59 protein-coding genes, 4 tRNA genes and 2 pseudogenes (2 of these 65 only partly in view) are annotated in these 52,436 nt (G+C 69.1%); 37 read left to right on the top strand and 28 right to left on the bottom strand.

From position 1 onward, the window contains the following. The 21 genes and pseudogenes from D9C15_RS20840 to D9C15_RS34595 form a co-directional block, all read left to right on the top strand. A protein-coding gene (locus tag D9C15_RS20840) for a hypothetical protein (RefSeq protein ID WP_128000373.1) crosses the window boundary here: on the top strand, positions 1–924 show its 3' portion. 192 nt of this gene lie to the left of the window's left edge; only the last 924 of its 1,116 coding nucleotides appear in the window; the start codon falls outside the window, past its left edge; it ends in the stop codon at positions 922–924. Between the two features lie 3 nt (positions 925–927). Continuing rightward, positions 928–1,137, top strand: coding sequence for a hypothetical protein (locus D9C15_RS20835; protein ID WP_128000372.1), 210 nt, complete (start codon positions 928–930; stop codon positions 1,135–1,137). Continuing rightward, positions 1,134–1,370: a hypothetical protein gene (locus D9C15_RS20830; protein ID WP_128000371.1), complete on the top strand. Its 237-nt coding sequence runs from the start codon at positions 1,134–1,136 to the stop codon at positions 1,368–1,370. The genes D9C15_RS20835 and D9C15_RS20830 overlap by 4 nt, the downstream gene beginning before the upstream one ends. A 2-nt stretch (positions 1,371–1,372) precedes the next feature. Then, positions 1,373–1,810 carry a hypothetical protein gene (locus tag D9C15_RS20825; RefSeq protein WP_128000370.1) on the top strand — a complete coding sequence of 146 codons (438 nt, stop codon included), beginning with the start codon at positions 1,373–1,375 and terminating at the stop codon, positions 1,808–1,810. A 21-nt stretch (positions 1,811–1,831) separates the two neighbouring features. Continuing rightward, the gene (locus D9C15_RS33755; RefSeq protein ID WP_205854860.1) at positions 1,832–2,221 is read left to right on the top strand and encodes an Acb2/Tad1 domain-containing protein; all 390 of its coding nucleotides are present in this window, start codon (positions 1,832–1,834) and stop codon (positions 2,219–2,221) included. 26 nt (positions 2,222–2,247) lie between these two features. Beyond that, the gene (locus tag D9C15_RS20815; RefSeq protein WP_128000369.1) at positions 2,248–3,120 is read left to right on the top strand and encodes a hypothetical protein; all 873 of its coding nucleotides are present in this window, start codon (positions 2,248–2,250) and stop codon (positions 3,118–3,120) included. Positions 3,121–3,187: 67 nt separating this feature from the next. Next, positions 3,188–3,493: a hypothetical protein gene (locus D9C15_RS20810; protein ID WP_128000368.1), complete on the top strand. Its 306-nt coding sequence runs from the start codon at positions 3,188–3,190 to the stop codon at positions 3,491–3,493. Then, complete coding sequence (locus D9C15_RS20805) at positions 3,493–3,912, top strand: DUF4406 domain-containing protein (protein ID WP_164886794.1); 420 nt, start codon at positions 3,493–3,495, stop codon at positions 3,910–3,912. The genes D9C15_RS20810 and D9C15_RS20805 overlap by 1 nt, the downstream gene beginning before the upstream one ends. Continuing rightward, positions 3,909–4,130: a hypothetical protein gene (locus tag D9C15_RS20800; RefSeq protein WP_128000367.1), complete on the top strand. Its 222-nt coding sequence runs from the start codon at positions 3,909–3,911 to the stop codon at positions 4,128–4,130. Before D9C15_RS20805 ends, D9C15_RS20800 begins: the two co-directional genes overlap by 4 nt. Beyond that, the gene (locus tag D9C15_RS20795) at positions 4,127–5,986 is read left to right on the top strand and encodes a DNA cytosine methyltransferase (RefSeq protein ID WP_128000366.1); all 1,860 of its coding nucleotides are present in this window, start codon (positions 4,127–4,129) and stop codon (positions 5,984–5,986) included. The genes D9C15_RS20800 and D9C15_RS20795 overlap by 4 nt, the downstream gene beginning before the upstream one ends. After that, positions 5,983–6,570 carry a J domain-containing protein gene (locus D9C15_RS20790; RefSeq protein ID WP_128000365.1) on the top strand — a complete coding sequence of 196 codons (588 nt, stop codon included), beginning with the start codon at positions 5,983–5,985 and terminating at the stop codon, positions 6,568–6,570. The genes D9C15_RS20795 and D9C15_RS20790 overlap by 4 nt, the downstream gene beginning before the upstream one ends. After that, complete coding sequence (locus D9C15_RS20785; protein ID WP_128000364.1) at positions 6,567–6,821, top strand: hypothetical protein; 255 nt, start codon at positions 6,567–6,569, stop codon at positions 6,819–6,821. Before D9C15_RS20790 ends, D9C15_RS20785 begins: the two co-directional genes overlap by 4 nt. Continuing rightward, a complete protein-coding gene (locus D9C15_RS20780; protein WP_128000363.1) occupies positions 6,818–7,207 on the top strand; it encodes a hypothetical protein in 390 nt (129 codons plus the stop codon). Before D9C15_RS20785 ends, D9C15_RS20780 begins: the two co-directional genes overlap by 4 nt. Next, on the top strand, positions 7,197–7,469 hold the full coding sequence (locus D9C15_RS20775) for a hypothetical protein (protein ID WP_128000362.1): 273 nt from the start codon (positions 7,197–7,199) through the stop codon (positions 7,467–7,469). The genes D9C15_RS20780 and D9C15_RS20775 overlap by 11 nt, the downstream gene beginning before the upstream one ends. 2 nt (positions 7,470–7,471) lie before the next feature. After that, positions 7,472–8,014, top strand: coding sequence for a hypothetical protein (locus D9C15_RS20770; protein ID WP_128000361.1), 543 nt, complete (start codon positions 7,472–7,474; stop codon positions 8,012–8,014). Next, a complete protein-coding gene (locus D9C15_RS20765) occupies positions 8,011–8,445 on the top strand; it encodes an ASCH domain-containing protein (protein WP_205854859.1) in 435 nt (144 codons plus the stop codon). Before D9C15_RS20770 ends, D9C15_RS20765 begins: the two co-directional genes overlap by 4 nt. Continuing rightward, positions 8,438–9,271 carry a DUF5131 family protein gene (locus tag D9C15_RS20760; RefSeq protein ID WP_128000360.1) on the top strand — a complete coding sequence of 278 codons (834 nt, stop codon included), beginning with the start codon at positions 8,438–8,440 and terminating at the stop codon, positions 9,269–9,271. Before D9C15_RS20765 ends, D9C15_RS20760 begins: the two co-directional genes overlap by 8 nt. Beyond that, positions 9,255–9,773, top strand: a complete 519-nt coding sequence (locus tag D9C15_RS20755) for a hypothetical protein (protein ID WP_128000359.1) — start codon at positions 9,255–9,257, stop codon at positions 9,771–9,773. Before D9C15_RS20760 ends, D9C15_RS20755 begins: the two co-directional genes overlap by 17 nt. Further along, on the top strand, positions 9,770–10,012 hold the full coding sequence (locus tag D9C15_RS20750; RefSeq protein ID WP_128000358.1) for a hypothetical protein: 243 nt from the start codon (positions 9,770–9,772) through the stop codon (positions 10,010–10,012). Before D9C15_RS20755 ends, D9C15_RS20750 begins: the two co-directional genes overlap by 4 nt. An 8-nt stretch (positions 10,013–10,020) precedes the next feature. Further along, positions 10,021–10,224 carry a hypothetical protein gene (locus D9C15_RS20745; RefSeq protein WP_128000357.1) on the top strand — a complete coding sequence of 68 codons (204 nt, stop codon included), beginning with the start codon at positions 10,021–10,023 and terminating at the stop codon, positions 10,222–10,224. After that, positions 10,224–10,316 (top strand): annotated as a pseudogene (locus tag D9C15_RS34595) (helix-turn-helix domain-containing protein); the annotation flags it as partial. The gene D9C15_RS20745 and the pseudogene D9C15_RS34595, both read left to right, overlap by 1 nt. 44 nt (positions 10,317–10,360) lie before the next feature. Here D9C15_RS34595 and D9C15_RS34130 read toward each other — a convergent pair. After that, positions 10,361–10,924, bottom strand: a complete 564-nt coding sequence (locus D9C15_RS34130; RefSeq protein WP_240668489.1) for a hypothetical protein — start codon at positions 10,922–10,924, stop codon at positions 10,361–10,363. Between D9C15_RS34130 and D9C15_RS34125 the strand changes: the two are divergent. After that, positions 10,847–11,248: pseudogene (locus D9C15_RS34125) on the top strand (site-specific integrase); the annotation flags it as partial. The gene D9C15_RS34130 and the pseudogene D9C15_RS34125 sit on opposite strands and share 78 nt — an antisense overlap. A 163-nt stretch (positions 11,249–11,411) precedes the next feature. Here D9C15_RS34125 and D9C15_RS20730 read toward each other — a convergent pair. From D9C15_RS20730 to D9C15_RS20690, 9 genes are all read right to left on the bottom strand, one after another. Next, positions 11,412–11,485, bottom strand: a tRNA-Cys gene (locus D9C15_RS20730). 52 nt (positions 11,486–11,537) lie between these two features. Next, a tRNA-Gly gene (locus D9C15_RS20725) sits at positions 11,538–11,613 on the bottom strand. A gap of 75 nt (positions 11,614–11,688) precedes the next feature. Then, the gene (lon, locus tag D9C15_RS20720) at positions 11,689–14,112 is read right to left on the bottom strand and encodes an endopeptidase La (protein ID WP_128000355.1); all 2,424 of its coding nucleotides are present in this window, start codon (positions 14,110–14,112) and stop codon (positions 11,689–11,691) included. Positions 14,113–14,199: 87 nt separating this feature from the next. Next, positions 14,200–15,468, bottom strand: a complete 1,269-nt coding sequence (gene clpX, locus D9C15_RS20715) for an ATP-dependent Clp protease ATP-binding subunit ClpX (protein ID WP_112189852.1) — start codon at positions 15,466–15,468, stop codon at positions 14,200–14,202. A 91-nt stretch (positions 15,469–15,559) separates the two neighbouring features. Beyond that, a complete protein-coding gene (gene clpP / locus D9C15_RS20710; protein WP_112189851.1) occupies positions 15,560–16,168 on the bottom strand; it encodes an ATP-dependent Clp endopeptidase proteolytic subunit ClpP in 609 nt (202 codons plus the stop codon). A gap of 43 nt (positions 16,169–16,211) precedes the next feature. After that, positions 16,212–17,519: a trigger factor gene (tig, locus tag D9C15_RS20705; protein WP_128000354.1), complete on the bottom strand. Its 1,308-nt coding sequence runs from the start codon at positions 17,517–17,519 to the stop codon at positions 16,212–16,214. Between the two features lie 26 nt (positions 17,520–17,545). After that, positions 17,546–17,632 (bottom strand) — tRNA-Leu (locus D9C15_RS20700). A gap of 42 nt (positions 17,633–17,674) precedes the next feature. Further along, a complete protein-coding gene (locus tag D9C15_RS20695) occupies positions 17,675–20,815 on the bottom strand; it encodes an efflux RND transporter permease subunit (RefSeq protein ID WP_128000353.1) in 3,141 nt (1,046 codons plus the stop codon). Beyond that, positions 20,812–21,963, bottom strand: coding sequence for an efflux RND transporter periplasmic adaptor subunit (locus tag D9C15_RS20690; RefSeq protein WP_128000352.1), 1,152 nt, complete (start codon positions 21,961–21,963; stop codon positions 20,812–20,814). Before D9C15_RS20690 ends, D9C15_RS20695 begins: the two co-directional genes overlap by 4 nt. A gap of 151 nt (positions 21,964–22,114) precedes the next feature. Between D9C15_RS20690 and hpnC the strand changes: the two genes are divergently transcribed. From hpnC to D9C15_RS20670, 4 genes are all read left to right on the top strand, one after another. Beyond that, positions 22,115–22,969, top strand: coding sequence for a squalene synthase HpnC (gene hpnC / locus D9C15_RS20685; protein WP_128000351.1), 855 nt, complete (start codon positions 22,115–22,117; stop codon positions 22,967–22,969). Next, positions 22,966–23,802 carry a presqualene diphosphate synthase HpnD gene (gene hpnD, locus D9C15_RS20680; RefSeq protein WP_128000350.1) on the top strand — a complete coding sequence of 279 codons (837 nt, stop codon included), beginning with the start codon at positions 22,966–22,968 and terminating at the stop codon, positions 23,800–23,802. The genes hpnC and hpnD overlap by 4 nt, the downstream gene beginning before the upstream one ends. Next, the gene (gene hpnE / locus D9C15_RS20675) at positions 23,802–25,079 is read left to right on the top strand and encodes a hydroxysqualene dehydroxylase HpnE (RefSeq protein WP_128000349.1); all 1,278 of its coding nucleotides are present in this window, start codon (positions 23,802–23,804) and stop codon (positions 25,077–25,079) included. The genes hpnD and hpnE overlap by 1 nt, the downstream gene beginning before the upstream one ends. Before the next feature lie 69 nt (positions 25,080–25,148). Next, on the top strand, positions 25,149–25,919 hold the full coding sequence (locus D9C15_RS20670; protein ID WP_128000348.1) for an IclR family transcriptional regulator: 771 nt from the start codon (positions 25,149–25,151) through the stop codon (positions 25,917–25,919). Positions 25,920–25,938: 19 nt separating this feature from the next. Here the strand turns inward: D9C15_RS20670 and pbpG are convergent, their stop codons facing one another. From pbpG to D9C15_RS20635, 7 genes are all read right to left on the bottom strand, one after another. Beyond that, positions 25,939–27,009, bottom strand: a complete 1,071-nt coding sequence (pbpG, locus tag D9C15_RS20665; protein WP_128000347.1) for a D-alanyl-D-alanine endopeptidase — start codon at positions 27,007–27,009, stop codon at positions 25,939–25,941. A 109-nt stretch (positions 27,010–27,118) separates the two neighbouring features. Then, a complete protein-coding gene (locus D9C15_RS20660) occupies positions 27,119–28,660 on the bottom strand; it encodes a 2-isopropylmalate synthase (protein WP_128000346.1) in 1,542 nt (513 codons plus the stop codon). Between the two features lie 27 nt (positions 28,661–28,687). Then, positions 28,688–30,373: a 2-isopropylmalate synthase gene (gene leuA / locus D9C15_RS20655; protein ID WP_128000345.1), complete on the bottom strand. Its 1,686-nt coding sequence runs from the start codon at positions 30,371–30,373 to the stop codon at positions 28,688–28,690. A 200-nt stretch (positions 30,374–30,573) separates the two neighbouring features. Then, positions 30,574–31,398 carry a CDP-diacylglycerol--serine O-phosphatidyltransferase gene (gene pssA, locus D9C15_RS20650; RefSeq protein WP_128000344.1) on the bottom strand — a complete coding sequence of 275 codons (825 nt, stop codon included), beginning with the start codon at positions 31,396–31,398 and terminating at the stop codon, positions 30,574–30,576. Between the two features lie 18 nt (positions 31,399–31,416). Further along, the gene (gene ilvC / locus D9C15_RS20645; protein ID WP_128000343.1) at positions 31,417–32,433 is read right to left on the bottom strand and encodes a ketol-acid reductoisomerase; all 1,017 of its coding nucleotides are present in this window, start codon (positions 32,431–32,433) and stop codon (positions 31,417–31,419) included. A gap of 32 nt (positions 32,434–32,465) precedes the next feature. Further along, entirely contained in the window at positions 32,466–32,957 is a 492-nt protein-coding gene (gene ilvN / locus D9C15_RS20640) for an acetolactate synthase small subunit (RefSeq protein WP_128000342.1), read from the bottom strand. A 160-nt stretch (positions 32,958–33,117) separates the two neighbouring features. After that, positions 33,118–34,896 (bottom strand): acetolactate synthase 3 catalytic subunit, encoded by a 1,779-nt coding sequence (locus D9C15_RS20635; RefSeq protein ID WP_128000341.1) that lies wholly within the window; start codon positions 34,894–34,896, stop codon positions 33,118–33,120. Positions 34,897–35,149: 253 nt separating this feature from the next. Here D9C15_RS20635 and D9C15_RS20630 point away from each other — a divergent pair, with 253 nt between their 5' ends. The 6 genes from D9C15_RS20630 to D9C15_RS20605 are packed head-to-tail and all read left to right on the top strand — an operon-like array spanning position 35,150 to position 38,401. Continuing rightward, positions 35,150–35,716 carry an RNA polymerase sigma factor gene (locus D9C15_RS20630; protein WP_112189837.1) on the top strand — a complete coding sequence of 189 codons (567 nt, stop codon included), beginning with the start codon at positions 35,150–35,152 and terminating at the stop codon, positions 35,714–35,716. Then, positions 35,713–36,153, top strand: coding sequence for a DUF3619 family protein (locus D9C15_RS20625; RefSeq protein WP_240668488.1), 441 nt, complete (start codon positions 35,713–35,715; stop codon positions 36,151–36,153). The genes D9C15_RS20630 and D9C15_RS20625 overlap by 4 nt, the downstream gene beginning before the upstream one ends. Positions 36,154–36,163: 10 nt before the next feature. Further along, a complete protein-coding gene (locus tag D9C15_RS20620) occupies positions 36,164–36,868 on the top strand; it encodes a DUF3106 domain-containing protein (RefSeq protein WP_128000340.1) in 705 nt (234 codons plus the stop codon). Further along, positions 36,865–37,410, top strand: coding sequence for an RDD family protein (locus tag D9C15_RS20615; RefSeq protein ID WP_128000339.1), 546 nt, complete (start codon positions 36,865–36,867; stop codon positions 37,408–37,410). The genes D9C15_RS20620 and D9C15_RS20615 overlap by 4 nt, the downstream gene beginning before the upstream one ends. Positions 37,411–37,433: 23 nt before the next feature. After that, positions 37,434–37,817, top strand: a complete 384-nt coding sequence (locus D9C15_RS20610; RefSeq protein ID WP_128000338.1) for a diacylglycerol kinase — start codon at positions 37,434–37,436, stop codon at positions 37,815–37,817. Continuing rightward, entirely contained in the window at positions 37,814–38,401 is a 588-nt protein-coding gene (locus tag D9C15_RS20605) for an LOG family protein (protein WP_128000337.1), read from the top strand. Before D9C15_RS20610 ends, D9C15_RS20605 begins: the two co-directional genes overlap by 4 nt. A gap of 19 nt (positions 38,402–38,420) precedes the next feature. Here the strand turns inward: D9C15_RS20605 and D9C15_RS20600 are convergent, their stop codons facing one another. Further along, positions 38,421–38,759 (bottom strand): P-II family nitrogen regulator, encoded by a 339-nt coding sequence (locus tag D9C15_RS20600; RefSeq protein WP_112189833.1) that lies wholly within the window; start codon positions 38,757–38,759, stop codon positions 38,421–38,423. A 67-nt stretch (positions 38,760–38,826) separates the two neighbouring features. On the opposite strand from D9C15_RS20600, the gene D9C15_RS20595 reads away from it, so the two are divergent. Beyond that, positions 38,827–39,981: a GNAT family N-acetyltransferase gene (locus tag D9C15_RS20595; RefSeq protein ID WP_128000336.1), complete on the top strand. Its 1,155-nt coding sequence runs from the start codon at positions 38,827–38,829 to the stop codon at positions 39,979–39,981. A 12-nt stretch (positions 39,982–39,993) separates the two neighbouring features. Here D9C15_RS20595 and ppa read toward each other — a convergent pair whose 3' ends face one another. Further along, positions 39,994–40,533 (bottom strand): inorganic diphosphatase, encoded by a 540-nt coding sequence (gene ppa, locus D9C15_RS20590; RefSeq protein ID WP_128000335.1) that lies wholly within the window; start codon positions 40,531–40,533, stop codon positions 39,994–39,996. A 231-nt stretch (positions 40,534–40,764) separates the two neighbouring features. Between ppa and D9C15_RS20585 the strand changes: the two genes are divergently transcribed. Then, complete coding sequence (locus tag D9C15_RS20585; protein WP_128000334.1) at positions 40,765–42,927, top strand: sodium-translocating pyrophosphatase; 2,163 nt, start codon at positions 40,765–40,767, stop codon at positions 42,925–42,927. Positions 42,928–42,976: 49 nt separating this feature from the next. Here D9C15_RS20585 and D9C15_RS20580 read toward each other — a convergent pair whose 3' ends face one another. Then, on the bottom strand, positions 42,977–43,582 hold the full coding sequence (locus tag D9C15_RS20580) for an HAD family hydrolase (RefSeq protein WP_128000333.1): 606 nt from the start codon (positions 43,580–43,582) through the stop codon (positions 42,977–42,979). A 189-nt stretch (positions 43,583–43,771) separates the two neighbouring features. On the opposite strand from D9C15_RS20580, the gene D9C15_RS20575 reads away from it, so the two are divergent. Then, positions 43,772–44,002: a hypothetical protein gene (locus D9C15_RS20575; RefSeq protein WP_128000332.1), complete on the top strand. Its 231-nt coding sequence runs from the start codon at positions 43,772–43,774 to the stop codon at positions 44,000–44,002. A gap of 18 nt (positions 44,003–44,020) precedes the next feature. Here the strand turns inward: D9C15_RS20575 and D9C15_RS20570 are convergent, their stop codons facing one another. Together D9C15_RS20570 and D9C15_RS20565 are read right to left on the bottom strand one after the other, a co-directional pair. After that, positions 44,021–44,242: a (2Fe-2S)-binding protein gene (locus tag D9C15_RS20570; RefSeq protein ID WP_128000331.1), complete on the bottom strand. Its 222-nt coding sequence runs from the start codon at positions 44,240–44,242 to the stop codon at positions 44,021–44,023. 77 nt (positions 44,243–44,319) lie between these two features. Next, positions 44,320–45,216 (bottom strand): LysR family transcriptional regulator, encoded by an 897-nt coding sequence (locus tag D9C15_RS20565; protein ID WP_128000330.1) that lies wholly within the window; start codon positions 45,214–45,216, stop codon positions 44,320–44,322. A gap of 111 nt (positions 45,217–45,327) precedes the next feature. Between D9C15_RS20565 and D9C15_RS20560 the strand changes: the two genes are divergently transcribed. Together D9C15_RS20560 and D9C15_RS20555 are read left to right on the top strand one after the other, a co-directional pair. Continuing rightward, positions 45,328–46,515 (top strand): acyl-CoA dehydrogenase, encoded by a 1,188-nt coding sequence (locus D9C15_RS20560; protein WP_128000329.1) that lies wholly within the window; start codon positions 45,328–45,330, stop codon positions 46,513–46,515. Positions 46,516–46,517: 2 nt separating this feature from the next. Then, positions 46,518–47,759 (top strand): CaiB/BaiF CoA transferase family protein, encoded by a 1,242-nt coding sequence (locus D9C15_RS20555; RefSeq protein WP_205854858.1) that lies wholly within the window; start codon positions 46,518–46,520, stop codon positions 47,757–47,759. A 93-nt stretch (positions 47,760–47,852) separates the two neighbouring features. Here D9C15_RS20555 and D9C15_RS20550 read toward each other — a convergent pair. The 6 genes from D9C15_RS20550 to rplT all read right to left on the bottom strand — a co-directional run. Beyond that, positions 47,853–47,929 (bottom strand) — tRNA-Pro (locus tag D9C15_RS20550). Positions 47,930–47,973: 44 nt separating this feature from the next. After that, positions 47,974–48,411, bottom strand: a complete 438-nt coding sequence (locus D9C15_RS20545) for a MerR family transcriptional regulator (RefSeq protein WP_128000328.1) — start codon at positions 48,409–48,411, stop codon at positions 47,974–47,976. 34 nt (positions 48,412–48,445) lie between these two features. Further along, positions 48,446–48,808 carry an integration host factor subunit alpha gene (locus tag D9C15_RS20540; RefSeq protein ID WP_112189440.1) on the bottom strand — a complete coding sequence of 121 codons (363 nt, stop codon included), beginning with the start codon at positions 48,806–48,808 and terminating at the stop codon, positions 48,446–48,448. A 14-nt stretch (positions 48,809–48,822) separates the two neighbouring features. Beyond that, on the bottom strand, positions 48,823–51,237 hold the full coding sequence (gene pheT, locus D9C15_RS20535) for a phenylalanine--tRNA ligase subunit beta (RefSeq protein ID WP_128000327.1): 2,415 nt from the start codon (positions 51,235–51,237) through the stop codon (positions 48,823–48,825). 13 nt (positions 51,238–51,250) lie between these two features. Beyond that, positions 51,251–52,303, bottom strand: a complete 1,053-nt coding sequence (gene pheS, locus D9C15_RS20530; protein WP_128000326.1) for a phenylalanine--tRNA ligase subunit alpha — start codon at positions 52,301–52,303, stop codon at positions 51,251–51,253. Between the two features lie 85 nt (positions 52,304–52,388). Next, positions 52,389–52,436 carry the 3' end of a 50S ribosomal protein L20 gene (rplT, locus tag D9C15_RS20525; protein ID WP_112189437.1) on the bottom strand. Its footprint extends 309 nt past the window's final position, so 48 of the gene's 357 nt are visible here — the last part of the coding sequence; its start codon lies beyond the right edge, outside the window — the gene reads right to left on this strand; it ends in the stop codon at positions 52,389–52,391.

Below are 52,436 nucleotides of genomic sequence, written 5' to 3'. Positions count from 1 at the left end.
TTCACCATCTCCGGCAACCGAGTCACCGGCGTGTCCGTGGTCGGTGCCCGTCAGCTGGCCAGCGAGTACGGGGGCATCAAGTCCAAGATCGTCGCGACGGTGGAGAAGCGCGGTGCGCTGTTCATCTTCCGCAGCTTCGAGCCGCTGTCCATTCACACGGCCGTGCTGCCCGAGCTCGAGGCCGACACCGACTTCTACGAGTGCGTGATGCAGGTCGACGACATCAAGACCGGCAACTCCACCCAGGTGCGCAAGAAGGAAACCAAGATCGAGAAGAAGCGCGACGGCGGCCTGTTCGAGCGCCCGCACTTCGACGTGATCGCCGAGAGCAAGGCGCGCCGCAACGGCATCCTGGACGTGCTGCCGCAGAAGGTGATCGAGGACTTCAAGAAGAAGCACCTCGCCGCAGGCAACGCTTCGCAGGAGAAGACCATCGACCAGCTGCGCTCCGGTGCGCAGCAGTTCGCAGCGAAGCATGGCATCGGCCTGGACCGGCGCGTGCTGGACAGCCTGTCCTATGCCGAGCTGATGGGCCTCGGCGGTGCCGCGGCCGGAGGCGTCGACCAGTTCCGCGCCAGCGCCGAGTCGCTCAAGCTGGTGGCCAGCGCCACCGGTGAGGTGCCTCCTCCCGCCCCGCCGGCAGGCGGCAAGGCTGCTGCCCGGCGTGCTGCCACGAAGGAGGCGCCGGAGCCTGCCGCAGCTGCCCAGGCCGCGGCGGCACCGCGATCGGCTCCTGGCGGGCCGAATTCGGCCGCTGCTGCGCCGACGAGCGCCCCGAGCTACGCCGCCGTCGCCGAGGCCATCTCGCGAGCGGGCAACCGCGACGACGCGCTGGCCGAACTGGATGCCGCCCGCGACCTACCGGCCGATCAGCAGCGCGACCTGAAGGCGCACCTCGAGCGCACCTACCCGGCGGAGGGCTGACCCATGGCCACGAAGCGGATCTACACCATCGAGCAAGGCGACGCGGTGCGCCTGGTGCGAGCGTCGCACCCGAACGCCGCGCTCATGCACGTCGCGCGCGGCACCTACGTCACGCGCGTCGCCACGCAGACCGACCTCGAGCGCGCCTTCAAGGCTGGCGTCCAGGTCGAAGAGCCGGACCAGAAGGCCGTCGGAGAAGGGAGCCCGTCATGAGCGCCAGCCTCCAGGAACAGGTGCGCATCGCGCGCGTGAACCGGATGAAGCGCCGCGTGGCCTCGTGGTGGCACCAATCGCACTGCTACGAATGCCAGGCCCGCGGCGCATCTGCAGGCGCTCTGCTGCAGCTCTTCCAGCAAGTTGGCGTCCCGAGTGTTTCGGTGGAGGTTGTCGGCGACGACGACACCCTCCCCGGCACCCACGTGCCGCCCAGCGACAAGGCGCACTGACCATGAGCGATCAGCAAGCCAACACCCAGCCGCCCGCGATGTGGGCCGTGGTCGAACTCCTGGGCCACAACCGCATCGCCGGCCGCGTCAGCGAGCAGGTGTTCGCCGGTGCCGCGTTCATCCGCGTCGACGTGCCCGAGATCGTCGTCTCGGAAGTCGACTACGACGAATCGCCGCCGGTGCGCCGGCAGCGGCTGATCCAGGCCCACACGCGCAGCTTCGGCGCCGGCGCCATCTACGCCGTGAACTGGTGCGACGAAGACGTGGCGCGCGAAGCCGCGCGCGGCATCAAGCACGAGCCGCTGAAGCCCTACCAGTCGAAGGAAGCCGTCGCCGCGCTGGTCGACGACGCGCGACAGCTGCGCCTGCCCGGCGGAGTCGTGCCCAGCGACCCCGACGACGACCCGGAAGACCTCGACGGCCACGGCCGCTCCTACTGACCACACCCCCAGGAAATCCACATGCGCACGATCCACGACCACAAGGTGAACCCTGCCAACGATCTGCTGACCATCACCGTGGTGGACAAGCCCGGCGCCGGCGGCGCCAGCCACCTGTACACCATCGGCGGCTTCAACAGCTCGACGAACGAGAGCAACAGCGGGCCGGCCTATCAGATGGCCGACATCCTGTTCCAGAACGGGCCGATCCCGGAGAAGGGCGTCAACGGCATCACCCACGAAGCGCTCATCGCCATCGTGATCGACCGCCTCCGTTCCTTCCAGGCCGGCCCCTACGCGTGCCGCGAGAACGCCATCGCGCTAACGAAGCTCGAGGAAGCCCAGCACTGGCTGCACAGCCGCACGCTGGCCCGCATGCGCCGCGGTGTCGAAGGCACCCACACCGTCTGACCTGCAACCACCAGGAGCTACGAGCCATGTTCGCACTGTCGAATGCCACCGACGTGAAGGTGAAGAACGTCATTACCCTCAGCCAGAAGAACCGCAAGCCCGACGAGAAGCCGGGCGTGAAGCTGAAGCTCGAGATGCAGCTGCCGCCCGACACGCTGGAGCACTTCGGCGCGCACCTCACCGAGTTCGTCTACGAGCCGCCGACCGAGACGCGCGGCGCGCAGAGCGAGATCGAAGTGGTGGAGCCGAAGAAGTCGGTCCGCCTGACGCAGCTCGGCGCCAAGATCGCCAAGCTGCCGCTGACTTTCGAGATGACCGGCTACACGACGGAGATCGTGATCGGCACCGGCCGCAAGGAATCGAACCTGCTGATCAAGGACTGCATCCTGAGCGACTGGGTGCTGCAGTTCAAGGAAGGCGGCACCGTGGTGGCCGGCTGCTCGCTCGAGTCGCCCGACGTGTCGAAGGTGATGCTCGGCGAGCTGGGCTCGCTGAAGAGCAAGACCATGCCCATGCGCATGACGCCGCCCGAGGTGCACCAGCGCGACCTCGCGGACGAGGCCGGCACCGGCGACACCGATCCGGACACGCCGCCGCCTGCCGCGCCGCGCAAGCCGGGTGCTGCCGAGCGCGCCGCGGTCACGCGCGTGAAGGGCGAGGCCGGCCCGAAGGTGCCGCACAAGGGCGAGGAACGCCCGGCGCGCACGGAGCGCGGCAAGGCCGCCACGAAGGCCGCGCTGGCCGCCGGCAGCTCGACCGCCGAGATGACGAAGGCGAGCGACGCCGCGCAGGAGCACATCAAGAAGGTCGCCGCGGACCTCGAGAAGAAGGACGCCGCCAAGGCCGACGCCGCGACGGCCGCCTTCGCCGGCTCCGGCGCCAGCACCACCACGCACTGAGGTGGCCGAGCCCTGCTCATGTCCACCCGGGCAGTGCCTCGGGTGCGACACGAGCGCCGAGCACTGCATGTGGGCCGCGATGGCCCGCCAACGGGGGACGAACTTGAAGACGGAACCGATCAGCCACTGCACGCCCGAGCGCGTCGCCGCTCTGGATGCAGCCCTGGCACAGGTACGCGCGGAGGTACTTCGCGCCATCGAGCGCTATCCGGCGTTCAACAGCTCGCACGAGGGCTACGCGGTGATCGCCGAGGAACTCGACGAGCTGTGGGACGACGTCAAGCGCAACTTCCCGCAGGGCGCTCGCGAAGAGGCGATCCAGGTCGCAGCGATGGGCGTGCGCTTCATCATGGACGTGAAGGTGCCCGCCTGATGCGCCGCGTCTACATCAGCGGGCCGATGAGCGGCATGCCGGAGCACAACTTCCCGGCGTTCAACGCCGAGGCGGCGCGTCTGCGCCAGCTTGGCTACGACGTGGTGAACCCGGTCGACGTGAACCCCGACCCGGGCACGCCGTGGAAGATGTGCCTGCGGGCCGATCTGCGGGAGATGCTCACCTGCGACACCGTCGCGCTGCTGCCGGGCTGGCAGATCAGCGACGGCGCGCACCTCGAGCTGCACGTGGCGCACCGCGTCGGCATCGCCATCGTCGACGCCAGCAGCATCACGGAGCGCGCGGTGTTGCCGCCCGTCTGCTGGAACTGCGACACGCCTGTGCCGCCTGGATGCAGCGGCACCTTCGCGGACGACGGTCAGGGCTGCATGCTGAACCGATTGAAGGCCGCAGCATGACCACGGAGACCATCACTTGGCATCCGGTCGATGCCAATGCCCTGCCCACAGGAGGGAACAACATCCTGCTGTTCGTGCCCGGCGAGACCGGCGCGTTCGAAGGCTTCCTCGACGGCCGGGACGAAGCCGGCGAGCCGATCTGGCGCGACGTGACCGCGTGGCGCATCCGCGGCGTGACGCACTACGCCCCGATGGTGAAGGGCCCGGTGTCGCTATGACGAACGTCGAGATCCGCCACTTCCATCTCTTCGCTGGCCTCGGTGGCGGCGCCAAGGGCTTCAACCGCGCCCAGCCTCGCGTGGGCAACCTGCAGGCGCTCTTCCGCTGCCTCGGCGGCATCGACATCGACGCAGCCGCGATGCGCGACTTCGAGCGCCTGGCCGGCGTGCGCGGCACGGTGCTCGACCTGTTCGACCGCGACCAGTACCGCGCCTTCCACGGCCGCGAGCCGGGCACCGACTGGCGCGAGGCCACGCCGGCCGACATCCAGCGCGCCGCCGGGAACGAGCGGCCGCACATCGTCTTCCTGTCGGCGCCGTGCAAGGGGTTCTCCGGGCTGCTCAGCGAGAGCCGCAGTCGCACTGACCGGTACCAGGCCTTGAACCGCCTGACGCTGCGCGGCGTGTGGCTGATGCTCGAGGCCTGGAAGGACGACCTGCCCGAGCTGATCGTCTTCGAGAACGTGCCTCGCATCGCCACGCGCGGCCGGCACCTGCTGGACCAGATCGTCGACCTGCTGCGGGCCTACGGCTACGCGGTGGCCGAGACGACGCACGACTGCGGCGAACTCGGCAGCCTCGCGCAGAGCCGCAAGCGCTTCCTGCTGGTGGCCCGGCAGGTCGAGAAGGTCGCGCCCTTCCTGTACGAGCCCGAGACGCGGCCGCTGCGCGCCGTCGGCACCGTGCTGGGCCGCATGGCGCTGCCGGGCGATCCGGCCGCCGGCCCGATGCACCGCGTGCCGGCGCTGCAGTGGAAGACCTGGGTTCGTCTCGCCTTCGTCGAAGCCGGCAGCGACTGGCGCAGCCTCAACCGCCTCGCGATCGAGGATGGCCAGCTGCGCGACTACCTGATCGTGCCGGCGATGCACCGCGGCGGCTACGGCGTGCGCGCCTGGAACGAGCCGACCGGCGTGGTGGCCAGCGAGAGCCGGCCGAGCAACGGCGCCTTCAGCGTGGCCGATCCGCGCTTCGCCGAATCGGCGGCATGGAACGATGGGCACGCGTACGGGGTAACCCACTGGGGCGAGAGCAGCAGCACCGTCACCAGCAAGCTGGCCCCCGGCAGTGGGTACGGCTCCGTGGCGGATCCGCGCCACGCCGGCGCACCGAAGCACTCGAACGAGTTCCGCGTGGTGCGCTGGGACCGTGAGGCCTGCGCCGTCACCAGCGCGCACGGCAGCGGCCAGTGCGTCGCCGACCCGCGCCGGCAGGGCGAGGCCTTCGGGAAGTACGCGGTGACCGGCTGGGAAGGCCCGGCCGGCACGGTGATCAGTGGCAGCACCACCGGTCAGGGGGCCTACGCCGTGGCCGACCCCCGTGGAGGGATGGACCCCCAGCGGGGGGCCTACCTGACGGGCGGCCACTACGGGGTCATCCCGTGGGGTGCACCCTCCGGGGCGGTGAGCTCGGCCGCCACGCACGACAACGGCCGGTGGTCGGTGGCCGATCCGCGAACTTGCGAAATTGCGCAAGTCGGGCCCTCGTGCACTTCCGGTTTTCCGACCTCGGATGAGGCGCCGAAAGTGGACATGCCGGCGGCCGACGAGAAGCTCGTGGCCGTGATCCGCGCCGAGGACGGCACCTGGCACCGGCCGTTCACCACGCTCGAGCTGGCGGCCCTGCAGTCGCTGGTCGACCCCGAGGATCAGCTCGAACTCGACGGCCTCAGCGACAGCGCCTGGCGCGAGCGCATCGGCAACGCCGTGCCGCCCGCGGCTGCCGAGGCCATCGCACACGTGATGGGCACGACGCTGCTGCTGGCCTGGAGCGGAGAGACGTTCATCCTCAGCGCGCAGCCGATCTGGGTGCGGCCGATCGCGCTGGGGGTCAGCCTTCCCAACGGAGCACCGCAGTGAGCGCCTCGGCCTTTCCTCTCTGCTGGCCGGCGCACTTCCCGCGCGCAAAGTACCGCGAGCACGGCAAGTTCAAGACCGCGCTGCCGGCCGCGATCAAGAACGTCCAGAGCAGCCTGAAGCTCTTCGCGGCCGACTCGGGGAAGAAGCTCGAGCAGCTGGTGATCAGCAGCAACGTCACGCTGGGTGTCGACGCGCCGGCTGACCCAGGCGTGGCCGTCTACTTCGTGTGGGACGGCCTGCAGGTATGCATCCCGGTCGACCGCTATCACAGCGTCGCATCGAACCTGCAGGCGATTCACCACATCCTCGAGGCCCGCCGCGTGGAGCTGCGGCACGGCACGCTGGCGCTGGTGCGCGCGACCTTCCAGGGCTTCCTGGCGCTGCCGGCGCCTGGCGCGGCGGTGGGCCGCGACTGGTGGCGGGTGCTCGACGTCGACCGCCTCGCCGTCACGCGCGAGGGCGTCAAGGACGCGTACCGCCGGCTGGCCAGCCGGTACCACCCCGACAAGCCCGGCGGCTCGCACCAGGCGATGGCCGAGCTCAACGCGGCGCAGGAGAAGGCGCTGCAGGAGATCTACCGATGAGCCATCAGACCTGCAGCTGCTTCCCCGGCACGTGCCGCGGCGGCGATGTCGTGGAGGGCCGGCTGCCGAACGGCCTCGCCTGCAAGAAGCATCCGCCGGCGCTGGTGCAGTTCATCGACGGCCTGCTGGCCAGTCTCGGCCGCGAGCCGACAGAGCCCGAGCTGCGCGCCGCGGCGCATGCGCTGACGGTGCGTGCGGATCGGATCGCGTGCGCTGCTTCGAACGCTCGTCAAGAAGGCGGCGAGCCGTGACGCAGAAGAACACCACCAACACCGAAGCGCCCTCGGCTTCCGCCCGCGAGGAGCGTCGCTGCTCGCACTGTGGGTTCCCGATCAGGCAAGGCGATACCGGCCTGAGGCACTACGGGCTGCACACGGCGCACAGCGAGCTCGAGTGCCTGCGCCTGCTGCATGCCGAGATTGATCGCCTCTTGCGATCCTCGATCAGTTGGTCGCTGTACGCGAGGTTTGCCGAGAGCCAGTGGACATGGTTCCAGACGGCCTTCCGCGAGTTGCTGGCGGACCTCGACCACAACCACCAGCACCCGGCCGGCCCCAAGAGACAGATCGACCTTGACGCAGCGCGCGAGAAGCTGCTCGGACCCAAGCCCAACGTGGAGAAAGCCAATGCCTTCTGACACTGATCCGGCCTCCTCTGGCTTCCCCTACTCGGTAGCGAAGCGCCTCCGCGACCTCGCTGCGTTCGAGGAAGCCGGCATTCGTCTCGAGTCCAGACCGTCCAACCTGCACGACAAGGTGGACGAGGTGCTCGCCGAGGTGCGGGCGCTCAAGCTGGAGTTGCATCTGCTGCGCGAAGCCATCCAGCCCACCGAGTCGCCGCTGATCACCGGCCGTGACGCCATGCGCGAGTACCGCGCTCTGACCACCCCGAGGACCTGACCATGCACCAGGATCGATGCGTCCAGATCGCCCGTGAAGCCGCCGTCGCATGCGGCGAGCGGCACAGCTACATGCCGGCCACCGACCTGCTGGCAGAAACTTGGCAGCCGCACCGTTGGGTGGTCGATGCCATGCTGTTGGCCGCGAACGAGGCCGAGACGCAGCGCGACCAGTTCCGCAACGGCAACACCACGCTGCTGGGCCTGCTGATGAAGCTCCACGCCGGCGAGCACTCCCAGGTGCTCAGGGATGCGGACACCATCCTGCGCTCGGCCGGCCTGGTTCGCGCCGACGGCACGCTCGACTGGGACGCGCTCGAGGCGCGCCGGCCGAAGCAGCAGACCTGGGCCGAGGCCGTGAACGAGTGCGTCACCGATCCTGAGGCGCGTGCCCGGCTGCTGGCGATGGACGACTCGAAGGCGCGCTGCGAGTTCTGCAAGCGCGAGATCGTCAGCGCCGTCGAGGGACCGCCGTGCGGCTCGCTGCAGACGGCCGAGCGGTGCGACGCCTACCGTGCTGGTGCCACTGACGGAGGGTCGCAGTGATTACCCTCAGCATCCGCCAGCCTTGGGCCTGGCTCATCATCCGGCCCGACCTGACCGGCGACGCTCGCGAGGAATGGCTGCACAGCCCGGGGCGCAAGGACATCGAGAACCGCAGCTGGTCCACGGTCTTTCGCGGTCGCCTGCTGGTGCACGCCGGCAAGGGCATGACGCGCGCGGAGTACGAGAGCGCCGCGGACCTCGCGCTGTCGCTCGGGCAGCGCGTGCCGAACCCCGAGGACCTGCAGCGCGGCGGCGTGATCGGTTCGGTCGAGCTGGCCGACTGCGTGACGGAGAGCGCCTCCGGCTGGTTCTTCGGCGAGTACGGCTTCGTGCTGCGCGACCCGCGGCCGCTGCCCTTCGTGCCCTGGAAGGGGCAGCTCTCGTTCTTCGACGTGCCGCGCGACGCGCTGCGGGAGGCCGCCCATGGCTGAGAACACCGCCATAGAGTGGTGCGACCACACATGGACGCTGGTGGTCGGCTGCGAGGCCGTCAGTCCCGCGTGCGCCAAGTGCTATGCCGCGCTGATGGCGGCCCGCCTCGAAGCGATGGGGCAAGCGAAGTACGCTGGCCTTGCAACCCGCGTGGGCAACATCGGCAAGTGGACCGGCGAGGTTCGCTTTGACGAGGCCGTGCTCGACCTGCCGCTCAGGACGCGGAAGCCAGGCCGCTGGTTCCTGACCAGCATGGGCGACATCGCGCACGAGAAGGTGACGAACGACCAGATCGCCTGCGCGTTCGACGTCATGGAGCGCGCCCACTGGCACACGTTTCTCGTGCTGACGAAGCGGCCAGCAAGGTTCGCCGAGCCGGTTGCCCTGAGCGATCCGCTGCCGAACGTCTTCATCGGCTGCACGGCCGAGAACCAGGCCCAGGCTGACGCGCACCTGCCGCACATGCGTGCCTTGGCCTGTGCTGGCTGGAAGACGTTCGTCAGCTACGAGCCGGCGCTCGGTCCGGTGGACTGGACCGGATGGGAGTTCCTGCACCAGCTCATCAGCGGCGGCGAGTCAGGCCACGAGGCTCGGCCAGCGCATCCAGACTGGTTCCGCGGCGCGCGTGACTTCGCTGCGGAGCACGGCATCGCCTACCTGCACAAGCAGAACGGTGACTGGGCCAGCGTGAGCGCGGTTGCCGGCCGGGGGCGGCACCACTACTTCGCAGACGGCACAACGGTGCGGCACGTCGGCAAGAAGGCCGCCGGCCGCCTGCTCGACGGCATCGAACACAACGGATTCCACGATGGCACACGAAGCTGAGTTCCTCCGGTTGCTCGCCGATGGCGTGTTCCGCGTGGACCCTGACGGCAGCATCTGGCGCCTCGCCACGTTCGGCCGTACCGGTAAGCGCAGGCCCATCGAGCCGCAGCGATGCGATCACGAGCGCGGCAATGGCTACCGTGCGGTCAATTTCACGGTCGGCGGCAGGCGTGTCTTCGTGGCGGCCCACCGCGCTACGTTCTCGGCCATGGTGCGGCTGATCCAGGCCGCCGAGGAACTGAACCATCGCAACGGCGCGAAGGGCGACAACGCGCCGACGACCAACCTTGAGGTCATTTCTCGCGGCGGGAACATCGAACATGCCTATCGCGTGCTGGGCCGTCGACGCCTCACCGGCGAAGCCAACCCTGCGTCGAAGCTGACCGACGATGAAGCCCACGAACTCCTCGCATTGAAAGGCACGCTCTCGTCCCGGAAAGCTGGCGCGCTTTACGGCATTTCGCACCGCCAGGTGCTCAACATCTGGAGCGGCAAGCGATGAATGAGCGGCCCCATCCTCGTCAACGCCACGATGGCAACGTCGGGCCGCAAGACATCACCTACGACGACGTGATGAGCCTGGCGCATCGCTTCGAGCGCTCTGCAGACTGGCTGGAGCACGGCCGGCTGCAAGGTCCGGCAGAGACGCATCCCTGCGTCGGCTTGGCCGACTACCGGGCCGCCGCACGGCTGCTTCGCGCCTCGGCGTTCCTGTGGGCCAGCTCCACGTCGGAGGCCTGAGACGAATCATGTGCATCGCGTGCGCCACCGGCCACCGCGTCTTCCGCCTGCCCCTGGCCAGCGGCGGCCGGGTCTTCATGGAGTGGCACAGCTACTTCGGCCCGACGTTCTATCGCGACCGTGCGTGCCGGCGGGAGATCGACGGCTGGTGGGAGCAGCCCGAGATCTGCGCCGCGCTGGAGTGGTTCCAGGATCGCGGGAAGGTGGCGTGATGATCGACGCCAAGGAAGCCGCACGCCTGCTCGGCCTCAAGCCGCGCACGGTCTATGATCTCGCCGCCTCGGGCGCGCTGCCGAGCTATCGGCCGGCGCCCGGTGCCGTTCGCTTCGATCCTGCCGACGTAGAGGCCTACCGCGCATCATGCCGATCAACGTCATCCGCGACGGCCAAGGCCGGCGACGCTTCCAGTTCGAGTTCAGCCACCGCATCGACGGCAACCGTTTTCGCAAGCGTCGCCTTCTCCCCGTTGGGTGGACACGAGCCCAGGCCGACGCGTACGACCGCAAGGAAAGCGCGGCCCTGTACGCGGTCGCGACCGGCGTCGCCAAGCCTCGGCGCACCGTTGACGAGGCTGTCTCTCGTTACGCCCGGGAGCGGCTCCCGCAGCTGAAGCACGGCCAGAACGTCGAGCGCGAGCTCGAGACGATGCGCGACTGGTGGACCGGGCGCGCCATCGAGGATCTGCCAACCATCGCTGCGGAGTACGCCGAAGATCAGGACGGCGCGCTCGCCCCGGCAACGATCAAGAACCGGCTTTCGTACCTCCGCGCGGCCTGCCGGTGGGGGTGGAAGCGGCACCAGCTCTGCGAGCACGATCCAGGTGCACGAGTGGTCATGCCGACCGTCCGCAATGCGCGCGAGGTATTCATCGACCGCCGGCAGATGCTGGCGCTGGCCCGCGCCTGCGGGCACAGCGGCGCCAGGTCGATGATCCGGCTCGCATGGTACTCAGGCATGCGCCTGGGCGAGATCGAGGCGCAGCGGCCCGATCTGGCCGCCGGCGTGGCGGTTCTGGCCGACACGAAGAACGGCAGCCCGCGGCGCGTGCCGCTGCACCCGAAGGCGGCTGGCTGCGTGCGCCTGCTCGAGCGCGAAGGGATCCCGACCCGCTACACCTTCGGCTACTGGTTCAGGAAGGCGCGAGAGCTTGCCGGCATGCCAGATCTGCACGCGCACGACCTACGGCATTCCGCCGCGTCGGAGTTGATCCGGGTCGGCGTCGACCTGTACACCGTGGGCGCGGTGCTGGGGCACAAGAGCCAGGCCAGCACGAAGCGATACGCGCACCTCGCCGTCGAGCAACTGGCAGCCGCAGTGGGGAAGATGGGGCGCCGCCGGCCCGAAAGTTCCCCACCGGTCCCCACGCTAGAACGGCCCCAACATGGGCCGTCTACAGAGGTGGAGGCGCGGGCCGGAGTCGAACCGACCTACACGGATTTGCAATCCGGTGCATAACCGCTTTGCTACCGCGCCGCCGTGAGCGGAGGAAAAAAGGGAAGCCTGGGCTTCCCTTTCTTCACTGTTCTGGAGCGGGAAACGAGTCTCGAACTCGCGACCTCAACCTTGGCAAGGTTGCGCTCTACCAACTGAGCTATTCCCGCGTTGAGCCTCGCATTATAGCCACAAAAAAGAGACCGCCTCGTGGCGGTCTCCGATTTCTTCCGGCAACGCGGCACTCAGTGCTTGATGGCCTCGCTGGTGGTGCCCGACGGCTCGGCCTTTGGAGCGGCCTCCGGCTTGGCCGCCGGCTCCTCGTCCGGCAGCGGCTGCGGCGCGGACTGCAGCGCCACCTCGAGCACGCGGTCGATCCACTTGACCGGCACGATCTCCAGGTGGTTCTTGACGTTCTCCGGGATGTCCTGCAGGTCCTTGACGTTCTCTTCCGGGATCAGCACCGTCTTGATGCCGCCGCGGTGCGCCGCCAGCAGCTTCTCCTTCAACCCGCCGATCGCCGTGACCTCGCCGCGCAGCGTGATCTCGCCGGTCATCGCCACGTCCGCACGCACCGGGATGCCGGTGAGCGCCGAGACGAAGGCCGTCGTCATCGCGATGCCTGCGCTCGGGCCGTCCTTGGGCGTCGCACCGTCGGGAACGTGGATGTGCACGTCGCGCTTCTCGAACAGCTCGTCCTTGATGCCCAGGCGCCGCGCGCGGCTGCGCACCACGGAGCGCGCGGCCTCGACCGACTCCTTCATCACGTCGCCGAGCTGGCCGGTGCGGATGATGTTGCCCTTGCCGGGCATCACCGCCGCCTCGATGGTCAGCAGGTCGCCGCCGACCTCGGTCCACGCGAGTCCGACCACCTGGCCGACCTGGTTCTGCTTCTCGGCCTGGCCGTAGCTGAACTTGCGTACGCCGAGGAAGTCGTTCAGGTTCTCGTCATCGACGACCACCTTGTCCGACACCTGCTTGAGCTGGATCGACTTGACCACCTTTCGGCAGATCTTGCTGATCTCGCGCTCGAGCGAACGCACGCCCGCCTCGCGGGTGTAGTAGCGGATCACGCCGCGGATCGCGGCCTCGGTCACCTCGAGCTCGTCATCCTTCACGCCGTTGTTCTTGCGCTGCTTGGGCAGCAGGTAGCGCAGGGCGATGTTGACCTTCTCGTCCTCGGTGTAGCCCGACAGCCGGATCACCTCCATCCGGTCGAGCAGCGCCGGCGGGATGTTCATGCTGTTCGAGGTGGCGATGAACATCACGTCCGACAGGTCGAAGTCGACCTCGACGTAGTGGTCGCTGAAGGTGTGGTTTTGCTCGGGGTCGAGCACCTCCAGCAGCGCCGAGCTCGGGTCGCCGCGGAAGTCCATGCCCAGCTTGTCGATCTCGTCGAGCAGGAACAGCGGGTTGCGCGTGCCGACCTTGGTCAGGCTCTGCAGCACCTTGCCCGGCATCGAGCCGATGTAGGTGCGGCGGTGGCCGCGGATCTCGGCCTCGTCGCGCACGCCGCCCAGCGCCATGCGGACGAACTTGCGCCCCGTCGCACGCGCGACCGACTGGCCCAGCGAGGTCTTGCCCACACCCGGGGGGCCGACGAGGCACAGGATCGGCGCCTTCACCTTGTCGACGCGCTGCTGCACCGCGAGGTACTCGAGGATGCGGTCCTTGACCTTCTCGAGGCCGTAGTGGTCTTCGTTGAGCACGTCTTCCGCGAACGGCAGGTCGTGCTTGATCTTGGTCTTCTTCGACCACGGCAGGTTGACCAGCGTGTCGATGTAGTTGCGCACGACGGTCGCCTCGGCGCTCATCGGCGACATCAGCTTGAGCTTCTTCAGCTCGGCTTCGGCCTTCTTGCGCGCGTCCTTGGGCATCTTGGCGGCGCGGATCTTCTTCTCGAGCTCCTCCATGTCGGCGCCTTCTTCGCCGTCACCGAGCTCCTTCTGGATCGCCTTGACCTGCTCGTTCAGGTAGTACTCGCGCTGACTCTTCTCCATCTGGCGCTTGACGCGGCCACGGATGCGCTTCTCGACCTGCAGGATGTCGACCTCGTGCTCGAGCTGCTCGAGCAGCTTCTCGAGCCGCTTGGACACCGGGAACAGATCGAGCACCGCCTGCTTGTTCTCGAGCTTCAGCGGCAGGTGGGCGGCGATCGTGTCGGCCAGGCGACCGGCGTCGTCGATCCCGGCGATCGAGGTCAGGATCTCCGGCGGGATCTTCTTGTTCAGCTTGACGTACTGGTCGAACTGCTGCGTCACCGCGCGGCGCAGCGCCTCCACCTCGGGCTTGGTGTCGGCCTCGGGCGGAACCGGCGTCACCTCGGAGACGAAGTACTCGCCGTTGTCCGAGATGGAATGCGTGTTGGCGCGCTGGATGCCCTCCACCAGCACCTTCACCGTGCCGTCCGGTAGCTTGAGCATCTGCAGGATGCTGGAGACGCAGCCGACCTCGAACATGTCGTCCGGCTTGGGCTCGTCCTTGCCGGCGGCCTTCTGCGCCACCAGCATGATCTGGCGCCCGGCCTCCATGGCGACTTCGAGCGCCTTGATCGACTTCGGTCGCCCGACGAACAGCGGGATCACCATGTGCGGGAAGACCACCACGTCGCGCAGCGGCAGCAGCGGCAGCGTGATCTTCTCGGCGGGCAGGATGGGATGTCCGGACATTGGAAACCTCTCTTTCTCAGGCCGATCTGAGGCCCGAGGTCACGATTGCAAGGAGCCGCACCGGAGGATGGGCGCGGCGCACCGGACTCAGGCGCTCGCCTTGGCCTGCTCGCGGTAGACGAGCAGCGGCTTGGCTTCTTCTTCGATCGTGTGCTCGTCGACCACCACCTTGACGACGCCGTCAAGGGTCGGCAGGTCGAACATCGTGTCGATCAGGGAATGTTCGACGATCGAACGCAGGCCGCGGGCGCCGGTCTTGCGCTCCAGCGCCTTGCGGGCGATGGCCGACAGGGCGGACGGCCGGATCTCGAGCTCGACGCCGTCCATGCCGAACAGCTTCTGGTACTGCTTGACCAGCGCGTTCTTCGGCTCGGTGAGGATCTGGATGAGCGCATCCTCGGTCAGCTCGCCGAGCGTGGCCACCACCGGCAGGCGGCCGACCAGTTCCGGGATCAGGCCGAACTTGATCAGGTCTTCCGGCTCGACATGGCGAAACACCTCCGAGACGCGCTTCTCGGTCTTCGTGTGCACGGTGGCGCCGAAGCCGATGCCGGATTTCTCGGTGCGGTTCTGGATGACCTTCTCGAGGCCGTCGAACGCGCCGCCGCAGATGAACAGGATGTTCGTCGTGTCGATCTGCAGGAAGTCCTGGTTCGGGTGCTTGCGCCCGCCCTGCGGCGGCACGCTGGCCATCGTGCCTTCCACCAGCTTGAGCAGTGCCTGCTGCACACCCTCGCCCGACACGTCGCGGGTGATGCTGGGGTTGTCGGCCTTGCGCGAGATCTTGTCGATCTCGTCGATGTAGACGATGCCGCGCTGCGCCTTCTCGACGTCGTAGCCGCAGTTCTGCAGCAGCTTCTGGATGATGTTCTCGACGTCCTCGCCGACGTAGCCGGCTTCGGTGAGCGTGGTCGCGTCGGCGATCACAAACGGCACGTTGAGCAGCCGGGCCAGGGTCTGGGCCAGCAGCGTCTTGCCCGAACCGGTGGGCCCGATCAGCAGGATGTTGCTCTTGCTGAGCTCGACCTCGTCCTTCGTGCGGCTCATGTGCTTGAGCCGCTTGTAGTGGTTGTAGACCGCCACCGACAGCGTGCGCTTGGCCACTTCCTGGCCGATCACGTACTGGTCGAGGATGGCCTTGATCTCGGTCGGGATCGGCAGGTCGGACTTGGCGGCCTTGGCGTCGGCGCCCTCGGCCGGCACTTCATCACGGATGATGTCGTTGCACAGCTCGATGCACTCGTCGCAGATGAACACCGAGGGCCCGGCGATGAGCTTCTTGACCTCGTGCTGGCTCTTGCCGCAGAACGAGCAATACAGAACCTTCTCGCTGGAGGAGCCCTTTTTGTCGGCCATGGAGCCAATGATAGTTGAAAAGGGATCCGGGCCGTCCCCGTGGGTTTGGCCCGGTTTGCCCCCTTTTTGGCCGTTTTACCGGCTCCGCGGCTCAGGGTCGCTTGTCGAGCACCTGGTCGATCAGCCCGTAGGCCTTGGCCTCCTGCGGATCCATGAAGAAGTCGCGCTCCATGTCCTGCTGGATCTTCTCGAGCGTCTGGCCGGTGCGCTCGGCGTAGATGCGGTTGAGCTGCTCGCGCGTCTTCAGGATCTCGCGGGCGTGGATCTCGATGTCCGTCGCCTGGCCCTGGGCGCCGCCGGAGGGCTGGTGGATCATCACGCGCGAGTTCGGCAGCGCGATGCGCTTGCCCTTGGCGCCGGCCATCAGCAGGAACGAGCCCATGCTGGCGGCCAGGCCCAGGCACATGGTCGAGACGTCCGGCTTGATGAAGTTCATCGTGTCGTAGATCGACAGGCCGGCGCTGACCGAGCCGCCGGGCGAGTTGATGTACAGGTAGATGTCCTTGTCCGGGTTCTCGCTCTCCAGGAACAGCATCTGCGCCACCACCAGGTTGGCCGACTGGTCCGTCACCGGGCCGACCAGGAAGATGATGCGTTCGCGCAGCAGCCGGCTGTAGATGTCGTAGGCGCGTTCGCCGCGCCCCGAGGTCTCGATGACGATGGGGACCATGCCCAGGTTGGTGGTGTCCAGCGCGCTCATGAAGTGTTCCGACGGATGAGGGGGATGCGGACGACTATATCCCTCAGCCGACCATCAGTTCGTCGAAGGGGACCACCTTGTCCGTCACCCTGGCCTTGGCGAGCACGAAGTCCGCGACGTTGTTCTCGACCACCACCGCCTCGACCTCGGCCATGCGCTGCCGGTCGCTCAGGTACCAGCGCACCACCTCGGCCGGCTTCTCGTAGCTCTGCGCCATCTCCTCGATGTGCTTCTGCAGCTGGTCGGGCTTGGCCTGCAGGCCGTTGGCGCGCACCAGTTCGCCCACCACCAGGCCCAGGCGCACGCGGCGCTCGGCCTGCGGCTGGAAGATCTCCGCCGGGATCGGCGCCTTCTCGGCGTCCTTCACGCCGCGCTTCTTCAGGTCCTCGCGCGCGTCGGCGACCATGCGCTCGGTCTCGCCCTCGACCAGCGCCTTGGGCACGTCGAGCTCGGCGAGCTTGACCAGCGCGTCCATCACGGCCGCCTTGTTGCGCGCCAGCACGCGGAACTTCACCTCGCGCTCGAGGTTGCGCTTGATGTCGGCGCGCAGCGCCTCGATGGTGCCGTCCTGGATGCCGAGCGACTTGGCGAAGGCCTCGTTGACTTCGGGCAGGTGCTGCGCCTCGATCTTCTTCAGCGTGACCATGAAGTCGGCTTCCTTGCCGGCCACGTCCTTGCCGTGGTAGTCGGCCGGGAACTGCAGCGGGAAGGTCTTGCTCTCGCCGGCGCGCATGCCGCGCACCGCCTGGTCGAACTGCGCCAGCATCTGGCCTTCGCCGATGATGAACTGGAAGTTCTCGGCCTTGCCGCCGTCGAACGGCACGCCGTCGATCTTGCCCTCGAAGTCGATCGTCACGCGGTCGCCTTCGGCCGCGCCCTCGGCCTGCGGGCGCAGCTGGAAGCTGCGGCGCTGCTTGCGCAGGATCTCGAGCGTGCGGTCGATCGCCGCCTCGGTGACCTCGGTGGAGATGCGCTCCACCTCGGCCGTGCCGACGTCGCCCAGCTTGATCTCGGGGTAGACCTCGAAGGTGGCGTCGAAGGCCACCTGCCCTTCGGGCGCGCCCTCCTTCTCGGTGATGCGGGGCGCGCCGGCCACGCGCAGCTTGGCTTCGGTGACGGCGTCGGCGAAGGCCTGGCCGACCTTGTCGTTCATCACCTCGTAGTGCACCGAGTAGCCGTAGCGCTGGGCCACGACGCTCATCGGCACCTTGCCCGGGCGGAAGCCGTCGGCCCGGACCGTGCGCGACAGCTTCTTCAGGCGCGACTCGACCTCGGACTTGATGACCTCGGCCGGCAGCGTCAGGCTGATGCGGCGCTCGAGCTTCTCGAGGGTTTCGACTTGGACGGACATGATCTCGAACTCTCTGGTTGAATGACTGGTGCGCGGGGCGGGACTCGAACCCGCACACCATTGCTGGCGTCAGGACCTAAACCTGGTGCGTCTACCAATTTCGCCACCCGCGCCCGGGGCGGCCGCGCGAGGCGGCCGCCGGCAAACGGGCGATTTTAGCGGGACGGCGCGCCGCGTTCCTCGGCCGGCGGCCGGACGCGGAACCAGGCCGCGTACATGGCCGGCAGGGCCAGCAGCGTCAAGGCGGTGGCGACGATCAGTCCGCCCATGATGGCCACCGCCATCGGGCCCCAGAACACGCTGCGCGACAGCGGGATCATCGCCAGCACCGCCGCCGCGGCGGTCAGGATGATCGGGCGGCAGCGCCGCACCGCGGCCTCGACGATCGCGTCCCAGGCAGCCACGCCGCGCTCGCGGTCGTGCTCGATCTGGTCGATCAGGATCACCGAGTTGCGCATGATCATGCCCATCAGCGCGATCACGCCCAGCAGCGCGACGAAGCCGAACGGCCGGTTCAGCAGCAGCAATGCGCCAGCCACGCCGGCGATGCCCATCGGGCCGGTCAGGAACACCAGCACGGCACGGCTGAAGCTGTGCAGCTGCAGCATCAGCAGCGTGAACATGATGAACAGGGCCACCGGCAGGCCGACGGCGATCGAGCCCTGGCCCTTGCTGCTCTCCTCCACCGCGCCAGCCACCTCGATGCGGTAGCCCGGCGGCATCTTCGCCCGGATCGGATCGAACAGCGGGTTCAGCTGCGCCGAGACGGTGGCGCCCTGCAGGCCCTCGACGATGTCGCCCTGCACCGTGGCGGCGTAGTCGCGCCCTTCGCGCCACAGCACGCCGGGCTCCCAGGCGAACTGCGCCTTGACCACCTGCGCCAGCGGCACGCTGCGTCCGCTGCTGGTGGGCACGTAGCCGCTGGCCAGGTCGGTCAGCGTGTCGCGTTCGTCCAGCGGCTGGCGCAGCACGATGTCGATCAGGCGGTCGCCGTCGCGGTACTGGCCGATGGTCGAGCCGCTGTTGAAGGTGCGCGCGGCCTGCGCGATGACCTGGCTCGAGACGCCGAGCGCGCGCGCCTTGTCCTGGTCCACCTCCAGCCGCAGCACCTTGACGGCCTCGTTCCAGTTGTCATTCACGCCGCGCATGTTCGGGTTCTGGCGCATCAGGGCCTTCACCTCGTCGGCGTAGACCCGCACCTGCGCCGGGTCGGGGCCGACCACGCGGAACTGCACCGGGTACGGTACCGGCGGCCCATTGGGCAGCAGCTTGGCGCGCGCGCGCGCCTCCGGGAACTCGGTGGCCAGCAGTTCCGGCAAGGCGTGGCGCAGCCGCTCGCGCGCGGCCAGGTCGCGCGGCATCAGGATGATCTGGCTGACGTTGCTCTGCGGGAAGATCTGGTCGAGCACCAGCGCGAAGCGCTCCGCGCCGCTGCCCACCCAGGTGGTGACATGGTCGACGCCATCGAGCTTCTGCAGCCGGGCCTCGACGCGCCGGGTCACCTCCTGGTTGGCCGCGAACGAGGTGCCCTCCGGGTACCAGAGGTCGACCAGCAACTCGAGCCGGCTCGAATCGGGGAAGAACTGCTGCTGCACCCGGCCCATGCCGGCGATGCCGAGCCCCAGCGTGCCCACGGTCAGCGCGATGGTGATCCAGCGGTGCGCGACGCACCAGTTCACCAGCGCCCGGAAGCGGTTGTAGAACGGCGTGTCGAACAGCTCGTGCGGCTCGCCGCTGCCGTGCGGCTTGACCTGCAGCAGCCGCGTGCCGAGGTAGGGCACGAAGTAGACCGACACCAGCCACGAGATCACCAGCGCCGCCGCGGTCACCGCGAAGATCGCGAAGGTGTACTCGCCGACGGTGGACCTGGCCATGCCGATGGGCAGGAAGCCGACCGCGGTGATCAGCGTGCCGGTCAGCATCGGCATCGCGGTGGCCTCGTACGCGAAGGTGGCCGCGCGCAGCTTGTCGTAGCCCTCCTCGAGCTTGCGCACCATCATCTCGACCGCGATGATCGCGTCGTCCACCAGCAGGCCGAGCGCGATGATCAGCGAGCCCAGCGAGATCTTGTGCAGGCCCACGCCCCAGTAGTACATGGTGACGAAGGTGATGGCCAGCACCAGCGGAATGGTGATCGCCACCACCAGCCCGGGGCGCCAGTCGAGCCGGAAGCGCGGCTTGAAGTGCAGCCCGAGGCTGACGAAGCTGACCGCGAGCACGATCACCACCGCCTCGATCAGCACCCGCACGAACTCGTTGACCGAGCGCGAGACGACGGTTGACTGGTCCTGGAACTGCTGCAGCTCGATGCCCACCGGCAGCGCGGCGCGGATCTCCGCCGCAGTGGCCTTGAGCGCCTTGCCAAGCTCGATGATGTCGCCGCCCTTGGCCATCGAGATGCCCAGCGCGATCACCTCCTGGCCCTGGTGGCGCACCTTCACCTGCGGCGGGTCGACGTAGCCGCGCCGCACCTGCGCGATGTCGCCGAGACGGAAGCTCGTGCCGCCGGCTCGGATGGGGAACTGCCGCAGCTCGTCGACCGAGCCGAACTGCCCGCCCACGCGCACCTGCAGGTAGTCGGAGGGCGTGTTGACGGTACCTGCCGACTCCACCGCGTTCTGCTGGCCGAGCTGGGCGATCACCTGGTTGAAGTCCAGGCCCAGCTGGGCCAGGCGCTTCTGCGAGATCTCGACGAAGATCTTCTCGTCCTGCGCGCCGAAGATCGCGACCTTGTTGACGTCCTTCACCTTCAGCAAGCGCTGGCGCACGCGGTCGGCGTGCTCGCGCAGCTCCTCGTAGCTGAAGCCGTCGGCCGAGAGCGCGTAGATCGAGCCGTAGACGTCGCCGAACTCGTCGTTGAAGAACGGGCCGATCACGCCGGCCGGCAGCGTGGCGCGCATGTCGCCGATCTTCTTGCGCACCGTGTACCAGATCTGCGGCATCTCGCGCGGCGGCGAGTTGTCCTTCACCTGGAACAGGATCAGCGCCTCGCCCGGCTTGCTGTAGCTGCGGATCTTGTCGGCGTAGGGCACCTCCTGCAGCGTCTTCTCGAGCTTGTCGGTCACCTGGTCGGCCACCTGCTGCGCGGTGGCGCCGGGCCAGAACACCCGCATCGCCATGGCGCGGAACGTGAAGGGGGGGTCCTCGTCCTGGCCGAGCTGGAAGTAGGCCGCGAAGCCCAGCACGAGCAGCACGACCAGCAGGTAGCGCGTCAGCGCCGGGTGGTCGAGCGCCCAGCGCGAGACGTTGAAGCGCGTGCCGGTGCCGCCCGGCAGCGCATCGCCCGCCGCGCTCATTGGCGTGCCACCGAGGCGTTTGCGGTGGCCGCACCGCTGCCGGTGCCGGCCCCTGCCGCAGTGGGCGCGGAGACGGCGCCGTACAGCTTCACCTTCTGCCCCGGCGTCAGCACGTGCACGCCGGCGGTCACCACCAGCTGGCCCGGGGCCAGGCCGGCCGTCACCACGGCCTCGTTGCCGTCTGCGCCGGCCAGGGTCACCGCCTGCTGCTGCACCGTCATGCTCTGCCGGTCGACCACCCACACCGTGGTCTTGCCCTGCTCTTCCTTCAGGGCGGACAGCGGCAGCTTGGCAATGCCCGCCACCGGCGGCAGGTCCACCTGCACGGTGGCCGTCTGCCCCAGCCGCACCGGCGCGTTGCCGATGTCGGCCTTGACCAGGAAGGTGCGCGTCACCGGGTCGGCCGAGCCCGCGATCTCGCGCACCGTCGCGGGCAGCGGCGGACCGGCCTCGCCGCCCCAGAGCCTAACCTTGAAGCGGCCCGGCTGGGAGGCAAGCTGGCGCAGCGTCGCCACCTTGTCCTCCGGCACGGCGAACACCACGTCGCGCGGGCCGTCGTGCGCCAGGCGCAGCACCGGTGCACCGGCGGCCACCACCATGCCGGGCTCGGCATCCACCCCGGTGATCACCCCGCTCGCGTCGGCCACCAGCGCCGCATAACCGGCCTGGTTGCCCTGCACGCTGCTTTGCGCCACGGCCTGGTCGAGCTGCGCCTTGGCGGCCTTCAGGGCGGTGTCGCGGCGCTCCAGCTCGGCGCTGCTGATGAAACCCTGGTCGCGCAGCTCCTTGAAGCGCCGGTAGTCGGCCAGCGCCTGCTCGTGATTCACCTGGGCCGCCGAGAGTGCGGCGCGTGCGGCGTCCTGACCGAGCCGCAGGTCCTGCGCGTCGAGCTGGGCCAGCACCTGCCCGGCCTTGACGGCATCGCCCAGGTCGGCACGGCGGCTGACGATCTTGCCGCCGACCCGGAAGCCCAGGCGCGATTCGGTCCGGGCACGGATCTCGCCGGCGTACTCCCAGCCGGCCGAGGCGCTCTGCGGCTCGACCGTCAGCGTGCGCACCGCGCGCACCGGGTCCGGTGCGCTTTCCTGGCGCGAACAGGCGGTGAGTGCGGCCAGTGCCGACAGCAGCAGGACCAGGGGCAGCTTCATGGGAGCCTCGCGCACGCGGAAGAGGTGGGACCGACGGCCATCAGTAAATGACTGACCGGTCAGTAATGTATTTGCGTCGTTGCGGCGTGTCAAACCGCACGGGCGCGTTCAAGCCCGAGGTGCGCCCGCGACGCAGTGGACAATCGCGCCCGTGAGCGTCGATCACTACGAGAACTTTCCCGTCGCCTCCTGGCTGTGCCCCCCGGCGTTGCGCCCGGCCGTGGCCGCGATCTACTGGTTCGCGCGCACCGCCGACGACCTGGCCGACGAGGGCGACGCCGCGCCGGCGCAGCGCCTGACCGACCTGGCCGACTACCGGCGCGACCTGGAGGCGGTGGCCGCCGGCGCCAGCCCCTCGGCCCGCTGGCCGCAGGTGTTCGGGCCCTTGCGCGTGGCACTCGAACGCCATGCGCTGCCGGCGCCGCTGCTGGCCGACCTGCTGTCGGCCTTCGAGCAGGACGTGGTGCGACAGCGCTATGCCGACCGCCCCGACCTGCTGGACTATTGCCGACGCTCGGCCAACCCGATCGGCCGCCTGCTGCTGCACCTGTACGGCGTGGCCGATCCGCTCTCGCTTCACCGCTCGGACGCGATCTGCAGCGCCCTGCAGCTGGCCAACTTCTGGCAGGACCTGTCGATCGACACGGCACGCGGCCGGCTCTACCCGCCCGAAAGCGACTGCCTGCGCCACGGCGTCGCGCCCGAGGCGGTGCTGCGGCGCGAGGAATCCCCGGCACTGCGGGCGCTGGTGGCAGAACTGGTCGACTGGGCACGCGGCCTGATGCTCGAGGGCGCGCCGCTGGTGCACACGCTGCCCGGGCGCGTCGGCTGGGAGCTGCGCCTGGTCGTGCAGGGTGGCCTGCGCATCCTCGAGAAGATCGAGCAGCTCGGCTACGCCAGCTGGCGCACGCGCCCGGCGCTGGGCCGCGCCGACGCGCCGCGCCTGCTGTGGCGCGCCTGGCGCATGGCGGCGCCGCACTCCGCACTGCAGGGACGCGCCGCATGACGCCCGAGCAGTACGTGCAGGAGAAGGCCGCCGGCAGCGGCTCGAGCTTCTACTACGCCTTCCTGTTCCTGCCGCCGCCGCGGCGCGCCGCGATCACTGCCTTCTATGCCTTCTGCCGCGAGGTGGACGACGTGGTCGACGAGGTGCAGGACCCGAGTGTTGCCGCGGCCAAGCTGGCCTGGTGGCGCGGTGAGGTCGTGCAGGCCTACGCGGGGCACCCCAGCCACCCGGTCATGCAGGCGCTGGCGGTGCATGCACCGGCCTACGACATCCGCGCCGAGCACCTCGCCGCGGTGATCGACGGCTGCCAGATGGACCTGGATCAGTCGCGCTACCTCGACTACCCCGGCCTCGAGCGCTACTGCCACCTGGTGGCCGGCGTGGTGGGAGAGGTGGCGGCCAACATCTTCGGCCGCACCCAGGACGCCACCCTCGCCTATGCGCACCGCCTCGGCCGCGCGATGCAGCTGACCAACATCATCCGCGACGTCGGCGACGACGCGCGGCGCGGCCGCATCTACCTGCCGGTCTCGGAGCTGAAGCAGTTCGACGTCAAGGCGCAGGAGATCCTGCAGCGCGCCTATAGCGAGCGCTTCACGGCGCTGATGACGTTCCAGGCCGAGCGGGCGCACCGCTGCTACGACGAGGCGCTCGCGCTGCTGCCCGAGGCGGACCGGGAGGCGCAGAAACCCGGCCTGATGATGGCCAACATCTACCGCACGCTGCTGCGCGAGATCGAGGCCGACGGCTTCCAGGTGCTCCACCAGCGCGTGTCGCTGACGCCCGTCCGCAAGATCTGGATCGCGATGAAGACCCATTGGCGGGGCCGCTGATGCGCCGCCTGGCCGTCATCGGCGCCGGCTGGGCCGGGCTGGCCGCGGCCGTGGAGGCGATCGACGGCGGGCACGCCGTGAGCGTGTTCGAGATGGCGCCGCAGCCCGGCGGACGCGCCCGCGAGGTGCAGCTCGGCGACTGGCGCCTCGACAACGGCCAGCACATCCTGATCGGCGCCTATCGGCAGACGCTGCGCCTGATGCGCCGCGTCGGCGTCGACCCCGAGCAGGTGCTGCTGCGCAGCCCGCTGCGCCTGGTCGAGCCCGACGGACGCGGCCTGCGCCTGCCGCCCGGGCCGGCCACGCTCGCCTTCGTGCGCGGCGTGCTGGCGCGCCCCGGCTGGCCGCTGCGCGAGCGGCTCGGCCTCTTGGCTGCGGCGGGGCGCTGGCGGCTGCAGGGGTTCCACTGCCCGCCCCTGGCGACGGTCGCGCAGCTGACCCAGGGCCTCGGGCCGGCGGTGCAACGCGATCTGATCGAGCCGCTCTGCGTGGCGGCACTGAACACGCCCGCGCCGGAGGCCAGCGCCGCGGTGTTCCTGCGCGTGTTGCGCGATGCGCTCTTCGCCGGCCCGGGTTCGGCCGACCTGCTGCTGCCGCGCGCCGATCTGGGCGCGCTGTTGCCGCGCGCTGCCTGGCAGTGGCTGGGGCAGCGTGGCGCCACCCTCCGGCTCGGTCGACGCGTGCAAGCGCTGCAGGCCGACGGGCCCGTCTGGCAGGTCGACGGCGAGCGCTTCGACGCGGTCGTGCTGGCGGTGCCCCCGGGCGAGGCGGCACGCCTGGCGGCGCCGGTCGCCCCGGCCTGGTCCGGCGTGGCCGCGGCGTTGCGCTACGAGCCGATCATCACCGTGTACCTGCGCAGCGAGGGGACACGGCTGCCCGAGCCCATGCTCGCGCTGCCCAGCGACGCGGAGTCGCCCGCCCAGTTCGTGTTCGACCGCGGTCAGCTCGGCGGGCCGCCGGGCCTGCTCGCCTTCGTGATCAGCGGCGCGCAACCCTGGGTGGAGCGCGGCCTGCCGGCCACGCTCGCGGCCACGCAGGCCCAGGCTGGCCGGCTGCTCGGCGCTGTCCTGCGCGGGCCGCTCGAGCCGGTGCAGACGATCACCGAGAAGCGCGCGACCTTCCGCTGCACCCCGGCACTGCTGCGCCCGGCCGGGCGCATCGCACCGGGCCTGGTCGCCGCGGGCGACCATGTCGACGGCCCCTACCCGGCCACGCTGGAGGGCGCCGTGCTCAGCGCCCAGGCCGCGATGCGGGCGCTCGAGGAATCACCGGCCTGATTTGTTCCGCATCCAAGTTTTCGTTTTCGCCATGCAGAATGCCCCCAGGATGCGTCAGAATCCGTTCCCATGTCCAAGTCCGACGACAAGTCACCGACGATCCAGGTCCTGGAGCGGGCCTTTCACCTGCTGGACGTGCTGGCGTCCTACCCCGATCCGGTGCCGCTGAAGCAGATCGCCGAGCAGGCCGGCCTGCACCCCTCGACGGCGCACCGCATCCTCAACGACCTGACGATCGGCCGCTTCGTCGACCGGCCCGAGGCCGGCAGCTACCGGCTCGGCATGCGGCTGCTCGAACTCGGCAACCTGGTCAAGGCGCGGCTGGACGTGCGCGACGCGGCGCTCGGCCCGATGCGCGAACTGCACAAGCTGACGCATCAGCCGGTCAACCTGTCGATGCGCCAGGGCGACGAGATCGTCTACATCGAACGCGCCTACAGCGAACGCTCGGGCATGCAGGTGGTGCGTGCGATCGGCGGGCGTGCGCCGCTGCACCTCACCTCCGTCGGCAAGCTGTTCCTGGCCGCCGACGATCCGGCTCGCGTGCGCGCCTATGCCGCCCGCACCGGGCTGGCCGGCCACACCCGGAACAGCATCACCGAACTGCCGGCCCTGGAGCGCGAGCTGGCGCGGGTGAACCAGCAGGGCACCGCGCGCGACGACGAGGAACTCGAGCTGGGCGTTCGCTGCATGGCCGCCGGCATCCGCGACGACCAGGGCAACCTGATCGCAGGCCTGTCGATCTCCGCACCGGCCGACCGGCTGGAGGAGGCGTGGATGGACCGACTGAAGGCGACGGCGATGCAGATCTCGTCGGCGCTCGGCTACCGGCCGAGCTGAGCCGGCGCGTGGTGCGCGCTCAGGAGGCGGGATCGAGCTCCGGCAGCGCGATCGACGAGGTGGCCGGAGCCGGGCTCGCTGCCGTGGCCGGAGCCAGGTCGTTGACCCAGCGCCGCACGCGTTCGGCGTCACCCAGGCGAGAGTACTTTCCCGCGGAGTCCAGGAACACCATGATCAGCTTGCGGCCGGCCAGCTTGGCCTGCATCACCAGGCAGCGACCGGCCTCGGAGATGTAGCCCGTCTTCTGCAGGCCGATTTCCCAGGTCGGGTTGTTGACCAGGCGGTTGGTGTTGTGGAACTGCAGCTGGCGGCGGCCGACCACCACCGAGTACTCCGGCGACGTCGACAGTTCGCGGATCAGCTGCACGTCGTAGGCGGCCTTGACCAGCGTGGCCAGGTCCTTGGCGCTCGACTGGTTCCTGCTCGACAGCCCGGTCGGCTCGACATAGTGCGTGTCGTGCATGCCGAGCTCGGCCGCCTTGCGGTTCATCGCCGCCACGAAGGCCGGCAGGCCGCCGGGGTAGTGGCGCCCGAGCGCATGCGCGGCGCGATTCTCCGAGGCCATCAGCGCGAGGTGCAGCATCTCCTCGCGCGAGAGTTCGGTGCCGATGCGCAGGCGCGAGCGGCTGCCCTTCTCGGTGTCGATGTCTTCCTCGCCGATGGCGAGCTTCTCGTCGAGCGGCAGATTGGCTTCGGTGACGACCATCGCGGTCATCAGCTTGGTGATCGAGGCGATCGGCAGCACCGCGTCGGAGTTCTTGCTGAGCAGCACCTCGTTGCTGTCCTGGTCGACGACCAGGGCGACGCTGGAGGCGAGCGACAGGTCGTCGTCGGTTGCCCGCAGCCCCGCGATCTGCCCGAAGGATGGACGCTCCGGCACCACTCGCGCCACCCGCTTGGTCGGCCGGGCCGCCGCGCGACGCACGCCCGGCTTGGCCTGCGCCTGGCGCGCCTCGGCGGTGCTGCGCTTCTTCTTCTGCGCCGCATCCGCGGACACGGGCGTGGACAGCGCAACGGCCGCGACCAAGGTCAGCAGACCAAGGGTCACGAGTTGCTTCAACTTTGCCACGACAGTCCTTTCAACGCCCATGCGGCGCGAGTGTAAGCGTCTCGAAAAAAGCGCGCAAGATCAAAACGTTACGCGCCATTCCTCAAGTCGGTCCTCGGACTGTCAGGAATGTGACTTATTGCCTTCGGGATCAACCCTGGGCGGCCACGCGCTCGGTCTTGCTGTGCAGCTTGTTCAACGCCGACAGGTAGGCCTTGGCAGACGCCACGACGATGTCCGGATCGGCGCCGACACCGTTGACGACCCGCCCGCCGTGCTGCAGCCGGACCGTCACCTCGCCCTGGGATTCTGTGCTGCCCGACGTGATGGCATTGACCGAATAGAGCACCAGTTCCGCGCCAGTCTTCAGCTTCGACTCGATCGCCTTCAGGCTCGCATCGACGGGGCCGTTGCCGTCGCTCTCGGCATGCAGTTCGCTGGCGCCGGCTGCGAAGGCCACCTTCGCGTGCGGCCGCTCGCCGGTCTCGGAATGCTGCGCGAGCGAAAGCAGCCGGTAGTGCTCGTGCTCGGTGGTGACCGACTCGTCCATCACCAGCGCGAGGATGTCCTCGTCGAAGATGTCGCTCTTGCGGTCGGCCAGTTCCTTGAACTTGGCGAAGGCGGCGTTGATCTCGGTCTCGGAGTCGAGCTCGATGCCGAGTTCCTGCAGCCGCTGCTTGAACGCGTTGCGGCCCGACAGCTTGCCCAGCACGATCTTGTTGGCGGCCCAGCCGACGTCCTCGGCCCGCATGATCTCGTAGGTGTCGCGCGCCTTCAGCACACCGTCCTGGTGGATGCCCGAGGCATGCGCGAAGGCGTTCGCGCCCACCACCGCCTTGTTCGGCTGCACGACGAAGCCGGTGGTCTGCGCCACCAGCCGCGAGGCCGGCACGATCTGGGTGGTGTCGATGCCGAGCTCGAGGCCGAAGTAGTCGCGCCGGGTGCGCACCGCCATCACCACTTCCTCGAGCGAGCAGTTGCCGGCCCGCTCGCCGAGGCCGTTGATGGTGCATTCCACCTGGCGCGCGCCGCCGAGCTTGACGCCGGCCAGCGAGTTGGCCACCGCCATGCCGAGATCGTTGTGGCAGTGCACCGACCACACCGCCTTGGCCGAGTTCGGCACCCGCTCGCGCAGCTGGCGGATGAAGTTGCCGTACAGCTCGGGCACCGCGTAGCCGACCGTGTCGGGGATGTTGATCGTCGTCGCCCCCTCGGCGATCACCGCCTCGAGCACGCGGCACAGGAAGTCCGGCTCGCTGCGGTAGCCGTCCTCGGGCGAGAACTCGATGTCGTCGCACAGGTTGCGCGCAAAGCGCACCGCGAGCTTCGCCTGCTCGAACACCTGGTCGGGTGTCATGCGCAGCTTCTTCTCCATGTGCAGCGGGCTGGTGGCGATGAAGGTGTGGATGCGCGCTCGCGCCGCCCCCTTCAGCGCCTCGGCGGCGCGCGCGATGTCGCGGTCGTTGGCGCGCGCCAGCGAGCAGACGGTGGACTCCTTCACGTGGTCCGCGATCGCCTTCACGGCCTCGAAGTCGCCGTTGCTGGAGGCCGCGAAGCCGGCCTCGATCACGTCCACGCGCAGGCGCTCGAGCTGGCGCGCGATGCGCAGCTTCTCGTCCTTGGTCATCGAGGCGCCGGGCGACTGCTCGCCGTCGCGCAGGGTGGTGTCGAAGATGATCAGCTTGTCGGCCATGGCGGTCTCCTCGGAATGGCGCGGATGTTAGACGGTCGCGGCGCGCCCGATGCGCACCTGCCCCCGGGCGAGCGCGCGGCGCAGGCCCGAGACGACGGCACGCAACGACGCGTTGACGATGTTGCGGTCGATGCCCACGCCGAACAGCGTCTGCTCGCCGATGCGCAGCTCGAGGTAGGCCACCGCGCGCGCGTCGGCGCCCTCGCCCACCGCGTGCTCGTGGTAATCCAGCACGCGGATCGGCGCGCGGCACCAGCCCGACAGGCCGGCCACGAAGGCGTCGATCGGGCCGGTGCCTTCGCCCGCCACCGCGTGCGAGGCGCCGTCGAGGCCCACCTGCGCCTGCACGGCCACGCGCCCGGGTCCGCACTCGCGCACCGCCACATGGGCCACGCCCGGCTCGTCGATCCCGTACTCGGCATCGAAGATGGCACGCAGCTGCGCCGCGTCGACCTCCTTGCCGGTGTCGTCGGTCACCGCCTGCACCACTTGGCTGAACTCGATCTGCAGCCGGCGCGGCAGCTCGAGCCCGTACTCGGCCTCGAGCAGGTAGGCGATGCCGCCCTTGCCCGACTGGCTGTTCACGCGGATCACCGCGTCGTAGCTGCGCCCCAGGTCCTTGGGGTCGATCGGCAGGTAGGGGATGTCCCACACGTCACCGTCGCGGCGCGCGGCGAAGGCCTTCCTGATGGCGTCCTGGTGCGAGCCGGAGAACGAGGTGTAGACCAGGTCGCCGACATACGGGTGGCGCGGGTGCACCGGCAGCTGGTTGCAGTGCTCGACGCAGCGGCGCACCTCGTCGATGTCGGAGAAGTCCAGCCCCGGCGACACGCCCTGGGTGTACAGGTTCAGGGCGATGTTCACCAGGTCGACATTGCCGGTGCGCTCGCCGTTGCCGAACAGGCAGCCTTCGATGCGGTCCGCGCCGGCCATCAGCGCGAACTCGCCGGCTGCCGTGCCGGTGCCGCGGTCGTTGTGCGGGTGCACCGACAGCACCACGCCGTCGCGACGCTCGATGTGCCGGTGCATCCACTCGATCATGTCGGCGAAGACGTTCGGCGTGCTGTGCTCGACGGTGGACGGCAGATTGACGATCACCTTGTTGGATGGCGACGCCTCCCACACCGAGGTCACCGCGTCGACCACGCGCTTGGCGAAGGGCAGTTCGGTGCCCGAGAACATCTCGGGCGAGTACTGGAAGGTCCAGGCGGTACCGGGCTGCTCGCGCGCCAGGTCACGGATCAGGCGCGCATGCGTGACCGCCAGATCGACGATGCCGTCCTCGTCCAGCCCGAGCACGACGCGGCGCATCGCCGGCGCGGTCGCGTTGTAGACGTGCACGATGGCGCGCTGGGCCCCCTTCAGCGCCTCGAAGGTGCGGCGGATCAGCGGCTCGCGCGCCTGCGTCAGCACCTGGATCGTGACGTCGTCGGGCACCAAGTCGCGCTCGATCAGCTGGCGCACGAAGTCGAAGTCGGTCTGCGAGGCCGACGGAAAGCCGACCTCGATCTCCTTGAAGCCGATCTTCACGAGCATCTGGAACAGGCGCAGCTTGCGCGGCGCGTCCATCGGCTCGATCAGCGCCTGGTTGCCGTCGCGCAGGTCGACGCTGCACCACAGCGGCGCCCGGTCGAGCACGGCGTCGGGCCAGCGGCGGTCGGCCAGGGCGACGGGCTGGAACGCCCGGTACTTCTGCTGCGGTTGCTTCAACATCGTGGTTGCCTCGTGGGTGGGGAACTTGGGGCAACCCGCGCGTCGATCACGAAAGACAAACGGCCCGCTGCGGGTTGCATACGGGCCGTCGGATCGGAAACGGATGGACGTGGACGATCAGCGAGCCCGTGGAACTCCTAGGAGAAGCGCTAGCGTGATCGCGGGACCGAACGTCATCGCCGCAATGTAGCACAGGCCCGTCATTGGTGCAGGCCCTGCTCGTCGGGCTCGTCGGTCGAGGTGGCGATCACGCTGACCGGCTTGCCCTTGGTCTTGCGGTAGCCGTACACGACATAGCCCGACAGGCCGTAGACCACGAACAGCCCGAACAGCACGGTGGGCGGGTGGTAGGCGATCAGGCCGAAGGCCAGCACGATCGCGACGGTGACGATGAACGGCACCGAGCGCTTGAAGTGCACGTCCTTGAAGCTGTAGAAGGGCACGTTGGTGACCATCGTCAGCCCGGCGTAGAGCGTGAAGCCCATCGCCACCCAGCCGAGCCAGGGCCCCTCGCGGAAACCGCGGTAGCCGCTGTCGTCCATCAGCCAGATGAAGCCCATCACCAACGCCGCCGCCGCCGGGCTCGGCAGGCCCTGGAAGTAGCGCTTGTCGACCACGCCGACGTTGACGTTGAAGCGCGCGAGGCGCAGCGCCGCCGCCGCGCAGTAGACGAAGGCCGCGATCCAGCCCAGCTTGCCCATGCCCTTGAGCGCCCACTCGTAGACCACCAGGGCCGGCGCGGCGCCGAAGGACACCATGTCGGACAGGCTGTCCATCTGCTCGCCGAAGGCGCTCTGCGTGTTCGTCATGCGCGCCACGCGGCCGTCCAGGCTGTCCAGCACCATCGCGCAGAACACGCCGATGGCGGCCTGCTCGAAACGCTGGTTCATCGCCATCACGATGGCATAGAAGCCGCCGAACAGCGCGGCCAGCGTGAACAGGTTGGGCAGGATGTAGATGCCCTTGCGCCGCGGACGCGGAGCGTGCTCCGCGTCGTCGTGCGCCGGGTCCGGTGCGTCGTTCATGGACGCGAGGATACCCGCTCAGTTCTTCGACTGGTCAACCAGGCGGTTCTTCTTGATCCAGGGCATCATGGCGCGCAGCTGCTCGCCGACCTGCTCGATCGAGTGCTCGGCCATCAGGCGGCGGCGCGACTGCAGCGTCGGCGCACCCGCGCGGTTCTCCAGGATGAAGCTCTTGGCGTACTCGCCGGTCTGGATGTCCTTGAGCGCCTGGCGCATCGCCTTCTTGGTCTCCTCGGTGACGATCTTCGGGCCCGTCACGTACTCGCCGTACTCGGCGTTGTTGGAGATCGAGTAGTTCATGTTCGCGATGCCGCCCTCGTAGATCAGGTCGACGATCAGCTTGAGCTCGTGCAGGCACTCGAAGTAGGCCATCTCGGGCGCGTAGCCGGCCTCGACCAGCGTCTCGTAGCCGGCCTTGATCAGCTCGACGGCGCCGCCGCACAGCACGGTCTGCTCGCCGAACAGGTCGGTCTCGGTCTCCTCGCGGAAGTTGGTCTCGATGATGCCGGCCTTGCCGCCGCCGTTGGCCACCGCGTAGCTGAGCGCCAGGTCGCGCGCCTTGCCGCTCTTGTCGGCATAGACGGCCACCAGGTGCGGCACGCCGCCGCCTTGCGTGTAGGTGGAACGCACGGTATGGCCCGGCGCCTTGGGCGCGACCATCCAGACGTCGAGGTCGGCACGCGGCACGACCTGGCCGTAGTGCACGTTGAAGCCGTGCGCGAAGGCGAGCGAGGCGCCCTGCTTGATGTTGGGCTCGACGTCGGCCTTGTAGACCTGCGCGATCTGCTCGTCCGGCAGCAGGATCATCACGACGTCGGCGTTCTTGACCGCCTCGCCCACCTCGGCCACGCGCAGGCCGGCGCGCTCGGCCTTGCTCCAGCTGGCGCCGCCGCGGCGCAGGCCGACCGTGACCTTCACGCCGCTGTCGTTCAGGTTCTGGGCGTGCGCGTGGCCCTGCGAGCCGTAGCCGATGATGGTGACGTTCTTGCCCTTGACGAGGCTGAGGTCGGCGTCCTTGTCGTAGTAAACCTTCATGCTGTTCTCCTGGTCTCTCAGAAAGGCGGGAATCAGATGCGGAGGATCCGCTCGCCGCGACCGATCCCGCTGGTGCCGGTGCGCACGGTTTCGAGGATGGCGGCGCGGTCGATGGCCTCGATGAAGGCATCGAGCTTGCCCGCGTCGCCCGTGAGTTCGATGGTGTAGCTCTTCTCGGTGACGTCGATGATGCGGCCGCGGAAGATGTCGGCCATGCGCTTCATCTCCTCGCGTTCCTTGCCGACGGCGCGCACCTTGATGAGCATGAGCTCGCGCTCGGTGTAGGCGCCCTCGGTCAGGTCGACGACCTTGACCACCTCGATCAGCCGGTTCAGGTGCTTGGTGATCTGCTCGATGACCTCGTCCGAGCCGGTGGTGACGATGGTCATGCGCGACAGCGACGGATCTTCCGTCGGCGCGACGGTGAGGCTCTCGATGTTGTAGCCGCGCGCCGAGAACAGCGCCACGACGCGCGACAGGGCACCCGGCTCGTTCTCGAGCAGCAAGGCGATGATGTGTTTCATGGTGGTTTGGCGCGCTCTTCAGGCCGACGGCGGTAACCGGCGACCCTTGGCCACGCTGGTGAGACGAAGAAGAAGTTGAATCGTCCGGGGTGCTCCCCGCGTTCCGCCGGCTCCTGGCGCGCGCCCGGTCAGGCGTGCACCCTCGCCGGCGTGGCGCGGTTCACAGGTCCTCGGAGCCCAGCAGCATCTCGGTGATGCCCTTGCCCGCCTTGACCATCGGCCAGACGTTCTCGGTCGGGTCGGTGCGCACGTCGAGGAACACCGTGCGGTCCTTCAGCTTGATGGCCTCGCGCAGCGCGGGCTCGACGTCGCCCGGTTTCTCGATCAGCAGGCCGACATGGCCGTAGGCCTCGGCGAGCTTGACGAAGTCGGGCAGCGCGTCCATGTAGCTGTGCGAGTAGCGGCCCTGGTAGTCCAGCTCCTGCCATTGCCGCACCATGCCCAGGTAGCGGTTGTTCAGCGAGATGATCTTGACCGGCGTCTTGTACTGCGAGCAGGTCGAGAGTTCCTGGATGCACATCTGGATAGAGCCCTCGCCGGTGATGCAGAACACGTCCGCGTCCGGCTTGGCGAGCTTGATGCCCATCGCGTAGGGCAGGCCCACGCCCATCGTGCCCAGGCCGCCGGAGTTGATCCAGCGGCGCGGCTCGTCGAAGCGGTAGTACTGGGCCGCCCACATCTGGTGCTGGCCGACGTCGGAGGTGATGTAGGTGTCGCGATCCTTGGTCAGCTCCCAGAGCTTGTCGACCACGTACTGCGGCTTGATCACCTCGGTGCTGTTCTTGTAGCGCAGGCACTCGCGCTTGCGCCACTCGTTGATCTGGCCCCACCAGGCCGACAGCGAATGCACGTCGGGCTTGGCCTGGGCCTCCTTGAGCTGGGCGATCAGCTCCTGCAGCACGTCCTTCACGTCGCCGACGATCGGGATGTCGACCTTGACGCGCTTGGAGATCGACGACGGGTCGATGTCGATGTGCACGATCTTGCGCTGCACCGAGGCAAAGTGCGCCGGGTTGCCGATCACGCGGTCGTCGAAGCGGGCACCGACGGCGAGCAGGACGTCGCAGTTCTGCATCGTCATGTTCGCTTCGTAGGTGCCGTGCATGCCCAGCATGCCGAGGAACTTCGGGTCGCTGGACGGGAAGGCGCCCAGGCCCATCAGCGTGTTGGTGCAGGGGTAGCCGAGCAGGTTGACCAGCTCGCGCAGCTCGGCCGAGGCGTTGCCCAGGATCACGCCGCCGCCGGTGTAGATGTAGGGGCGCTTGGCCCCCAGCAGCAGCTGCACCGCCTTGCGGATCTGCCCGCCGTGGCCCTTGCGCACCGGGTTGTACGAGCGCATCTCGACCGTGGCCGGATAGTGGAACGGCGCGGTCTTGAGCGACACGTCCTTCGGGATGTCCACCACCACAGGGCCCGGGCGGCCGGTGCGGGCGATGTGGAAGGCCTTCTTGAGCGTCAGCGCCAGCTCGCGCACGTCCTTGACCAGGAAGTTGTGCTTGACGATCGGGCGCGTGATGCCGACGGTGTCGCACTCCTGGAAGGCGTCCAGGCCGATCGCCGGGGTGGGGACCTGGCCGGTGATGATCACCATCGGGATCGAGTCCATGTAGGCGGTTGCGATGCCGGTGACGGCATTCGTGACGCCCGGGCCCGAGGTGACCAGCGCGACGCCCACCTCGCCGGTGGCGCGGGCGTAGCCGTCGGCGGCGTGCACGGCGGCCTGCTCGTGGCGCACCAGCACATGCTGGATGCTGTCCTGCTTGTACAGCGCGTCGTAGATGTAGAGCACCGCACCGCCGGGGTAGCCCCAGAGGTACTTGACGTTCTCGGCCTGCAGGCAGCGGACGAGGATTTCCGATCCGTTCGGGTCGGCTTGGGGGGAGGAGGGATGCGGTTGTGCCGAAGCGGCACGCTTGACTTCCGCGGCAGACATGTCCATGACGAACCTCTGTGAATTTCTCTGACGAAAAACCATCGGTGCACCTCTCCGCAGCCTCGTGAGCCGGGTGTGGTGCCTGCGCGATCAACAAACAAGGCGCCCTTGGTCGGGCGTCCAGCTGATGACCCAGCTGTTGTGCAAAGCAGCATTATGACATGTGCTTGCACACCGCCCGCGCCAAGCCGGGCGCGCACGGGACGCGATGACATAATCCCGGCCGACCTTCCGGGCCTGCGCCCGTGCCGCCCGCCCCTTGGCCTCAGACAAAGAACTCTCCGACTTCCTCAAGAGCGCCGAGAAGCGGGCCTTCAAGCGCGTCGTGTACGCGGTGCGCGACGAGGAAGCGGCCCTGGACATCGTGCAGGACGCGATGATCCGCCTGGCGGAGAAATACGTCGACCGGCCGGCCGCCGAACTGCCGCTGCTGTTCCAGCGCATCCTGTCCAACGCCACGATGGACTGGTTCCGGCGCCAGAAGGTGCGCAATGCCTATGTGCGGAACTTCTCCGATTTCGAATCGTCGGATGGCGACGGCGACTTCGACATCCTGGAAACTCTCGAATCGCTGGACGCGGTGGCGGGCCTGGAGAGCGCTCAGGACACGGTGTCGAGGGCGCAGATCCTGCTAGCCATCGAGCAGGAGGTGGCGGCATTGCCGGCACGTCAACGGGAGGCCTTCCTGCTGCGTTACTGGGAGGAACTCGATGTCGCCGAGACCGCCAGCGCGATGGGTTGTTCGGAGGGCAGCGTCAAGACACATTGCTCGCGGGCGGTTCATGCGCTCGCGAAGGCGCTGCAGGCAAAGGGAATCGCACTGTGAAGAACTCGAACCGCACCGTTTCTGCCGCCGTTGTCGAGGCGATGCAGGCGCGCCTCGCGTTCCGGGTCGCCGGGCGCCTGTCCGAGGGCGCCGACGCGCTCGAGGCCGATCTCTCCGAGCGCCTGCGCTTCGCCCGCGAGAAGGCCCTCGAACGCGCGCGCTTGGCACGCGCGGCCGCCCCGGCGGCTGCGCCGGCGCTCGTGAGTTCCGGCTCGTCGGCGGCCCTGCTGGGCGGCGGCGGGTGGTGGGTCAAGCTGGCCTCGGTGCTGCCGTTGGCCGTGTTGGCGGCGGGCTTGCTGCTGATCGAGCACCTGCACACCCAGTCCCAGATCGCCACGGCGGCCGACATCGACGCCGAACTGCTGATCGACGACCTGCCGCCGGCCGCCTACACGGACCCGGGATTCGCCGAGTTCCTCAAGACACCGAGCGAGTGAGGCGCCGGCCATGCACGCCCGCGCCTTCGCCGCCATGATCGCACTGACGCTGCTGTCCGCGGCGGGGTCGGTGTGCGCCGAGGAGGGCCCGCGCTGGCAGGAACTGTCGGCCACGCAGCGCTCGGCACTGAAGCCGCTGGAGCGCGACTGGTCCTCCATCGACGCCTCGCGCAAGCAGAAGTGGATCGAGATCGCCTCGCGTTTCCACACCCTGCCTCCCGAGGAGCAGCAGCGCATGTCGAACCGCATGACGCAGTGGGCCAAGCTGTCGCCGGCCGAGCGCGGCCAGGCCCGGCAGAACTTCCAGGAAGCCCGCCAGCTCGCGCCGCAGGAGCGCCAAGCCCGGTGGCAGGCCTATCAGGCGCTGACGCCCGAGCAGCGCAAGCAGCTCGGGGCCGGCAAGTCTCCCGTGGCGCCGGTGAGCACCGCGCGCGAGGCCAACCAGACCAAGTCCAACATCGTGCCCAATCCGGCCTACGCGCCGCCGCCGCGCCCGGTCGCACCGACGGTCGTTCAGGCCGCTCCGGGCGCCACCACCTCGCTCATCACCAAGCGACCCGCCCCGCCCGCGCACCAGCAGCCGGGGCTGCCGAAGATCGCGGCGACGCCGGGGCTGGTCGACAAGACGACCTTGCTGCCGCAGCGCGGCCCGCAGGCCGCGGCGGCGCGCCCGGTCGACGCCGGCGCCTCCGCCGGACGACGCGGCGCCCGATGAGCCCCGAGGCAGCAGCGGCCGGGGAGCGCCCCGGCGGTGTCGACCTGGGCACCGGCGTGCCGAGCCTGCGCCGGCGCATGGCCTGCTTCGTCTACGAGGGGGTGCTGCTGTTCGGCGTGCTGATGATCTCGGGCTGGCTGTTCTCCACCCTGACCCAGCAGCGCCACGCGCTCGTGGGCCGGCACGGACTGCAGGGCTTCCTGTTCCTGGTGCTGGCGATCTACTTCGTCTGGTTCTGGAGCCATGGTGGGCAGACCGTGGCGATGAAGGCCTGGCACATCCGCCTGGTCGACCGCAACGGCGCGCCGGTCACCCAGGCACGCGCCTTCGCCCGCTACCTGCTGTGCTGGCTCTGGTTCGCGCCGGCGCTGGCGGCGCTCTACCTGTCCGGCCTGCGCAGCGGGCTGGAGGTGACGGTGCTGCTGCTGGCCGGGGTGGTCGGCTACGCCATGCTGGCGCTGTCCAATCGCGAGCGGCAGTTCTGGCACGACCTGGCCTGCGGCACACGGCTCGTCACCTGGCGACCGCCGCCGCGCCGCTGAGGCGCAAGGCAGAATCCGGCCCGATGAGCAATCCGCACAAGGGCCGCACCGGACTGGATCGACTCCTGCGCGCTACCGGCTACTCGATCGACGGGCTGACCACCGCCTACCGCGGCGAAAGCGCATTCCGCCAGGAGTTCTGGCTCGCCGCGGTGCTGCTGCCGCTGGCGTTCTGGCTCGGCCGCGGCTGGGTCGAGGTGGCCCTGCTGGCAGGCTCGGTGCTGCTGGTGCTGATCGTCGAACTGCTGAATTCGGGCATCGAGGCCACGGTGGACCGGGTGTCCTTCGAGTTCCACGAGTTGTCCAAGCGCGCCAAGGACCTGGCCAGCGCCGCGGTGTTCCTCTCGCTGCTGCTGTGCGGCGGCATCTGGGCGGCGGCCCTGTGGCAGCGCTGGGGCGCGGCATGACGGCGCGCCTGTCGCTGTGCGTCTACTGCGGCTCGCGGGAGGGCGCGACACCGGCCTTCGCCGCGGCGGCCCGGGCGGTCGGTGCCGAGATCGCCCGTCGCGGCTGGCAGCTGGTCTACGGCGGAGGCCGCGCCGGGCTGATGGGCCTGGTGGCCGATGCTGCGCTGGCCGGCGGTGCGCCGGTGGTCGGCGTGATCCCGCGCTCGCTGATGCAGCGCGAGGTGGGGCATGCCGGCCTGACCGAACTGCACGTGGTCGACACCATGCACCAGCGCAAGCGCCTGATGGCCGAACGCAGCGACGCCTTCGTCGCGCTGCCGGGCGGCATCGGCACCTTCGAGGAACTGTTCGAGGTCTGGACCTGGCGCCAGCTCGGCTACCACGACAAGCCGGTCGGCCTGCTGAATGCCGCCGGGTACTACGACGCGCTGCTGGCCTTCCTGCAGCAGACGGTGATGCAGGGTTTCGTCTCGCCGCCGCAGCACGGGCTGCTGCAGGTGGATGGTGATCCGGCGCGTCTGCTCGACGCGATCGCCGCCGCCGTGCCCGGCGCCACCGCGCCGGACGATTACCGGGCGATCTGAGCCCGGCCCGGTGCGCCGCTCAGACGGCGTCTTCGTTGACCTCTCCGGTGCGGATGCGCACCACCTGCTCGACCGCGGTGACGAAGATCTTGCCGTCGCCGATCTTGCCGGTCTTGGCCGCCTTGACGATGGCCTCGATGCAGCGCTCGACGTCGCTGTCCTTCACGACGACCTCCACCTTCACCTTGGGCAGGAAGTCGACCACGTACTCGGCGCCGCGGTACAGCTCGGTGTGGCCCTTCTGGCGGCCGAAGCCCTTCACCTCGGTGACGGTCAGGCCGGTGACGCCGACTTCGGCAAGGCCTTCGCGCACTTCCTCGAGCTTGAAGGGCTTCACGATCGCGGTGATCTGTTTCATCGCTGACTCCGAGGGGTGTTGTTCGCGGTTAGTGTAAGCGCGGCCGCGCGCAACCTACCATCGCCGCATGAGCTTCTCCCTCGAGGTCCGCGTGGTTGGCGAGCCCGGCCGGATCGACGCACGAGAATGGAACACGCTGCTCGACAACGGTGCTGCGCCGACCCCGTTCATGCGCCACGAGTACCTGCTCGCGCTGCACGAGTCGGGCAGCGCGACGGCGCGCACCGGCTGGCAGCCGCAGTTCCTGGCGGCGCGGCGCGGCGGCGCGCTGGTGGCAGCCTGCCCGCTGTACCTGAAGTCGCACTCCTACGGCGAGTACGTGTTCGACTGGGCCTGGGCCGATGCCTACCAGCGCCATGGTCTGGACTATTACCCGAAGCTGCTGTGTGCGGTGCCCTTCACGCCGGTGCCGGGCGACCGGCTGCTCGCCGCCGAGCCGGCGGCACGCGCCGCGCTGGCCACGGCGATGCGACGCATCGCGACCGACAACGAGCTCTCGTCCGTCCACCTGCTGTTCACGAGCGAGGCCGACCGTGCGGCGACCGAGGACCCCGGCTGGCTGGCGCGCCGCACGGTGCAGTTCCACTGGCTCAACCCGGAGGACACACCCTATGCCGACTTCGCGGCCTTCCTGGCCGCCCTGCAGCGCGACAAGCGCAAGAAGATCCAGCAGGAGCGGCGCCGCGTCGCCGAGGCCGGCATCGTGTTCGAGGCCCTCGAGGGCGAGGCCATCACGACCGCCGACTGGGACTTCTTCTACCGCTGCTACACCCTCACCTACCGCGCGCACCATTCGATGCCCTACCTGACGCGGGACTTCTTCGCCCGCATGCAGGCGACCATGGCGCGCCATTGGCTGATGTTCGTGGCGCGCCGCGGCAGCGAGCGCGTCGCGGCCTCGCTGATCGCGCTCGACCCGCCGCGGCGCGCCGCGTTCGGGCGCTACTGGGGCTGCACCGAACACGTGAGCTGCCTGCACTTCGAGGCCTGCTACTACCAGCCGCTGGCCTGGTGCATCGCGAACGGCTATCGGCGCTTCGAGGGCGGCGCGCAGGGCGAGCACAAGATGGCGCGCGGGCTGCTGCCGGTGGCCACCGGCTCGGCCCACTGGCTCGCACACCCGCAGTTCGCCCAGGCCGTGGCCGACTACCTCGAGCGCGAGGGCGCTGGCGTCGCCGAGTACCTCGACGAACTCGACGAACGCCGGCCGTTCAAGGCCTGAGACCCGCGGCCTTCAGCCCTGCTTGCTGCGCTGGTAGCTCGCGATGCCCTCCGAGACTTCGCGCTTGGCCGCCTCCGGCCCTTCCCAGCCCTGCACCTTGACCCACTTGCCGGCTTCCAGGTCCTTGTAGTGCTCGAAGAAGTGCTGGATCGCCTTCAGGCGCATCTGGTTGATGTCCTCGGGCTTGTTCCAGTGGCTGTAGATCGGGCAGACCTTGGTGATTGGCACGGCCAGCAGCTTGGCGTCACCGCCGGCCTCGTCGTCCATCTTGAGCACGCCCAGCGGCCGGCAGGTGACCACCACGCCCGGCGACAGCGCGTACGGCGTGATCACCAGCACGTCGACCGGATCGCCGTCGTCGGCCAGCGTCATCGGCACGTAGCCGTAGTTGCACGGGTAGTGCATCGCGGTGGTCATGAAGCGATCGACGAACATCGCGCCCGATTCCTTGTCCACCTCGTACTTGATCGGGTCGGCATTCATCGGGATCTCGATGATCACGTTGAACTCGTCGGGCGCCTTGGCGCCGGGGGTCACGTTGTGCAGGCTCATGGTGGGCTCAAAGCGTTTGGACTGCGGTCGATTCTACGCAGCGCACTGTCTGCGGCCTGACACATTGACCTGCCGCACGGAACGCTGGAAAACACCATGTGGTCGGCGTTGCCTTTGCCGCGAGCCATCCCGTAGCATGCCGCGGTCCCGCGGGCGGGGCGGCGCGAGCCTGCGCCGTGCGCAGCCTGCCTCACATTCCATCGAACTCGAGACGAGGAAGGAGATCCCCTGATGTCCACCAACGTGGCGTTGTACCTGGCGCTGGCCTGTGGCCTGGCCGCGGTCGTCTACGGCTTCGTGCAGCGAAGCTGGATCCTCGGCCAGAGCGCCGGCAATGCGCGCATGCAGGAGATCGCCGGCGCGATCCAGCAGGGCGCGGCGGCCTACCTGGCGCGGCAGTACAAGACCATCGGCATCGTCGGCGTCGTGCTGGCCATCCTGATCGGCATCTTCCTGGACGGCACCACCGCCGTGGGCTTCGTGGTCGGCGCGGTGCTCTCCGGCGCCTGCGGCTTCATCGGCATGAACGTCTCGGTGCGCGCCAACGTGCGCACCGCGCAGGCCGCCACGCAGGGCATCGGTCCGGCGCTGAACGTCGCCTTCAAGGGCGGCGCGATCACCGGCATGCTGGTGGTGGGCCTGGGCCTGCTGGGCGTGGGCATCTTCTTCTGGTTCATCACCGGCAACGGCAACCTCACGCCGGACAAGAGCCTGTCGGCCACGCTCAAGCCGCTGCTCGGCCTGGCCTTCGGCTCCTCGCTGATCTCGATCTTCGCGCGCCTGGGCGGCGGCATCTTCACCAAGGGCGCGGACGTCGGCGCCGACCTGGTCGGCAAGGTCGAGGCCGGCATCCCCGAGGACGATCCGCGCAACCCGGCGGTGATCGCCGACAACGTAGGCGACAACGTCGGCGACTGCGCCGGCATGGCCGCCGACCTGTTCGAGACCTACGCGGTGACGCTGATCGCCACGATGGCGCTCGGCGCGCTGATGGTCAGCGCCGCGCCGATGGCCGCGGCCGTGTACCCGCTGGTGCTGGGCGGCGTGTCGATCATCGCCTCGATCATCGGCTGCGGCTTCGTCAAGGCCACGCCCGGCATGAAGAACGTGATGCCGGCGCTCTACAAGGGCCTGATCGTCGCCGGCGTGCTGTCGTTCATCGCCTTCGTCGGCGTGACGATGCTGGTCGTGCCCGACAACGCGCTCGGCGCCGCCGGCTCGCAGATGCGCCTGATCGGCGCCTGCGCCGTGGGCCTGCTGCTGACCGCCGGCCTGGTGTGGATCACCGAGTACTACACCGGCACGCAGTACGCGCCGGTCAAGCACGTCGCGCAGGCCTCCACCACCGGCCACGGCACCAACATCATCGCCGGCCTGGGCGTGAGCATGAAGTCGACCGCATGGCCGGTGATCATGGTCTGCATTGCGATCATCGTGTCCTACATGCTGGCCGGCCTGTACGGCATCGCGATCGCCGCCACCTCGATGCTGAGCATGGCCGGCATCGTGGTCGCGCTGGACGCCTACGGCCCGATCACCGACAACGCCGGCGGCATCGCCGAGATGGCCGAGCTGCCGCCGGAGGTGCGCGAGATCACCGACCCGCTGGACGCAGTGGGCAACACCACCAAGGCGGTCACCAAGGGCTACGCGATCGGCTCGGCCGGCTTGGCCGCGCTGGTGCTGTTCGCCGACTACACGCACGCGCTCGAGGCGCGCGGCATGCACGTCTCGTTCGACCTGTCGAACCACATGGTGATCATCGGCCTGTTCATCGGCGGCCTGATCCCCTACCTGTTCGGCGCGATGGCGATGGAGGCGGTCGGCCGCGCCGCGGGCTCGGTGGTGGTCGAGGTGCGCCGCCAGTTCCGCGACATCAAGGGCATCATGGAAGGCACCGGCAAGCCCGAGTACGGCAAGGCGGTCGACATGCTGACCACCGCGGCGATCAAGGAGATGATCATCCCATCGCTGTTGCCGGTGGTGGTGCCGATCCTGGTCGGCCTGTTCCTCGGCCCGGCCGCGCTCGGCGGCCTGCTGATGGGCACCATCGTCACCGGCCTGTTCGTCGCCATCTCGATGTGCACCGGCGGCGGCGCCTGGGACAACGCCAAGAAGCTGATCGAGGAAGGCTTCAAGGACGATGCCGGCGTGACCCACAAGAAGGGCGGCGAGGCGCACAAGGCCGCAGTGACCGGCGACACGGTCGGCGACCCCTACAAGGACACCGCTGGCCCGGCCGTCAACCCGCTGATCAAGATCATCAACATCGTGGCACTGCTGATCGTGCCGCTGTTGCCGATGAGCGGTGCCACCAGCAAGGCGGCATCACACGAGGCCAGCCCGCCGGCCGTCACGGCGCCTGCCGCGCCGGCATCGGCAGCGAGCAACTGAGCCCGTCTCGCCCGACCTCGGGGGCTGGCCGCGCCAGCCCCTTTTCATTTCAGCGCCGCGCGAGCCAGTAGTCGACGAAATCGGCCAGGTCGTGATGCGTGCTCGAGGCCAGCTCGAGCTCGGGCCCGACGTTCGGGCTGCCGTTGGGCGCACCGCGGGTCACCAGCGCCGTGTGCACCGGGCCCGGGATGCCGCGGAAGTACGGCAGGTAATCGTCGACGAAGGCCTGCGGCGCGAGCTGTTCGACGGCATCGGCCTTCGGGCTGCGGTCCCGGCCGGCGTCGCCGGTGGCGATGACGCGCTCGATCGGGAAATCCAGCGCGCGCAGGTTGCGGCGCCGGGCGTCCTCGAAGCGCGGCTCGAGCGCCGACACGCACACCAGCGTGTAGCCGGCCGCGTGCAGCCGGTGGCAGGCCTCGACCGCCCCGGGGATCGACGGAACGGTGGACCAGAACGGCTCGCCGAACTCGGCGCGGAAGCGCGCCCGCTTGATCAGGCCGAGACGTTCGACCTGCCATCGGTCCATCGGCCAGTAGGCCTGCGGATCGCGCTCGGCCGGGTACTCGCCGAAGGCGCGCTGCCAGGCGTCGGCGTAGGCCAGGTGGTAGTCGAGCAGGACGCCGTCGGCATCCAGCGCGATGATGGGGCGTTCCATGGCCGGCACTCTAGCGTCGCGGCGGCCAAGACAGAGTCGCCTGAGCGACCTCTCGTGCATCCTGTTGCGCCGTCCGGCCGGATTCCGCCGACAATAGCGGGTTGACGCAGGCGCCGGCGCCCCCATCTGCATCGAGCCTGCCCTCGCTCTTCGCCTCCCCCTATGACGACTCGACGCTCCTCGCCACCCATGCCGACCAACGACAGCACGCCCAAGCTGCGCCAGACGCAGGCCGAGTACACCGCCGCACGTCCGGCCTCCGAGCCGGGCATCCGCCCGATGATGTCGAGTTCGAAGATGTATGTGTGCCGGCGCTGCCAGGCCAATTTCAAGACCGGCGATGGACGCCCCGATCCGCGTCTGCCCGGGGTGGGCAAGTGCAACCAATGCATCGCCGCTTCAGCGGCGGCGGCGGCCTGACGACGGCCCGGTCGGCGCTTAGCCGGCCACCAGCGCGATGACGCGCCGCTCTTGCGCGGCGCCGCCGGCACAGACCCGCTGCCGCGCGTTCTCGAACACATCCCGCGCACAGTCGTGGCAGCACCCGCAGGATGAAGCCAGCCGCGTGTCGTCCTGCAGCGCCTCGAAGCAGTCGGTGCCCGACTCCACCGCCCGGACGATGTCGCGATCGGAGATGCGATGGCACAGGCAGACGATCATGGCGCGCGGTCCTCGGTGCGGATGCAGCCATCCTAGCTCAAATAGGAATGCTTCTCAATAATAATCCTTGATGCCGATCAGGCTGCGGCCGCCTGCGCCTGCGTCTGCAGCCAGGTGCCGAAGAGGCGCAGCGCGGCACTGCCGGATTCGCGCTCCGGATAGATCAGGCGATAGGCCCGGCCGCTCGGCACGGCCTGCGGCGAGACGGTCACGAGCGACCCACGCGCGAGTTCGTCTTCCACGAGGAACGGCGGCACCAGGGCGACGCCCATGCTTCGGGTCGCCGCCTCGGCGAGCATGGAGAACAGTTCCAGCCGCGGGCCGGCCAGGTCGCCTTCGACCCGCAGCCCCTGTGCGGCGAACCAGTCGCGCCAGGCGTAGGGCCGCGTGCCCTGCTGCAGCAGCACCACGTTGCGCCAGTCGCCCGCGGTGAAGTCGCGCCGCCCCGCGGCCAGCGCCGGACTGGCCACGGCCACCAGGCTCTCCGGCAGCAGGAACAGACCTTCGGTGCCCGGCCACGCGCCGGTGCCGGCGTGGATCGCGGCATGGAACGGCGTGTCGTCGAACAGGAAGGGCCGCGTGCGCGCCGTCAGGTGCACCTGGATCGACGGGTGCGCCCGGGTGAAGCCGGGCAGGCGCGGCAGCAGCCACTTGGTGGCGAAGGTCGGTACCACGCCGAGTTCGAGCGCCACACCCTCGGCGCCGCGCGACATCAGTTCCAGCGCATCGCGCTCGACCTCCTCCAGCCGCGCCCTCACCTGCCGGCCGTAACGCTGCCCGGCGTCGGTCAGTGCCACCCCGCGACGGCTGCGCTGGAACAGGCGCACACCGAGGAACTCCTCCAGCGCGGCGATCTGGCGGCAGACCGCACTCTGCGTCACCGCGAGTTCTTCGGCCGCCTTGGTGTAGCTCTGGTGGCGCGCCGCCGCCTCGAAGGCGGCGAGAGCGCCCGTGGACGGGATCTTCCGGCGCATGACCTGGCTATTGTGCGTCTGACGCACAAGACGGTGCAAACATGTCGTTTGCGCACGGGAACAATCGCCTCTAGAGTCCCGACACTTCGTTTCTTCTGCGGTGATCCTGAGATGAGTTCCAATCACACCAAGGCCAGCTTCCACTGGGACGATCCCTTGCTGCTCGACGCCCAGCTGAGCGACGAGGAGCGCATGGTGCGCGACTCGGCCCGCACGTACTGCCAGGAGCGCCTCGCGCCACGCGTGCTCGAAGCCTTCCGCCACGAGCGCACCGATGCCGGCATCTTCCGGGAGATGGGCGAACTCGGCCTGCTCGGGCCCACCATTCCCGAAGCCTATGGCGGCGCCGGGCTGAACTACGTCAGCTACGGGCTTGTGGCGCACGAGGTCGAGCGCGTCGACTCGGGCTATCGCTCGATGATGAGCGTGCAGAGCTCGCTGGTGATGGTGCCCATCAACGAGTTCGGCACCGAGGCGCAGAAACAGAAGTACCTGCCGAAGCTGGCGCGCGGCGAGTGGATCGGCTGCTTCGGCCTGACCGAGCCGAACCACGGCTCCGACCCCGGCAGCATGGTGTCGCGCGCGAAGAAGGTGCCCGGCGGTTATGCACTCACCGGCAGCAAGATGTGGATCACCAACAGCCCGATCGCCGACGTGTTCGTGGTCTGGGCCAAGGACGACGCGGGGGCCATCCGCGGTTTTGTGCTCGAGAAGGGCTGGAAGGGACTGAGCGCTCCGGCCATCCACGGCAAGGTCGGCCTGCGCGCCTCGGTCACCGGCGAGATCGTGATGGACGAGGTGTTCTGCCCCGAGGAGAACGCCTTCCCCGAGGTGCGCGGCCTGAAGGGCCCGTTCACCTGCCTGAACAGCGCGCGCTACGGCATTGCCTGGGGCGCGCTCGGCGCGGCGGAGGACTGCTTCCATCGCGCCCGCCAGTACGTGCTCGACCGCAAGCAGTTCGGCAAGCCCCTGGCGGCCAACCAGCTGGTGCAGAAGAAGCTTGCCGACATGCTGACCGACATCACGCTCGGCCTGCAGGGTTGCCTGCGGCTCGGGCGCATGAAGGACGAGGGCACGGCCGCGGTCGAGATCACCTCGATCATGAAGCGCAACTCCTGCGGCAAGGCTCTCGAGATCGCCCGCACCGCGCGCGACATGCTCGGCGGCAACGGCATCAGCGACGAGTTCGGCGTGGCGCGCCACCTCGTCAACCTCGAGGTGGTCAACACCTACGAGGGCACCCACGACGTGCACGCGCTGATCCTCGGCCGGGCGATCACCGGCATCGCGGCGTTCTGAGCGTGGAGCGCCCCGCCCTGCCACCGGGCGCGCTGGCCGGCCTGCGCGTGCTCGACCTCTCGCGGGTGCTGGCCGGCCCGTGGTGCAGCCAGTTGCTGGCCGACCTGGGCGCGGATGTCGTCAAGGTCGAGCGCCCGGGCAGCGGCGACGACACACGCGCCTGGGGCCCGCCCTGGCTGCAGCGCGACGACGGCAGCGCGAGTGCCGAGTCGGCCTACTTCCTGAGCGCGAACCGCAACAAGCGCTCGCTGACGGTCGACCTGTCGAACCCGGAGGGGCAGCGCCTGGTGCGCGAGCTGGCGCTGGGCGCAGACGTGCTGCTGGAGAACTTCAAGGTCGGTGGCCTGGCGCAGTACGGGCTCGACTACGCGAGCCTGGCGCCGCTCAACCCGCGCCTGATCTACTGCTCGATCACCGGCTTCGGCCAGACCGGGCCCTATGCCGAGCGCCCCGGCTACGACTTCCTGATGCAGGGCATGGGCGGGTTGATGAGCATCACCGGGCGCCCTGACGGCGAAGCCGGTGGCGGGCCGCTGAAGGTGGGCGTGGCGCTCACCGACGTGATGACCGGCCTGTACGCGGCGGTGGCGGTGCTGGCCGCGCTGCAGCGCCGCCATGTCAGCGGCACCGGCCAGCACGTCGATCTGGCGCTGCTGGACGTGCAGGTGGCGGCGCTGGCCAACCAGGCCTCGAACTTCCTGGTCGGCGGCCGCGTGCCGCAGCGCATGGGCAATGCCCACCCGAGCATCGTGCCCTACCAGGACTTCCCGACCGCGGACGGCCACATGATCGTTACGGTCGGCAACGACAGCCAGTTCGCCTCGTTCTGTGGCGTGCTCGGCCGGGCGGACTGGGCGCGCGACGAGCGGTACGCGACCAACCCGCAGCGGGTGAGGCATCGCGACGCACTGGTGGCGGCGATCGGCGAAATCACCCGGACACGCCGCACCGACGACTGGATCGCCGCGATGGAAGCCGCGAACGTGCCCTGCGGCCCGATCAACACGCTGGACCGGGTGTTCGACAACGAACAGGTGCGCGCCCGTGGCCTGCGCGTGGAACTCCCGCACCAGGAGGCGTCCGCCGTCCCGCTGGTGGCCAACCCGATCCGCCTGTCGGAGTCGCCGGTGGCGTATCGCAGCGCACCGCCGACGCTCGGTCAGCACTGCGAGGAGGTGCTGCACGACTGGCTGGGCCTCGAGCCGGAGGCGATCGCCGCCCTGCGTGCCCAGCGCGTCGTCTGACGGACTGCGGCGCACGGAGGCTCTGGCGCAGGGCTTCGTCCGGCCAACAAGCAAGAAGCCCGGCACCTTGCGGCACCGGGCTTCTGCAGTTCTTGGTCGGGGTGGCGGGATTCGAACTCGCGACCCCTTGCACCCCATGCAAGTGCGCTACCAGGCTGCGCTACACCCCGACGAACTGCGCATTATAGGGCCTGCCGGCCCTGCGCTTGCCGGATCACTCGCTCAGCAGGCTGCGGATGGAGCGCAACTCGTCGCGCACCTGGTCCAGTGTCCAGGCGCCGGCCGGATCGGGATCTTCGGGCGCCGTCGGTGCGGGCGCCAGGGCTGCGGCCATGTCGATCACTTCGTCGGCGACGACGGCCGCCTGGGCCGACTCCGTCGGCGACTCACGCCCCGCGCTCGGATCGGACAGGCGATTGCGCGCGCCGCTGATCGTGAAGCCCTGTTCGTATAGCAGTTCGCGGATGCGCCGGATCAGCAGCACCTCGTGATGCTGGTAGTAGCGCCGGTTGCCGCGGCGCTTCATGGGCTTGAGCTGCGTGAACTCCTGCTCCCAATAGCGCAGCACGTACGGCTTCACCCCGCACAAGTCGCTCACCTCACCGATCGTGAAGTAACGCTTGGCGGGAATGGCTGGGAGCGCTTTCTCCATTTAAATCAATAAGATCGCAAGAGAAAGCTAGACTTTACTCGAACTCCTCCCCGACCGGTATGTCACCTTGCACGACTCCCTTGAGTTTGTAACTCGCGTGGAAGGTCACGACGTTGCGTGCCTTGATCGGAATCGCCTCGCCGGTGCGCGGATTGCGACCCGGCCGCGGCGCCTTGCGGCGGATGTTGAAGTTGCCGAAGCTCGAGAGCTTGACATCCTCGCCGCCCACCAGCGTGCCGTGGATGATCTCGAAGAAGGCCTCGACCATGTCCTTGGACTCGCGCTTGTTCAGCCCGAGCCGCTCGAACAGCAGGTCGGCCAGTTCGGCCTTGGTCAGCGTCGGCGTCTCGATCGTCGGCAGGACGACGCGGCCGCCGGGCTTCTCGTTGTCGCTCATGGTCCTCCCAGGATTCAGCCGCGGCGGCGCACGCCGAGCCGCTCGTGCAGCCGCGCCAGGACCTCGGCCACGGCCGCCTCGATGCGTTCGTCGGTGAGGGTCGTTTCCTCGTCCAGCAGTTCCAGGCGCACGGCCAGGCTGCGTTCGCCGGATTTCAGGTCGGCACTGCCGGCGGCCGGCCGGTAAACATCGAACAGGCGTGCCGAGCGGACCAGGCCGTCGGCCGAGGCGCCGATCGCCTGCATCAGCGCCGCGTGCGTGACCTTGTCGTCCGCCACCAGCGCCACGTCGCGCCAGGCCACCTGCTGGCGCGGGATCGGCACGAACGATGGCACGGCCCGCTCGCGCAGTGCCGCCGCGTCGAGCTCGAACAGCACCGGCGCGCTCGGCAGCTCGTAGGCCTGGCGCCAGCGCGGGTGCAGTTCGCCGATCACGCCGATGTCGCAGCCATCGAGCAGCACGCGGGCGCAGCGCCCCGGGTGCAGCGCCGGATGATCGGCCGGCTCGAACTGCGCCTTGCGGGGCGCCAGCAGGGCCTCGAGGTCGCCCTTCAGGTCGAAGAAGTCGACCGGCCGTTCCTTGCTGCCCCATTGCAGAGCATCGGCCGGCCCCCAGGCCAGTGCCGCCACCCGCACCGGCTGATGCACGCCGGCCACGGCCACCTCGCCGTCGGCCACCTGCGCATCGCGCCGGTAGATGCGCCCGATCTCGAACACCCGCACGCGGCTGGCGCGGCGCGCGAGGTTGTACTGCAGCACCGCGACCAGGCTGCCGATCAGGCTGGAGCGCATCACCGCCAGCGGGCTGGCGATCGGATTGAGGACGCGGATTGGGTCGGGGTTGCCGGCCAGCTCGTGTTCCCAGCGCTCCTCGACGAAGCTGAAGTTGATCGTCTCCTGGAAGTCCAGCGCGGCCAGCGCGTGGCGGATCGCATTCAGCCCGCGCCGTGTCTCGGTCTGCGGCCGCGGCCGCACCGGCGCGCGCGGCGGCGTGTCGGGCAGCGTGCGATAGCCGAGCACGCGGATCACTTCCTCGATCAGGTCTTCCTCGATCTTCAGATCGAAACGCCAGCTCGGCGGCGTGACGTGCAGCCGCCCGGGCTCGCTCGTAAACGCCAAGCCGAGGCGGCGCATCACGCCCTCGCACTGCTCCTGCGTGACCGGCATGCCGATCACCTTGGTGGCGCGTTCGACACGCAACGTGACCGGCTTGGCCTCCGGCAGCGCGAGCACCTGGTCGTCCATCGGCCCGGCCTCGCCGCCGCAGATGTCGATGATCAGCTGTGTGATGCGCTCGATGTGCTCGACCGTCTTCGCCGGGTCGACACCACGCTCGAAGCGGTGCCCCGCATCGGTGGCGAAGGCGTAGCGGCGCGAGCGCCCGGCCACCGCCTCGGGCCACCAGAAGGCGGCCTCCACGTAGACATGACGCGTGCTCTCGGACACCGCGGTCGCCTCGCCGCCCATGATGCCGGCCAGCGATTCGACGGCCTGGTCGTCGGCGATCACGCCGACCGTCGCGTCGACCTCGATGGTGTTGCCGTTCAGCAGCTCGAGCGACTCGCCCGGGCGGCCCCAGCGCACCGTCAGACCACCGTGGATCTTGTCGAAGTCGAAGATGTGCGAGGGCCGGCCATACTCGAACATCACGTAGTTCGAGATGTCCACCAGCGCCGTGACGGAGCGCTGCCCGCAGCGCGCCAGCCGGTCGACCATCCAGGCCGGCGTCTTCGCTTTCGTGTCGACATGGCGCACCACGCGGCCGGAGAAGCGGCCGCACAGGTCCGGCGCCTCGATCTTCACCGGCAGCACCGTGTCGTGCGTCGGCTTCACCGGCGGGAAGGCCACCGTCTTCAGCGGCGCACCGGTCAAGGCGGCCACCTCGCGGGCGATGCCGTAGACACTCAGGCCATGCGCCAGGTTGGGCGTGAGCTTGAGCGTGAAGATCGTGTCGTCGAGGTTCAGATGCCCGCGGACGTCCGCGCCGACGGTCGCCCCGTCGTCGAGGATCAGCAGCCCGCCGTGATCCTCCGACAGCTTGAGCTCGCGCGCCGAGCACAGCATGCCCTGGCTCTCCACGCCGCGCAGCTTGCCGAGCTTGATGACGAAGGGCTTGCCGTCCTCGCCCGGCGGCAGCTCGGCACCGACCAGCGCGCACGGCACCTTGATGCCGACGCGCACGTTCGGCGCGCCGCAGACGATGGTCAGCGTCGTGCCGGTACCGGCATCCACCTGGCAAACGTTCAGCCGGTCGGCATTCGGGTGGCGCTCGATGGCGAGCACCTGGCCGACCACGACGCCCGTGAACGGCGGCGCGGCCGGGCGGGCCTCCTCGACCTCCATGCCCGACATCGTGAGCAGTTCGGCCAGCTCGGCGGTGGTGATCGGCGGATCGCAGAACTCGCGCAACCAGGATTCGGGGAACTGCATGGGTTCTCGTCTTCTATCTGAACTGGCTGAGGAAACGCAGGTCGCCCTCGAAGAACAGGCGCAGGTCGTTGACGCCGTAGCGCAGCATGGTCAGCCGGTCCGGCCCCATTCCGAAGGCGAAGCCGATGTGCCGCTCGGGGTCGAGGCCGAAGTTGCGCACCACGTTCGGGTGCACCTGGCCCGAGCCGGCCACCTCCAGCCACTTGCCCTTCAGCGGGCCGCTCGCGAACGCGATGTCGATTTCCGCCGAGGGTTCGGTGAAGGGAAAGAACGAGGGGCGGAAGCGCAGCTCGAGCTCGTCGGTCTCGAAGAAGGCGCGGCAGAAGTCGGTGAAGACGACCTTCAGGTCCTTGAAGCTGACGTTCTCGCCGATCCACAGCCCTTCGCACTGGTGGAACATCGGCGAGTGCGTCGCGTCGCTGTCGACGCGATAGGTGCGGCCCGGCGCAATCACTCGGATCTCGGGCATGACCTCCGCGCCCGCGTGCCTGCGGGCGTGCGCCCGCGCGTACCTCACCTGCATCGGCGAGGTGTGCGTGCGCAGGTTCAGCCAGCGACCCTCGGCGTCCTTCAGGTCGACGTAGAACGTGTCCTGCATCGAGCGCGCCGGGTGGTTCTCCGGGCTGTTCAGCGCGGTGAAGTTGAACCAGTCGGTCTCGATCTCGGGACCGTCGGCCACGTCGAAGCCCATCGAGCCGAAGATGGCCTCGATGCGCTCGATGGTGCGTGAGACCGGGTGCAATCCACCGGTTCCGCGCTGGCGGCCGGGCAGCGTGACGTCCAGCGCCTCGGCGCGCAGCTGCGCCTGCAGTTCGGCCTGGGCGAGCGCCTCGCGCCGCGCGGTCAGCAGCGCCTCGACCTGCTGCTTGGCCACGTTGATCTGGGCGCCCCGGGACTTCTTCTCTTCCACCGGCAGCGCGCCCAGCGCCTTCAGCAGCTCGGTGATGCGGCCGGCCTTGCCCAGGTAGCGTGCCTTGGCGTTCTCCAGCGCGGCCGGGGTGTCCGCGGCATCGAACTCGGCGCGCGCCGAATCGACCAGTTCCGCGAGAGGGGCGAGATCGTTCATGGGAATCAACAAAAAAGGCCGCACACGAGGTCGGCCTTCGAAGCTCGATCGCGACGCACACCCGGAGGCGGCGCCGCGGGGCACATCAAGCGAGCTGGGCCTTCACCTTCTCGACGATGCTGCCAAACGCGGC

The organism is Piscinibacter defluvii (assembly GCF_004011805.1).
GTDB lineage: Bacteria > Pseudomonadota > Gammaproteobacteria > Burkholderiales > Burkholderiaceae_C > Piscinibacter > Piscinibacter defluvii.
The sequence above is the reverse complement of the archived record's forward strand: the minus strand, read 5'-3'. Positions and strand labels throughout refer to the sequence as shown.

Bases quoted from the DNA above. Each gene is read 5' to 3' on its own strand.
- D9C15_RS20835 (WP_128000372.1), top strand. From the start codon at position 928: ATGGCCACGAAGCGGATCTACACCATCGAGCAAGGCGACGCGGTGCGC.
- D9C15_RS20830 (WP_128000371.1), top strand. From the start codon at position 1,134: ATGAGCGCCAGCCTCCAGGAACAGGTGCGCATCGCGCGCGTGAACCGG.
- D9C15_RS20825 (WP_128000370.1), top strand. From the start codon at position 1,373: ATGAGCGATCAGCAAGCCAACACCCAGCCGCCCGCGATGTGGGCCGTG.
- D9C15_RS33755 (WP_205854860.1), top strand. From the start codon at position 1,832: ATGCGCACGATCCACGACCACAAGGTGAACCCTGCCAACGATCTGCTG.
- D9C15_RS20815 (WP_128000369.1), top strand. From the start codon at position 2,248: ATGTTCGCACTGTCGAATGCCACCGACGTGAAGGTGAAGAACGTCATT.
- D9C15_RS20810 (WP_128000368.1), top strand. From the start codon at position 3,188: ATGTGGGCCGCGATGGCCCGCCAACGGGGGACGAACTTGAAGACGGAA.
- D9C15_RS20805 (WP_164886794.1), top strand. From the start codon at position 3,493: ATGCGCCGCGTCTACATCAGCGGGCCGATGAGCGGCATGCCGGAGCAC.
- D9C15_RS20800 (WP_128000367.1), top strand. From the start codon at position 3,909: ATGACCACGGAGACCATCACTTGGCATCCGGTCGATGCCAATGCCCTG.
- D9C15_RS20795 (WP_128000366.1), top strand. From the start codon at position 4,127: ATGACGAACGTCGAGATCCGCCACTTCCATCTCTTCGCTGGCCTCGGT.
- D9C15_RS20785 (WP_128000364.1), top strand. From the start codon at position 6,567: ATGAGCCATCAGACCTGCAGCTGCTTCCCCGGCACGTGCCGCGGCGGC.
- D9C15_RS20775 (WP_128000362.1), top strand. From the start codon at position 7,197: ATGCCTTCTGACACTGATCCGGCCTCCTCTGGCTTCCCCTACTCGGTA.
- D9C15_RS20770 (WP_128000361.1), top strand. From the start codon at position 7,472: ATGCACCAGGATCGATGCGTCCAGATCGCCCGTGAAGCCGCCGTCGCA.
- D9C15_RS20760 (WP_128000360.1), top strand. From the start codon at position 8,438: ATGGCTGAGAACACCGCCATAGAGTGGTGCGACCACACATGGACGCTG.
- D9C15_RS20755 (WP_128000359.1), top strand. From the start codon at position 9,255: ATGGCACACGAAGCTGAGTTCCTCCGGTTGCTCGCCGATGGCGTGTTC.
- D9C15_RS20750 (WP_128000358.1), top strand. From the start codon at position 9,770: ATGAATGAGCGGCCCCATCCTCGTCAACGCCACGATGGCAACGTCGGG.
- D9C15_RS20745 (WP_128000357.1), top strand. From the start codon at position 10,021: ATGTGCATCGCGTGCGCCACCGGCCACCGCGTCTTCCGCCTGCCCCTG.
- lon (WP_128000355.1), bottom strand. From the start codon at position 14,112: ATGTCCGGACATCCCATCCTGCCCGCCGAGAAGATCACGCTGCCGCTG.
- clpX (WP_112189852.1), bottom strand. From the start codon at position 15,468: ATGGCCGACAAAAAGGGCTCCTCCAGCGAGAAGGTTCTGTATTGCTCG.
- clpP (WP_112189851.1), bottom strand. From the start codon at position 16,168: ATGAGCGCGCTGGACACCACCAACCTGGGCATGGTCCCCATCGTCATC.
- tig (WP_128000354.1), bottom strand. From the start codon at position 17,519: ATGTCCGTCCAAGTCGAAACCCTCGAGAAGCTCGAGCGCCGCATCAGC.
- D9C15_RS20695 (WP_128000353.1), bottom strand. From the start codon at position 20,815: ATGAGCGCGGCGGGCGATGCGCTGCCGGGCGGCACCGGCACGCGCTTC.
- D9C15_RS20690 (WP_128000352.1), bottom strand. From the start codon at position 21,963: ATGAAGCTGCCCCTGGTCCTGCTGCTGTCGGCACTGGCCGCACTCACC.
- hpnD (WP_128000350.1), top strand. From the start codon at position 22,966: ATGACGCCCGAGCAGTACGTGCAGGAGAAGGCCGCCGGCAGCGGCTCG.
- hpnE (WP_128000349.1), top strand. From the start codon at position 23,802: ATGCGCCGCCTGGCCGTCATCGGCGCCGGCTGGGCCGGGCTGGCCGCG.
- D9C15_RS20670 (WP_128000348.1), top strand. From the start codon at position 25,149: ATGTCCAAGTCCGACGACAAGTCACCGACGATCCAGGTCCTGGAGCGG.
- pbpG (WP_128000347.1), bottom strand. From the start codon at position 27,009: ATGGGCGTTGAAAGGACTGTCGTGGCAAAGTTGAAGCAACTCGTGACC.
- D9C15_RS20660 (WP_128000346.1), bottom strand. From the start codon at position 28,660: ATGGCCGACAAGCTGATCATCTTCGACACCACCCTGCGCGACGGCGAG.
- leuA (WP_128000345.1), bottom strand. From the start codon at position 30,373: ATGTTGAAGCAACCGCAGCAGAAGTACCGGGCGTTCCAGCCCGTCGCC.
- pssA (WP_128000344.1), bottom strand. From the start codon at position 31,398: ATGAACGACGCACCGGACCCGGCGCACGACGACGCGGAGCACGCTCCG.
- ilvC (WP_128000343.1), bottom strand. From the start codon at position 32,433: ATGAAGGTTTACTACGACAAGGACGCCGACCTCAGCCTCGTCAAGGGC.
- ilvN (WP_128000342.1), bottom strand. From the start codon at position 32,957: ATGAAACACATCATCGCCTTGCTGCTCGAGAACGAGCCGGGTGCCCTG.
- D9C15_RS20635 (WP_128000341.1), bottom strand. From the start codon at position 34,896: ATGGACATGTCTGCCGCGGAAGTCAAGCGTGCCGCTTCGGCACAACCG.
- D9C15_RS20620 (WP_128000340.1), top strand. From the start codon at position 36,164: ATGCACGCCCGCGCCTTCGCCGCCATGATCGCACTGACGCTGCTGTCC.
- D9C15_RS20615 (WP_128000339.1), top strand. From the start codon at position 36,865: ATGAGCCCCGAGGCAGCAGCGGCCGGGGAGCGCCCCGGCGGTGTCGAC.
- D9C15_RS20610 (WP_128000338.1), top strand. From the start codon at position 37,434: ATGAGCAATCCGCACAAGGGCCGCACCGGACTGGATCGACTCCTGCGC.
- D9C15_RS20605 (WP_128000337.1), top strand. From the start codon at position 37,814: ATGACGGCGCGCCTGTCGCTGTGCGTCTACTGCGGCTCGCGGGAGGGC.
- D9C15_RS20600 (WP_112189833.1), bottom strand. From the start codon at position 38,759: ATGAAACAGATCACCGCGATCGTGAAGCCCTTCAAGCTCGAGGAAGTG.
- D9C15_RS20595 (WP_128000336.1), top strand. From the start codon at position 38,827: ATGAGCTTCTCCCTCGAGGTCCGCGTGGTTGGCGAGCCCGGCCGGATC.
- ppa (WP_128000335.1), bottom strand. From the start codon at position 40,533: ATGAGCCTGCACAACGTGACCCCCGGCGCCAAGGCGCCCGACGAGTTC.
- D9C15_RS20585 (WP_128000334.1), top strand. From the start codon at position 40,765: ATGTCCACCAACGTGGCGTTGTACCTGGCGCTGGCCTGTGGCCTGGCC.
- D9C15_RS20580 (WP_128000333.1), bottom strand. From the start codon at position 43,582: ATGGAACGCCCCATCATCGCGCTGGATGCCGACGGCGTCCTGCTCGAC.
- D9C15_RS20575 (WP_128000332.1), top strand. From the start codon at position 43,772: ATGCCGACCAACGACAGCACGCCCAAGCTGCGCCAGACGCAGGCCGAG.
- D9C15_RS20570 (WP_128000331.1), bottom strand. From the start codon at position 44,242: ATGATCGTCTGCCTGTGCCATCGCATCTCCGATCGCGACATCGTCCGG.
- D9C15_RS20565 (WP_128000330.1), bottom strand. From the start codon at position 45,216: ATGCGCCGGAAGATCCCGTCCACGGGCGCTCTCGCCGCCTTCGAGGCG.
- D9C15_RS20560 (WP_128000329.1), top strand. From the start codon at position 45,328: ATGAGTTCCAATCACACCAAGGCCAGCTTCCACTGGGACGATCCCTTG.
- D9C15_RS20545 (WP_128000328.1), bottom strand. From the start codon at position 48,411: ATGGAGAAAGCGCTCCCAGCCATTCCCGCCAAGCGTTACTTCACGATC.
- D9C15_RS20540 (WP_112189440.1), bottom strand. From the start codon at position 48,808: ATGAGCGACAACGAGAAGCCCGGCGGCCGCGTCGTCCTGCCGACGATC.
- pheT (WP_128000327.1), bottom strand. From the start codon at position 51,237: ATGCAGTTCCCCGAATCCTGGTTGCGCGAGTTCTGCGATCCGCCGATC.
- pheS (WP_128000326.1), bottom strand. From the start codon at position 52,303: ATGAACGATCTCGCCCCTCTCGCGGAACTGGTCGATTCGGCGCGCGCC.